The sequence below is a fragment of the Sinorhizobium arboris LMG 14919 genome (genome assembly GCF_000427465.1).
Classification (GTDB): Bacteria; Pseudomonadota; Alphaproteobacteria; order Rhizobiales; family Rhizobiaceae; genus Sinorhizobium; species Sinorhizobium arboris.
This window is the reverse complement of the sequence record NZ_ATYB01000014.1, coordinates 3311145-3368815: the sequence shown is the minus strand read 5'-3', so window position 1 is coordinate 3368815 and position 57671 is coordinate 3311145. Positions and strand designations below refer to the sequence as shown.

General features: G+C 64.1%; 50 protein-coding genes (2 of these 50 cut by a window edge). 26 read left to right on the top strand and 24 right to left on the bottom strand.

The window, feature by feature from the left end; all coding sequences use genetic code 11:
* The 6 genes from SINAR_RS0127410 to actR form a co-directional block, all read left to right on the top strand.
* Positions 1 to 383, top strand: partial view of an ABC transporter substrate-binding protein gene (locus SINAR_RS0127410; RefSeq protein ID WP_028002056.1) — the final stretch only. Its footprint begins 844 nt before the window's first position; the window shows 383 of its 1227 coding nt (coding positions 845-1227); its start codon lies off the left edge, out of view; it ends in the stop codon at positions 381 to 383.
* Positions 367 to 2055 carry an ABC transporter permease gene (locus tag SINAR_RS0127405; RefSeq protein WP_028002055.1) on the top strand — a complete coding sequence of 563 codons (1689 nt, stop codon included), beginning with the start codon at positions 367 to 369 and terminating at the stop codon, positions 2053 to 2055. Before SINAR_RS0127410 ends, SINAR_RS0127405 begins: the two co-directional genes overlap by 17 nt.
* Entirely contained in the window at positions 2056 to 2739 is a 684-nt protein-coding gene (locus SINAR_RS0127400; RefSeq protein WP_028002054.1) for an ATP-binding cassette domain-containing protein, read from the top strand.
* Entirely contained in the window at positions 2739 to 5201 is a 2463-nt protein-coding gene (gene hrpB / locus SINAR_RS0127395) for an ATP-dependent helicase HrpB (RefSeq protein WP_028002053.1), read from the top strand. The genes SINAR_RS0127400 and hrpB overlap by 1 nt, the downstream gene beginning before the upstream one ends.
* Before the next feature lie 170 nt (positions 5202 to 5371).
* Positions 5372 to 6673 (top strand): ActS/PrrB/RegB family redox-sensitive histidine kinase, encoded by a 1302-nt coding sequence (locus SINAR_RS0127390; RefSeq protein WP_028002052.1) that lies wholly within the window; start codon positions 5372 to 5374, stop codon positions 6671 to 6673.
* 69 nt (positions 6674 to 6742) lie between these two features.
* Positions 6743 to 7327 carry a global response regulator transcription factor ActR gene (gene actR, locus SINAR_RS0127385; protein WP_028002051.1) on the top strand — a complete coding sequence of 195 codons (585 nt, stop codon included), beginning with the start codon at positions 6743 to 6745 and terminating at the stop codon, positions 7325 to 7327.
* 137 nt (positions 7328 to 7464) lie between these two features.
* Here actR and SINAR_RS0127380 read toward each other — a convergent pair whose 3' ends face one another.
* The gene (locus SINAR_RS0127380) at positions 7465 to 7989 is read right to left on the bottom strand and encodes an MmcB family DNA repair protein (RefSeq protein WP_028002050.1); all 525 of its coding nucleotides are present in this window, start codon (positions 7987 to 7989) and stop codon (positions 7465 to 7467) included.
* Positions 7990 to 8195: 206 nt separating this feature from the next.
* On the opposite strand from SINAR_RS0127380, the gene SINAR_RS0127375 reads away from it, so the two are divergent.
* Entirely contained in the window at positions 8196 to 8870 is a 675-nt protein-coding gene (locus tag SINAR_RS0127375) for a L,D-transpeptidase (protein WP_028002049.1), read from the top strand.
* Positions 8871 to 8989: 119 nt separating this feature from the next.
* On the opposite strand, the gene SINAR_RS0127370 is transcribed toward SINAR_RS0127375, so the two are convergent.
* The 7 genes from SINAR_RS0127370 to hslV form a co-directional block, all read right to left on the bottom strand.
* A complete protein-coding gene (locus SINAR_RS0127370) occupies positions 8990 to 11161 on the bottom strand; it encodes a malate synthase G (protein ID WP_028002048.1) in 2172 nt (723 codons plus the stop codon).
* A 159-nt stretch (positions 11162 to 11320) separates the two neighbouring features.
* Complete coding sequence (locus tag SINAR_RS0127365) at positions 11321 to 13330, bottom strand: hydantoinase/oxoprolinase N-terminal domain-containing protein (RefSeq protein ID WP_028002047.1); 2010 nt, start codon at positions 13328 to 13330, stop codon at positions 11321 to 11323.
* Between the two features lie 124 nt (positions 13331 to 13454).
* The gene (locus tag SINAR_RS0127360) at positions 13455 to 14855 is read right to left on the bottom strand and encodes a cytochrome P450 (protein ID WP_028002046.1); all 1401 of its coding nucleotides are present in this window, start codon (positions 14853 to 14855) and stop codon (positions 13455 to 13457) included.
* A gap of 104 nt (positions 14856 to 14959) precedes the next feature.
* Positions 14960 to 15910, bottom strand: coding sequence for a DUF1402 family protein (locus tag SINAR_RS0127355; RefSeq protein ID WP_028002045.1), 951 nt, complete (start codon positions 15908 to 15910; stop codon positions 14960 to 14962).
* Between the two features lie 191 nt (positions 15911 to 16101).
* Positions 16102 to 17409: an ATP-dependent protease ATPase subunit HslU gene (hslU, locus tag SINAR_RS0127350; protein WP_028002044.1), complete on the bottom strand. Its 1308-nt coding sequence runs from the start codon at positions 17407 to 17409 to the stop codon at positions 16102 to 16104.
* Positions 17409 to 17927, bottom strand: a complete 519-nt coding sequence (locus tag SINAR_RS0127345) for a GNAT family N-acetyltransferase (protein WP_028002043.1) — start codon at positions 17925 to 17927, stop codon at positions 17409 to 17411. Before SINAR_RS0127345 ends, hslU begins: the two co-directional genes overlap by 1 nt.
* Positions 17917 to 18474: an ATP-dependent protease subunit HslV gene (gene hslV, locus SINAR_RS0127340; protein WP_028002042.1), complete on the bottom strand. Its 558-nt coding sequence runs from the start codon at positions 18472 to 18474 to the stop codon at positions 17917 to 17919. The genes SINAR_RS0127345 and hslV overlap by 11 nt, the downstream gene beginning before the upstream one ends.
* Before the next feature lie 321 nt (positions 18475 to 18795).
* Between hslV and hisB the strand changes: the two genes are divergently transcribed.
* From hisB to coaA, 7 genes are read left to right on the top strand one after another with little or no spacing between them, the layout of a single operon-like run.
* Positions 18796 to 19404 (top strand): imidazoleglycerol-phosphate dehydratase HisB, encoded by a 609-nt coding sequence (gene hisB, locus SINAR_RS0127335; RefSeq protein WP_003531981.1) that lies wholly within the window; start codon positions 18796 to 18798, stop codon positions 19402 to 19404.
* A 25-nt stretch (positions 19405 to 19429) separates the two neighbouring features.
* Positions 19430 to 19906, top strand: a complete 477-nt coding sequence (locus SINAR_RS0127330; protein WP_028002041.1) for a DUF2628 domain-containing protein — start codon at positions 19430 to 19432, stop codon at positions 19904 to 19906.
* Positions 19906 to 20556 carry an imidazole glycerol phosphate synthase subunit HisH gene (gene hisH, locus SINAR_RS0127325; protein WP_028002040.1) on the top strand — a complete coding sequence of 217 codons (651 nt, stop codon included), beginning with the start codon at positions 19906 to 19908 and terminating at the stop codon, positions 20554 to 20556. Before SINAR_RS0127330 ends, hisH begins: the two co-directional genes overlap by 1 nt.
* A 32-nt stretch (positions 20557 to 20588) precedes the next feature.
* The gene (gene hisA, locus SINAR_RS0127320; RefSeq protein ID WP_028002039.1) at positions 20589 to 21335 is read left to right on the top strand and encodes a 1-(5-phosphoribosyl)-5-[(5-phosphoribosylamino)methylideneamino]imidazole-4-carboxamide isomerase; all 747 of its coding nucleotides are present in this window, start codon (positions 20589 to 20591) and stop codon (positions 21333 to 21335) included.
* Positions 21332 to 22108 carry an imidazole glycerol phosphate synthase subunit HisF gene (gene hisF, locus SINAR_RS0127315; protein ID WP_028002038.1) on the top strand — a complete coding sequence of 259 codons (777 nt, stop codon included), beginning with the start codon at positions 21332 to 21334 and terminating at the stop codon, positions 22106 to 22108. The genes hisA and hisF overlap by 4 nt, the downstream gene beginning before the upstream one ends.
* Positions 22109 to 22137: 29 nt before the next feature.
* Positions 22138 to 22461 carry a phosphoribosyl-ATP diphosphatase gene (locus SINAR_RS0127310; RefSeq protein ID WP_028002037.1) on the top strand — a complete coding sequence of 108 codons (324 nt, stop codon included), beginning with the start codon at positions 22138 to 22140 and terminating at the stop codon, positions 22459 to 22461.
* Entirely contained in the window at positions 22458 to 23453 is a 996-nt protein-coding gene (gene coaA / locus SINAR_RS0127305) for a type I pantothenate kinase (RefSeq protein ID WP_028002036.1), read from the top strand. Before SINAR_RS0127310 ends, coaA begins: the two co-directional genes overlap by 4 nt.
* Before the next feature lie 143 nt (positions 23454 to 23596).
* On the opposite strand, the gene SINAR_RS0127300 is transcribed toward coaA, so the two are convergent.
* From SINAR_RS0127300 to SINAR_RS0127285, 4 genes are all read right to left on the bottom strand, one after another.
* The gene (locus tag SINAR_RS0127300; protein WP_028002035.1) at positions 23597 to 24208 is read right to left on the bottom strand and encodes an alpha-ketoglutarate-dependent dioxygenase AlkB; all 612 of its coding nucleotides are present in this window, start codon (positions 24206 to 24208) and stop codon (positions 23597 to 23599) included.
* Positions 24209 to 24325: 117 nt separating this feature from the next.
* Positions 24326 to 24799: a peptidoglycan-binding protein LysM gene (gene lysM, locus SINAR_RS0127295; RefSeq protein WP_028002034.1), complete on the bottom strand. Its 474-nt coding sequence runs from the start codon at positions 24797 to 24799 to the stop codon at positions 24326 to 24328.
* Positions 24800 to 24886: 87 nt separating this feature from the next.
* Positions 24887 to 25321, bottom strand: a complete 435-nt coding sequence (arfB, locus tag SINAR_RS0127290) for an alternative ribosome rescue aminoacyl-tRNA hydrolase ArfB (protein WP_028002033.1) — start codon at positions 25319 to 25321, stop codon at positions 24887 to 24889.
* Positions 25322 to 25427: 106 nt separating this feature from the next.
* Positions 25428 to 27038, bottom strand: coding sequence for a phosphoenolpyruvate carboxykinase (locus tag SINAR_RS0127285; protein ID WP_028002032.1), 1611 nt, complete (start codon positions 27036 to 27038; stop codon positions 25428 to 25430).
* A 341-nt stretch (positions 27039 to 27379) separates the two neighbouring features.
* Here SINAR_RS0127285 and chvI point away from each other — a divergent pair, with 341 nt between their 5' ends.
* From chvI to trxA, 12 genes are all read left to right on the top strand, one after another.
* The gene (gene chvI / locus SINAR_RS0127280; protein ID WP_028002031.1) at positions 27380 to 28102 is read left to right on the top strand and encodes a two-component system response regulator ChvI; all 723 of its coding nucleotides are present in this window, start codon (positions 27380 to 27382) and stop codon (positions 28100 to 28102) included.
* 223 nt (positions 28103 to 28325) lie between these two features.
* Positions 28326 to 30059: a two-component system sensor histidine kinase ChvG gene (chvG, locus tag SINAR_RS0127275; protein ID WP_234710665.1), complete on the top strand. Its 1734-nt coding sequence runs from the start codon at positions 28326 to 28328 to the stop codon at positions 30057 to 30059.
* Entirely contained in the window at positions 30056 to 30514 is a 459-nt protein-coding gene (locus tag SINAR_RS0127270; RefSeq protein ID WP_028002029.1) for an HPr kinase/phosphorylase, read from the top strand. Before chvG ends, SINAR_RS0127270 begins: the two co-directional genes overlap by 4 nt.
* A gap of 156 nt (positions 30515 to 30670) precedes the next feature.
* The gene (locus SINAR_RS0127260) at positions 30671 to 31072 is read left to right on the top strand and encodes a PTS sugar transporter subunit IIA (RefSeq protein WP_003532013.1); all 402 of its coding nucleotides are present in this window, start codon (positions 30671 to 30673) and stop codon (positions 31070 to 31072) included.
* Positions 31072 to 31362 carry an HPr family phosphocarrier protein gene (locus SINAR_RS0127255; RefSeq protein WP_033057616.1) on the top strand — a complete coding sequence of 97 codons (291 nt, stop codon included), beginning with the start codon at positions 31072 to 31074 and terminating at the stop codon, positions 31360 to 31362. Before SINAR_RS0127260 ends, SINAR_RS0127255 begins: the two co-directional genes overlap by 1 nt.
* 157 nt (positions 31363 to 31519) lie before the next feature.
* Positions 31520 to 32920 (top strand): adenosylhomocysteinase, encoded by a 1401-nt coding sequence (ahcY, locus tag SINAR_RS0127250; RefSeq protein ID WP_028002027.1) that lies wholly within the window; start codon positions 31520 to 31522, stop codon positions 32918 to 32920.
* A 319-nt stretch (positions 32921 to 33239) separates the two neighbouring features.
* On the top strand, positions 33240 to 35702 hold the full coding sequence (locus SINAR_RS0127245; RefSeq protein WP_419761332.1) for a PAS domain-containing sensor histidine kinase: 2463 nt from the start codon (positions 33240 to 33242) through the stop codon (positions 35700 to 35702).
* 109 nt (positions 35703 to 35811) lie between these two features.
* Positions 35812 to 37326 carry a tRNA (adenosine(37)-N6)-threonylcarbamoyltransferase complex ATPase subunit type 1 TsaE gene (gene tsaE, locus SINAR_RS0127240; RefSeq protein ID WP_028002025.1) on the top strand — a complete coding sequence of 505 codons (1515 nt, stop codon included), beginning with the start codon at positions 35812 to 35814 and terminating at the stop codon, positions 37324 to 37326.
* Between the two features lie 6 nt (positions 37327 to 37332).
* On the top strand, positions 37333 to 38064 hold the full coding sequence (locus SINAR_RS0127235; protein WP_028002024.1) for a nucleotidyltransferase family protein: 732 nt from the start codon (positions 37333 to 37335) through the stop codon (positions 38062 to 38064).
* 1 nt (position 38065) lies between these two features.
* Entirely contained in the window at positions 38066 to 41245 is a 3180-nt protein-coding gene (addB, locus tag SINAR_RS0127230; RefSeq protein WP_028002023.1) for a double-strand break repair protein AddB, read from the top strand.
* Positions 41235 to 44801, top strand: a complete 3567-nt coding sequence (gene addA / locus SINAR_RS0127225) for a double-strand break repair helicase AddA (RefSeq protein WP_028002022.1) — start codon at positions 41235 to 41237, stop codon at positions 44799 to 44801. Before addB ends, addA begins: the two co-directional genes overlap by 11 nt.
* Positions 44802 to 44882: 81 nt before the next feature.
* Positions 44883 to 45206: a thioredoxin gene (trxA, locus tag SINAR_RS0127220; RefSeq protein WP_028002021.1), complete on the top strand. Its 324-nt coding sequence runs from the start codon at positions 44883 to 44885 to the stop codon at positions 45204 to 45206.
* Positions 45207 to 45291: 85 nt separating this feature from the next.
* On the opposite strand, the gene SINAR_RS0127215 is transcribed toward trxA, so the two are convergent.
* The 12 genes from SINAR_RS0127215 to SINAR_RS0127160 all read right to left on the bottom strand — a co-directional run.
* Positions 45292 to 46635, bottom strand: a complete 1344-nt coding sequence (locus SINAR_RS0127215) for a bifunctional folylpolyglutamate synthase/dihydrofolate synthase (protein ID WP_028002020.1) — start codon at positions 46633 to 46635, stop codon at positions 45292 to 45294.
* A gap of 228 nt (positions 46636 to 46863) precedes the next feature.
* Entirely contained in the window at positions 46864 to 47778 is a 915-nt protein-coding gene (gene accD / locus SINAR_RS0127210) for an acetyl-CoA carboxylase, carboxyltransferase subunit beta (protein WP_028002019.1), read from the bottom strand.
* A 53-nt stretch (positions 47779 to 47831) separates the two neighbouring features.
* Positions 47832 to 48671 (bottom strand): tryptophan synthase subunit alpha, encoded by an 840-nt coding sequence (gene trpA, locus SINAR_RS0127205; RefSeq protein ID WP_028002018.1) that lies wholly within the window; start codon positions 48669 to 48671, stop codon positions 47832 to 47834.
* Positions 48672 to 48676: 5 nt separating this feature from the next.
* Entirely contained in the window at positions 48677 to 49897 is a 1221-nt protein-coding gene (trpB, locus tag SINAR_RS0127200; RefSeq protein ID WP_028002017.1) for a tryptophan synthase subunit beta, read from the bottom strand.
* The gene (locus tag SINAR_RS0127195; protein ID WP_028002016.1) at positions 49894 to 50568 is read right to left on the bottom strand and encodes a phosphoribosylanthranilate isomerase; all 675 of its coding nucleotides are present in this window, start codon (positions 50566 to 50568) and stop codon (positions 49894 to 49896) included. Before SINAR_RS0127195 ends, trpB begins: the two co-directional genes overlap by 4 nt.
* A 280-nt stretch (positions 50569 to 50848) precedes the next feature.
* The gene (locus SINAR_RS0127190) at positions 50849 to 51604 is read right to left on the bottom strand and encodes a M48 family metallopeptidase (RefSeq protein WP_028002015.1); all 756 of its coding nucleotides are present in this window, start codon (positions 51602 to 51604) and stop codon (positions 50849 to 50851) included.
* Positions 51605 to 51691: 87 nt separating this feature from the next.
* Positions 51692 to 52117: a DUF2852 domain-containing protein gene (locus SINAR_RS0127185; protein WP_028002014.1), complete on the bottom strand. Its 426-nt coding sequence runs from the start codon at positions 52115 to 52117 to the stop codon at positions 51692 to 51694.
* A gap of 149 nt (positions 52118 to 52266) precedes the next feature.
* Positions 52267 to 53541, bottom strand: a complete 1275-nt coding sequence (gene phaZ, locus SINAR_RS0127180) for a polyhydroxyalkanoate depolymerase (RefSeq protein ID WP_028002013.1) — start codon at positions 53539 to 53541, stop codon at positions 52267 to 52269.
* A 259-nt stretch (positions 53542 to 53800) separates the two neighbouring features.
* Entirely contained in the window at positions 53801 to 54817 is a 1017-nt protein-coding gene (locus tag SINAR_RS0127175) for a zinc-binding alcohol dehydrogenase family protein (protein WP_028002012.1), read from the bottom strand.
* Positions 54818 to 54863: 46 nt separating this feature from the next.
* Positions 54864 to 55838, bottom strand: a complete 975-nt coding sequence (locus SINAR_RS0127170) for an ABC transporter permease (RefSeq protein ID WP_028002011.1) — start codon at positions 55836 to 55838, stop codon at positions 54864 to 54866.
* Between the two features lie 37 nt (positions 55839 to 55875).
* Complete coding sequence (locus SINAR_RS0127165; protein ID WP_028002010.1) at positions 55876 to 57429, bottom strand: sugar ABC transporter ATP-binding protein; 1554 nt, start codon at positions 57427 to 57429, stop codon at positions 55876 to 55878.
* Between the two features lie 124 nt (positions 57430 to 57553).
* A protein-coding gene (locus tag SINAR_RS0127160) for an ABC transporter substrate-binding protein (RefSeq protein ID WP_028002009.1) crosses the window boundary here: on the bottom strand, positions 57554 to 57671 show its end. Its footprint extends 872 nt past the window's final position; only the last 118 of its 990 coding nucleotides appear in the window; its start codon lies beyond the right edge, outside the window; the stop codon is at positions 57554 to 57556.

The window sequence follows — 57671 nt, the reverse complement described above, 5'->3', positions numbered from 1 at the left end:
CGGAAGCCTCTTCCGCGGTCGCCAATGGCGAGCTGCCTGAGACGGTGCGTTCTTTCGTCTTTTCAGGCGGTACGCTCGCCAACACGCATTTCGTCGCCATTCCCTATAATGCGTCGGCCAAGGCCGGTGCGTTTCTGCTTGCCGACTTCCTCCTCTCGCCCGAGGCGCAGCTTCGCAAGCAGGACCCGAAGATCTGGGGCGACCCGACGGTTCTCTCACTCGCCAAACTTCCGGCATCCGACCGATCCGCCTTCGAGCGGCTGGATCTCGGCATTGCAACGCTCCGCCCCGACGAACTCGGTCCCGCGCTCGACGAACCGCACCCGGACTGGATGACCCGGATCGAAACCGAATGGATCCGCCGTTATGGCGCAGCCAACTAGGCTCGGCGGAAACGCGCTCCTCGCCTTCATTCTCGGGTTCCCTATCCTTGCCGGTCTTGCAGGCACGGTCCTGCCGGCCTTCGGCTACCTGCCGGCACTCGGCGGCTTTGACGTCACGCTCGCCCATTTCACCGAACTCGCCCGCCAGCCGCACATCCTTCGCTCCGTCCTGACCGGCCTTGCCGCCGGACTGCTGACGACGGTCGCGACGGTCGCAATCGTCGGCACGTTCGTCGCCGGCTTTGCAGGAACGCCGGTTTTCACCCGCATCCAGCATGTCGTCTCTCCCCTGCTTGCGGTTCCGCATGCGGCGGCCGCCTTCGCCCTGGCTTTCCTCGTCGCTCCGTCGGGCTTCCTGCTCCGGCTGATCTCGCCGGAAGTGACGGGCTTCACGCGGCCGCCGGACTGGCTTCTTCCAAACGATCCTCTCGCGCTGACGATGGTCGCCGGGCTCGTCACCAAGGAAGTACCGTTCCTGTTCCTGATGATGCTTGCCGCCCTGCCGCAGCTCGCGCTTTTGCGGGCCCGGCGACTTGCAGCGGCGCTCGGCTACGGGCCTGTGGCCGGCTTCGTCGTCTGCCTCTGGCCGGCCCTCTACCGCCAGATCCGCCTGCCGGTTTTCGCGGTGCTGGTCTATTCGGTCTCCACGGTCGACGTCGCCATGATCCTTGGGCCGCAACTGCCGCCGACTTTGCCGGTGCGAGTGACGCAATGGGCGGGAGATGACGACCTCGGCGCGCGATTTCTCGCCTCGGCCGGCGCCTTCCTGCAGCTCGGCGTCGTCGTCGCGGCAATGGCGACCTGGATCGCACTCGAATGGGTCGGAAAAGCCGCTCTGGCGCGCGTGACCTTTTCCGGGCGGCGCTTTGCAAGGGACGGCGCACTTCGCGCCGCGGGCGCCCTCGCCATGACCGGCTGTGCGGCCACGATTTTCGCAGGCCTCGGCCTCCTTACAATCTGGTCGGTCGCGGGCCTCTGGCCCTTTCCGGATGCTCTGCCTGGAAATCTCACGCCGAAGACCTGGATGCGAACGCTGCCTCAAATCCGGCACCCGCTTCTCACCACGATCGCGCTTGCCCTGTTGGCGGCAGCGTTCGCGCTCGTGTTCGCGATCCTCCTGCTCCACCGGAACGGTGCTGGCGGGGGACAGAAGAGTGCGGCCGGCTACCGGCTGCTTTACCTGCCCCTGCTGGTGCCTGAGATCAGCTTCGTCTTCGGCCTCCAGGTTCTGATGCTCTCGGCGGGGGTTGCGCCAAATTTCGCGAGCGTGCTGGCGGTCCATTTTCTTTTCGTGCTCCCTTATGTGCTTCTGTCGCTGTCGGCGCCCTGGCGCGAGCTCGACCCGCGCTTTGAAAAGATCGCCGCCGGCTTCGGCAGGTCCACCTTGGAAATCCTTTTCACGGTACGGCTGCCGCTGCTCTTTCGTGCCTGCCTCACGGCGCTCGCCGTCGGATTCGCGGTTTCGGTCAGCCTCTACCTGCCGACGCTCCTTGTCGGATCCGGAAGGCTGGCGACGATCACGACGGAGGCAGTTGCCCTTTCCTCGGGCGGCGACCGTCGGGTCATCGGCATCTATGCCCTGGTTCAGGGACTCCTGCCCTTTCTCGCATTTCTCGTTGCGTCGCTCGGGCCCCAATTGCTATTCCGCAACCGCCGGGCAATGAGGACGTGAATGCAGGAAACCGCCGGGACACAGTCCCCGACCAGGACAGAACGCCTGACGCTCTCGGACGTGACGATTCGTCTGGGCGACAGAACTCTGCTCGCCATTTCGGCGGCCGTCGCGCCGGGTGAGGTGCTGACCGTCATGGGGCCGTCCGGCTCCGGCAAGTCGAGCCTGCTCGCCTTTGCGGGCGGTTTTCTCGATCCGGCATTCGCTGTGACCGGCCGCATCCTGATCGGGGAGAAGGACCTGACGGACGTTCCCGCCAACCGGCGCCACGCCGGGATCCTGTTTCAGGATCCGCTGCTCTTTCCCCATCTTTCCGTCGGCGGCAATATCGTCTTCGCGATACCTCCGGCTGTCAAAGGACGGGTCAAGCGCCGGCGGTTGGCAGAAGCGGCCCTCGACGAGATGGACCTCGCCGGCTTCTACGACCGCGATCCCGACACGCTCTCCGGCGGCCAGAAGACGCGCGTGGCGCTGCAAAGAGTGCTCGTTTCCGAACCGCAATTCCTGCTTCTCGACGAGCCCTTCTCCAATCTCGACGCGGCGCTCAGGCAGCAGACGCGTGAGCTCGTCTTTTCCAAGGCCAGGTCGGCCGGGCTGCCGACCATCCTCGTGACCCATGACGCCTCCGATGCGGAAGCGGCAGGCGGCCGTGTGATCGAGATCGCGAAAGAGGAGCAAGCGTAATGCGCGCGCTTCCCGCCCTGCCCGTCCGCGAGATCCTGCCTGACCTCGGCGAGGCGCTCGCTTCCGCGGGATCCGTCGTGCTTTCGGCTCCGCCCGGCGCCGGCAAGACGACGCTGGTGCCGCTCTTCCTGCTCCGTCAGCCTTGGCGCGGCGATGGCAAGATCATTCTGCTCGAACCGCGGCGGCTCGCCGCCCGCGCCGCGGCCGGGCGCATGGCCGAACTTCTGCGAGAGAAGGTCGGCGAAACCGTCGGGTACCGCATGCGGCTCGACAACCGCCTATCTGCGAAGACGCGCATCGAGGTCGTGACGGAGGGCGTCTTTAGCCGGATGATCCTCGACGACCCCGAACTTTCCGGCATTTCCGCCGTGCTGTTCGACGAATTCCATGAGCGCTCGCTCGATGCGGATTTCGGCCTGGCGCTGGCGCTGGACGTGCAATCGGCGCTGCGCGAGGACCTCAGGATCGTCGTTATGTCCGCAACGCTCGACGTCGAGCGCATCGCCGGACTGATCGGCGATACGCCGGTCCTGAAAAGCGAAGGCCGGAGCTTCCCGGTCGACATCCGCTACGAAAACCGAAACGCCGGAGAAAGCGTCGAGGACGCGGTGGTCCGAACGGTCGCCGAAGCGCACCGTCGCGAAGACGGTTCGATCCTCGCCTTCCTGCCGGGGCAGGCGGAGATCGCCCGCACGGCGGAACGTCTCGCCGGACGCTTCGGAGAAGGCACGATCATCGTGCCGCTCTATGGCAATCTGAGCCAGAAAGATCAGGACGCAGCGATCCGCCCGGCGCCGAAGGGCATGCGCAAGATCGTGCTGGCGACCTCGATCGCTGAAACCTCGATCACCATCGACGGCGTCAGGATCGTCGTCGACAGCGGATTGCAGCGGCTGCCGGTTTTCGAGGCTTCGACCGGCATCACGAGGCTCGAAACCGTGCGGGTTTCAAGAGCTTCGGCCGATCAACGAGCCGGACGCGCAGGAAGAACCGAACCGGGCATTGCGATCCGCCTGTGGCATTCCGGCCAGACGGCGGCGCTTTCCGCCTTCACGCCGCCGCAGGTCCTTGCCAGCGACCTCTCCGGCCTGCTTCTCGACCTCGCCCATTGGGGCGTGGCCGATCCGTCGACACTGAAGTTCCTGGATCCGCCGCCGGAGACGACCTTGCGCGAAGCGCGAAGCCTGCTCGTCGAGCTCGGCGCGCTGGATGGCGGCGGAGCGCTGACGCCGAGGGGCCGCAGGATCCGCGATCTGGCGCTGCCGGTGCGGCTCGCGGCAATGGCGGTTGCGGCCGCCGAAGAGGGTCGGGCGCAAGAGGCATGCCTGCTTGCGGTGATGCTTACCGAGCAGGGACTTGGCGGCAACGGCATCGATGTCGAAGAGCGGCTGCGACGGTTCCGGAGCGAGCGCAGCGACCGGGCGGAGGCCGCCCGGGGTCTGGCCAGGCGGATGGCCGCGGACCTCGGTGCGTCGAAGAGGCCGAGTCCAGACCCGGTTTCGCCCGGAGCCATGCTGATGCACGCCTTTCCGGATCGGGTCGCGCTGCAGCGCGGCGGGCGCGGCCGCTTCGTCATGGCGAACGGACGCGGCGCCGAAATACCCGAGACGGAACGGCTTGCAGCGGCCGGGATGCTGGTTATTGCCGATCTTACGGGCAGAGCCGGCGCACAGCGGGTGCTCGCAGCCGCGGAGACAGACCGGTCGGATGTCGAAGGGCACATGCCGGAGGCGATCGTCACCGAGGAGCAGAGCTTCTTCGATCGGGCAAGCCGGCAGGTGCGTGCCCGCCGGGTGACGCGGCTCGGGGCGATCATCTTCGAGGAGAAACCCCTGCCTCGCCCCGGCGGCGAGGCGGCGGCGCGGGCACTCGCGGATGGTATCCGGCAGTTGGGGCTCGCCGCTGTCCCCTTCCCGCAGGACGTGGAGCAGCTGCGCGACCGCATCGGCTTCCTGCATCGCTCCATCGGCGATCCCTGGCCGGACATGTCGGACGCGGCGCTGATCTCGCGCCTCGACGAGTGGTTCGTCCCCTTCCAGGGAAACGCCGGCGGCATCGACGGGATCAAGGGTCGCGATCTCGCCGAAGGCCTCATGGCGCTCGTTCCCTACGATCTTCAGCGCGTCCTCGCGAAGCTCGCGCCGACTCATTTCGAAGCGCCGACGGGCCAGCGCCATCCGATTCATTACCATGGCGACGAACCCATCCTTTCGATCCGCGTGCAGGAACTCTTCGGATTGAAAACGCATCCGGCGATCGGCGACGGGCGGCTGCCGCTGCTCCTCGAGCTCATCTCCCCCGGCCACCGCCCGATCCAGACGACCCGTGACCTGCCGGGCTTCTGGGCGGGATCGTGGAAAGACGTCAGGGCCGACATGCGTGGCCGCTATCCGAAACATCCCTGGCCGGAGGACCCCGCCAATGCGATACCGACGACGCGCGCCAAGCCGCGCGGGATGTAGATGGTGAAAGGGCGCTCGGCTTCTCCTCGCATGCCACGTCGGCGTGGCCGAATGCAGCTCCACGGCGCACCCGATCCGGCGCCATTTGATATTTGCCGGGTTCGGCATAAAGTCCGCTAAGATGAACTGATGCCGGTCGCGCGTGCGGCCGCATCGCGGAACGGAAACGCATGGCAGCCGCGACACTCTACAACGATCTGAACAGCAATCGCAGCCTCCGGCTGCAGACCCTCGTACGGCTGCGCTGGTTGGCGGTGGGCGGTCAATCGCTCGCCGTCATCGTTACCGCGCTCTGGCTGCAGTTCCCGCTGCCGATCGTTCCCTGCTCCGTGCTGATCGCTTGCCTGGCGCTCCTCAACGTCTTTCTCACACTCCGCTTTCCGCCGACGCAGCGGCTGACGCCGCCGGCAGCCTTCTCCCTGCTCGGCCTCGATCTTGCGCAATTGACTGCGTTGCTCTTCATCACCGGCGGACTTGCCAATCCCTTCGCGCCGCTTCTTTGCGTGCCGGTCATCATCTCGTCCGCCTCGCAGCCGAAGCCACAGAGTATCGTGCTGGCCGGCCTCGCCGTCGTGGGTGTCACGGCCCTTGCGTTCTCCCCCTTCCCACTGCCCTGGTATCCTGGCACCGTTCTGTTGATGCCGCGCGTGCTGACGGCAGGCATCTGGTTCGCGATCGTCTCGATGACGGCGTTCGCCGCATTCTACACCTATCGCGTCTCGCTCGAAGCAAGCGAACTTTCCGAGGCGCTGACGGCGACCGAGCTCGTACTCCAGCGCGAGAAGCACCTGTCGCAGCTCGACGGCCTCGCCGCCGCCGCCGCCCATGAACTCGGAACGCCGCTTGCGACGATCAGCGTCGTCGCCAAGGAGATGGAACGGGAACTCGGCGACGATCCGCGCTTCGGCGAGGACGTTCATCTCCTGCGCAGCCAAAGCGAGCGCTGCCGCGACATTCTGAGGCGGCTGACGACGCTTTCGTCCGAAAGCGAGGAGCATATGCGGCTTCTGCCGCTCTCGTCTTTGATCGAGGAGGTGATGGCGCCGCATCGCGAATTCGGAATCGAAATCGAACTGAAAGAGCAGGGCGACCGCGCGTCGGAACCCGTCGGCCTCCGCAATGCAGGCATACTCTACGGTCTCGGCAATCTTCTGGAGAACGCGATCGACTATGCGCGCAAGAAGGTGACCGTCACGACGGAACACACGGCCGAGCGCGTGCGGGTGACGATCGAGGACGACGGCGACGGATTTTCGCCGGACATCCTGGCGCGGATCGGAGAACCCTATGTGACGCGGCGCCAGAAGGACGACAGTGCCGGCGGTCTCGGCCTCGGGCTCTTCATCGCCAAGACGCTGCTCGAGCGTTCCGGTGCCCGTCTACGCTTCGAGAATGGCGGCCCGAAACATCCGGGCGCCCGGGTCAGCGTCGAATGGCCGCGCGTTCTGATGGACACGAAACTGGCGAAATGACTTTTGGCAGTTTATTGAAGACAAGTATTGGAAAGCCCACATAGTGGCCAGCAAACCACCGGGTTAGAAATGATCGACAAATTGACGCCTGCGCCAAGTACTCACACCGCGGATGCGGACCTGATCGGGCCTGACAAGAGCCTCCTGATCGTCGATGACGACACGGCCTTCCTGCGGCGCCTCGCCCGCGCCATGGAAGCGCGCGGCTTCGCCGTGGAGATCGCCGAATCGGTCGCCGAAGGCATTGCCAAAGCCAAGACCCGTCCGCCGAAACACGCGGTCATCGATCTTCGGCTCAGCGACGGCAGCGGTCTCGACGTGATCGAGGCGATCCGCGGACGCCGCGACGATACGCGGATGATCGTGCTGACGGGTTATGGAAACATCGCGACCGCGGTCAATGCCGTGAAGCTCGGAGCGCTCGATTATCTGGCCAAGCCCGCTGACGCCGACGATATACTCGCGGCGCTGATTCAACGCCCTGGCGAGCGCGTCGAGCCCCCGGAGAACCCGATGTCGGCCGATCGTGTGCGGTGGGAGCATATCCAGCGCGTCTACGAAATGTGCGAGCGCAATGTTTCGGAAACGGCCCGCCGGCTCAACATGCACCGCCGGACCCTGCAGCGCATCCTGGCGAAACGCGCGCCGAAATAGCGGGCGGGTATTGACAGCGCCTCGTACCTCCCCCTCATCCGTCCTGCCGGCCACCTTCTCTCCGCAGGCGGAGCGAAGGTGAGACTCGCGACTTCTTCTGCAGTTCCCCTCCCCCGGGGGTGCGGGGCAATTCTTCGCTAATCCCGTTCGCCGCCGACGATGTCGCGAATCGACTGGCCGAGCTCGCCATTCCGCTCGGCCGCCCACTCGGCGAGCGTCAGCCGCTGCGCCGCGGTGCGGGCAAAGGCGCTGGTCACCGATTTTCGCGTATTCGGCGGCAGGCGGTGTTCCGGTGCGTCGCGCAGCATATGCGCCCCATAGCCGTCGGAAAGGATCAATCCGCATTCTTGCGGGAAGATATCGAGCGGCACTTCCGCATGCGTGGCGAAGAAAAGGCGGTCGCAGTGGAGCCTGTATTCCGGCCACTTGCGATCGACGCGGAAGTCCTCGATCGAGGTCTTGATCTCGATGATCCAGATTTCGCCCTTGGGCGAAAGCGAGATGAGATCGGCCCGCCGACCGCTGGCAAGCGTCAGTTCCGGCAGAGCCGCGTGGCGCAGTTCCATCAGCAGACGCTGAACGCCGCGGCGCACCCTCATCGCCCGCTCGGACTGGCGTCCGTCTGCAAGCGGATTGTCCCCGTGGATAGACAGGATGGTCATTGCTGCTGGCCTTGGCGCGCCTGATGAGACATGCGGCGCTGCGGGGTGGCTTGTTGCAAAAAAACAATCGTCACGGAATTTACACCTTTCGGCCATATTGCGGCGGCCCGGTCCCTTGCGCACCGCGGGGCAATAGAAAATAAGCTGGTGGCGCTGACGGCCGGACACCCTCCCCGTATTTTCCTCACCTCTTTTACGAGACCATCATGCGCTTCCGCAACGCTCTCCTTCTGTGCAGCCTGGCGGCCACCCTCGCCCTTACCGGCTGCTCGCAGACCACAACCACGGCCGGCCCTTCTCCTGAGGGCGAGAAAGTGGCGACGAATCAGATCTTCTCCGGCAATTATGGCCCTGTTGAGGACCACGGATATGCCGTGCCGGGCGTTCCGATCAACCGCGTCGACCAGCGCTTCCATCGCCAGATCGTCGATTATCCGACGAAGGAACGCCCGGGCACGATCGTCGTCAACACCCCGAGCCGCTTTCTCTATTACGTGCTGCCCGGCGGCAAGGCCGTCCGCTACGGGATCGGCGTCGGCAAGCAGGGTTTCGCCTGGGAAGGCGAGGCCTATGTCGCCTGGAAACAGGAATGGCCGACCTGGCATCCGCCGAAGGAGATGGCCGAGCGCAGGCCGGAAGTGGCCAAATATGTCGAGGCCGGGATGGGCCCGGGCATCAGCAATCCGCTCGGTGCCCGCGCCCTCTACCTCTTCAACAAGGAAGGCAAGGACACGCTCTTCCGCCTGCACGGAACGCCGGAATGGTCGTCGATCGGCACCGCCGCCTCGTCCGGCTGCATCCGCCTGATGAACCAGGACATCATCGATCTCTATTCCCGGGTCCGCCCGGGCCGCAACGCACGCGTCGTCGTGCAGCAGTAACGGCTGCGCTACATCGAAGGAAAAGGGCCGCCCGGAGGATGCCGGGTGGCCCTTTCTTTTTGCCGTGATGGCGCGATCGCGCGTTCGCAGGATGAGGGACGGATCTTCGTCTGAAGCTCCTATGTCCGCTGTTTCGCCTTCAGCTCCAGCCGGCGACGATGAAGCACCGGCTCGGTATAGCCATTCGGCTGCTGGCGGCCCTTGAGCACGAGATCGAGCGCCGCCTGGAAGGCGATCGACTCTTCGTAGCGGCCCGCCATCGGCCGATAATTCGGGTCGCCGGCGTTCTGTCCGTCGACGATCGCCGTCATGCGCTTCATGGTCTCGACGATCTGCGCTTCGCTGACGATGCCGTGATGCAGCCAATTCGCCATATGCTGCGCCGATATGCGCAGCGTCGCCCGGTCCTCCATCAGGCCGACATTGTTGATGTCGGGCACCTTGGAGCAGCCGACACCCTGATCGACCCAGCGCACCACATAGCCGAGAATGCCTTGGGCATTGTTGTCGAGTTCGCGCTGGATTTCCTCCTCGGTCCAGTTCGGCCGCACGGCGACGGGCACGGAGAGGATATCGGCGAGCTTTGCGCGGGGGCGGCTCTTGAGACCGGCCTGGACTTCGGCGACGTTGACGCGGTGATAATGGGTCGCGTGGAGCGTCGCAGCCGTCGGCGACGGCACCCAGGCCGTGTTGGCGCCCGCCTTGGGATGAGCGATCTTCTGTTCCAGCATCGCCGCCATCAGGTCCGGCATCGCCCACATGCCCTTGCCGATCTGGGCGTGGCCGGAGAGCCCGCATTCGAGACCGATATCGACATTCCAGTTTTCATAGGCCGAGATCCATGGCGCCTGCTTCATGTCGCCCTTGCGGATCATCGGGCCGGCCTCCATCGAAGTGTGTATCTCGTCGCCGGTGCGGTCGAGGAAGCCGGTATTGATGAAGACGACCCGTTCGCGGGCCGCCCGGATGCATTCCTTGAGGTTGACGGTCGTACGCCGCTCCTCGTCCATGATCCCCATCTTCATGGCGTTGGCGGGAAGCCCGAGGGCCGCTTCCACGCGGGCGAATATCTCGCAGGCGAAGGCGACCTCCTCCGGCCCGTGCATTTTCGGCTTGACCACATACATGGAGCCGCTGCGCGAATTCGCCCGCCGACCGTTCTCGCCGATATCATGAAGCGCAATCAGCGCCGTCACCATGGCGTCCATCAGGCCTTCCGGCACTTCTTCGCCGTCCCGGTCGAGGATCGCCGGATTGGTCATCAGGTGGCCGACATTGCGCACCAGCATCAGCGACCGTCCCGGCAGCGTCAGCGTCGCGCCATCCGGCGCCGTGTAGGTCCGGTCGGGATTAAGACTCCGGATGAACGCTCTGCCGCCCTTGGTCACCTCCTCCTCGAGATCGCCTTTCATGAGCCCGAGCCAGTTGCGGTAGACGAGCACCTTGTCTTCGGCATCGACGGCCGCAACCGAATCCTCGCAATCCATGATGGTGGTGACCGCCGACTCGAGAATGACGTCGGAAATGCCGGCGGCGTCGGCCTTGCCGATCGGTGTCGTTGCATCCAGGACAATCACGATGTGAAGGCCGTTCCGGCGAAGAACGATCTCGGACGGCGACGCGGGATCACCGGCATAGCCGGCGAACTGGACGGAATTGCGCGGACCGATCTTCGTGCCGTCGGCAAGCGTGATCGTGAGGGTCGCGCCTTCGACCGAGAAGGACTTGGCATCGTTCCAGCGGCCGGCCGCCAGCGGAGCGCTCGCGTCGAGAAATTCTCGCGCCCAGGCGATGACCCTTGCACCGCGCTTCGGATTGTATCCCTTGCCGCGCTCGGCCCCGTCGGTCTCGGCTATCGCATCGGTGCCGTAGAGGGCGTCGTAGAGCGACCCCCAGCGGGCATTGGCCGCATTGAGCGCATAACGGGCGTTCATCACCGGCACGACCAGCTGCGGACCGGCAATCGTTGCGATCTCGGAATCGACATTTGCGGTCGAAACGTAAAAGTCGGGCCCCTCCGGCAGGAGATAGCCGATCTTCCGCAGGAAGGCTTCGTAGGCCTCGATGTCTACCGGCGCCCCATGCTCGCGATACCAGCCGTCGAGCTGGGCCTGCAGTTCGTCGCGCTTGCCGAGAAGAGCCCGGTTCTTCGGTCCGAGATCGTGAACGATATCCGAAAAGGCGGAGAAGAACCGCTCCGCCTCGACGCCGGTGCCCGGCATCGCCTCTTCGATCAGAAAGCGATGGAGCCCCGCATCGATCTGCAAGCCATATTTCTCAACGCGGTCCATGCCAAGCTCCTGAATCCAGTCTTCCTATTGCAATAGATAGAAGCGGTGCCCGGAAGGAAAAGCGCCTTGGCCCCGCTCTCATGCGGGGACACTCTCGCATCAAACCATTCCCTGTCAATTCCGCAAGGATGCGAAGAATTGTTTCCGGAATGGAAAAGATCAAAACTCGTGATGCGCGATACGCGGACGACCGCTTGCCGAGGCGATGAAGCGTGCCTCGATCAGCTTGCGGCTGCCTTCCACTTCCGGCGCGTCGATCTCTTCCCAAAGCGTCGCGGCCGGTTCCTCCGCGCCATTGGCGCGGGCGCTCTCCAGCGCCATCCTTTCAGCGCGCCGGCGGGCGACGCCGAAGGCCTCCTGCTGATCGACGAAGCGCTCGCTCGCGCCCGCGCCGTTAACGATGAAAATGCCTTCTTCCGGCGTCGTCACGAAGACGGTGACGGTCGCCCGCACCTGGCCCACGACCGCACCGACGGCGTTTGCTACATCTGCCTCGGCCGGGATCGCAACCTCCGTGGAAAGCATTTCGGCGATAGCGGGATAATAGACCGGCGCCGAAGCGCCGAGGCCGACAAGCGGCCTGTCGAGACCGAGAGAGAAGCGTACGATGCCTGGCTCCCGTTTCAGCGCCCGGTCGACGGAAAGCGAGGCGGCGGGGTCGATGGCACCGGCGCCGTCCTCGTTGAGGCAGGCCTGCAGGATGGCCTCCGAGGACTGCCGCGTCAGCCTGTCGACGATCATCTGTGCAAGAGCCTCGACGGAAGAAGCGATCGGCTGCCCCGAGCCGTCCTTGGTGCGGCCGGCGATCTCGAGACCAAGGCGCGCGGCCTTGGCATTCCACTGGGCCTGCCTTCCGAGAACATGCATCGCGTCCGAGGGGGTGAGCCCGCAGATATGCACCAGCCCGCGTGCCACGAGCCGATCCAGCGTCGCCTTCTGCGGCGTGCTGACGAGAAGGTCCGCAAGCGCCACCGGCACCATGCCGATGCGGTCATAAAGGGCCTGCTCCTGCGGCTGAAGACCGCTCGCCAGATGGCCGGGTAAGCCGGTCCGGACCGCCAGGCGACCATCATGGCGGCCCGCATGAGGTGCCCGCAACTGCTTTTCGAGCACCGACAGAACAGCTTCCTCATGCAGCGCCGCCGCAAGGCTCAGGGGCAGAAAGCGGCGGGGCCCGAGATCGAGCTTGGCCTTGAGGCCGCGATCGTTGATCTTCACCTCGGAGTCGCCGCCGAGGCCGTAGGTACGCATGGCGACCGCCTCGACCATGGTGCGAAAACCGCCGACGACCGCGCCCTCGGCGTCGAGGCGCGGACGGCCCTTTTCAAGTACGGCGATATCGGTGGTCGTGCCGCCGATGTCGGAGACGACCGCATTGTCGAGGCCCGTCAGATAACGGGCGCCGACGATGCTCGCGGCCGGGCCGGAAAGGATCGTGTCGATCGGCCGCAGCCGCGCTTCCGCCGCCGAGATCAGCGCTCCGTCGCCACGCACCACCATCATCGGCACGTCGATGCCGCGAGCCTGGAGGAAATCCTCGCAGGAACCGATCAGCCGGTCGATCATCGAGACCAGCCGCGCATTCAGAAGCGTCGTAAGGGCCCGCCGCGGGCCGCCGAGCTTGGAGGAAAGCTCATGGCTGCAGGTGACCGGCAGGTGCGAGACCTCGCGGATGCGATCGCGCACGCGCTTCTCGTGGTCCGGGTTGCGGACGGCGAAATAGCCGGCAATCGCGAAGGACGAAACCTGAGACGCGAGCGCCGGAAGCGCCTCGTCGAGCGCGCTCATGTCCAGCGGCGTCTCGCCGCCATGGACGTTGTGCCCACCAGGCAGGAAGAGGACCGGGTCCGACCCGAGCGCTTCCTGAAGACCGTCGCGCTTCAGGTCTTCCGGACCGAAGCCGATCATGATCAGGCCGGCCCGACCACCCTGCCCTTCGACCAGCGCATTGGTTGCAAGCGTCGTCGAGAGCGATACGAGGCTGATCGCCGAAACCGGCACCTTGGCCTTGGCGAGCACGGCTTCCACGGCGCCGGAAACGCCCTCTGCGAGATCGTGCCGGGTCGTCAGCGCCTTGGCCTTGGCGACGACGCCGGTCGCTTCGCTGAAAAGAACGGCATCGGTATAGGTGCCGCCGGTGTCGATGCCGAGGAGAAGATGCGAGGTCAATTTTTGCTCAGTCCAATGGTGAGGGCCTAGAAGAGGTCTGTCCGGTGATAGGACATATTTTCGGGAAAAACCATCGCGCGGCAGCGACCTTTGCGCGTCTGACGGCGGGCGTGGCGCTGAGCGCCTACTTCACCCGCACCGACACCCGCATGGGCAATCCGCCCCTCGGCTGCGTCGTCAGCCTTTGCACGGGCCAGGGATTGGTCTTCTCGGTCAGGTCGAAGCGGAAGCGGTGCATGAGCACGGCGAGCGCGATGACCGCCTCCTGCAGAGCGAAGGTCGCGCCGATGCAGACGCGCGGGCCAGCGCCGAAAGGCAGGTACTGGAAGCGGTTGATCTTGTCCCGGTTTTCCGGAAGGAAGCGCTCCGGCATGAAGGCGCGGGGCTTTTGCCAGTAGAGCGCGTGCCGGTGGAGCGTCCAGGGCATGACCAGCACCGATATTCCCTTGCGGATCGGCACGCGCTCGCCCTCCGGGGATGTCCACGCATCCTCCTCGATCGCCGCGCGGTTGATGGACGGCGCCGGCGGATAGAGCCTCAGCGCCTCCTCGAAGGCGGCAAGCACATGCGGCATGCGTCCGAGCCAGTCGACCGGATCGGCGCCGCCCGCAAGAACCGAATCGATCTCCTCTTCCATCGTCTCGCGATAGGCGGGCGTATTGGCGATGCAATAAAAGCACCAGGCGAGCGCTCGTGCGGTCGTCTCGTGGCCGGCACCTATGAAGGTGAGAATATTGTCCTCGATCTCGGAGGTCGAAAGCCCATCCGGGCCTTCCAGCTGCAGAAGCAGGGTCAGGAAGTCGTTCGGGACCTCGCCGGGCGCTTCCGCCATCCGTCGCCGGCGCAGAGACATCGTTTCGGAAACGACGCCGCGGAAACGGTCGAGCACCTTCCGGCCGCCGATGCGGGTCAGCCGCGGAACCCAGCCCGGCGCAACCAGGAGGTCCATCGGATCGACGCGCCCCATTCGATGCAGCAATTCCTCGACATTGGCGGCGAAGCCCTGTTTTTCGACGGCGATCTCGCCGGAAAAGAGCGTCTCGGCCAGGATCTCGAAGGTGAGTTCGGTCATGTCCACGGCGACATTGGTGACGAAGGGTTCCGAGGCCGCGCGCGCGTAGCGGTCGACGAATTCCTCAGAAACGCGAAGCATCTGGCCGGCAAAGCCTTTTGCGTGCCTTGGCGTGAAAACCGGCGCCATCGCCTTGCGCGACCGTTTCCAGACTTCGCCCTCCGCCGTCAGAAGGCCGTCGCGCAGGATCGGGCGCAGAATCAGCCGCCGGACGTTCGACATTTCGTAATTGCCGGCATTTTCGACGAGGATGTAGCGGATGAGCCCGGGATCGTTGACGATGAGCGTCCGCTGATTGATGAACTTCGTCTCGATCCAGGGAAGCGTGTAGGAAGGCTCCCCCCAAAGCTCGAGCGGGTTTCGCAGAACCGTACGGATGATCTCAAGCCGCGAGGGAATGCCGGTACGCGGGACGGGCGCGGGCGGCTCGAACAGCTCCGGTCGCGTGTCCATGTGACGTCGCCTTTCCTGTTTGCTTACCGTTTCAGTTTTTTACGGCGCAATCAAGAAAATGCTTCACGTGAATCGCGATGGTTCCGCTGCGAGGCGACAAGGGATCACAACAGGCGTTCGAGCTCTGCCAGCTTGTCGTTGACAAGCCAGCCGTAATAGTTCTCTTCCGGCCAGTGGACCTCGCCCCCCTGGTTCTTCGCGGCAAGCGCGGCCGCACGCGCATCCGGATTGCCGACATTGTAGAGCGTTGCCGTCAGGCCCGGGTTGCCGGAGATATCCATGCCGGCAATCGAACGATAGGCATCGATCGAATGGCGGATCGAGGCGGCCATATAGGCAAGCGACACGTCCGGTTCCATAATGGCCTCGTAGACGCCGGCCGCATCGTTCTCATCGAGGCGTTCGTACCCGGAGACGCGCGACACCATGTCCGTCAGCATCAGGGCGGTGAGCGGATTGATCTGGCCGAGGCCGAAGGTCTGGCCGGCGAAGAACGGCTGGAAGAAGACGGCGCTGAAGCGGTTGTTCGGGAAGGATTTGCCGGCCACCGCATGGCCGCGGAACTGGCTGTCCCAGACCCGCTCGCGGCAGCTCCAGAGCGCGTAGGAGCCTTTCTTGCCGGCGCATTCGGCAAATTGGGGCCGCTCGACGAACTCGGCGATGGACTCGCCCTCATAGCCGAACTGGAACCTGTCGCCCGCATAGGCGGCCGCCTTGACGTAATAGGATTGCAGCCGGTCGTAGGCGTCGACATTGTAGGTATGTTCGCCGACGATCGCCCCGACCATGTGGATGGGCGCGATGCCGTAGGCGCTGGCGACCGACTTGATCTTGCCGACGAGGCTGCGGTCGGTGGCGAGAAGCTCGCGCACCTTTTCGTATTTCGCGTCGAAGGATGTGCGGCCGGCCTTGGTGCGGCGCACCGAGGCGCCCGGAATGCCCGGCTGCTCGACATGGCGATTGCCCTGCGGGACGACAAGGATCCCGCTCGCGGCCGAAGGCCCGGCGGCGAAGCAGAATGTGGCGATCACGAGCATGCAGGCGGTAAGGCGCAAAGTCTGTTTTCCTGTAGAACTCTTCCAAGAAGCCGCGGGCCCCGTCCGTTCGGCGGCGCCCCCTAAGGCACGATCATGTCGGAATGATGCCTTAATTCTTAACGGCTCTGATCGGTCTAGAAAAAATGAAGGCGCCTGTCGAGTGACAGGCGCCCCACAATTCGGTGATCAGAGACGTTGCGACGCCTGCGTCACAGGATGTAGCGCGACAGATCGGTGTTGGCCGCGAGGTCCCCGACATGCTGACGGACGTAGTCGGCATCGATCGTCACCCCCTGACCGCCACGATCGGGCGCATTGAAGGAGACATCGTCGAGCACACGCTCCATCACGGTCTGCAGGCGCCGCGCGCCGATGTTCTCGACATTGGCGTTGAGTTGGACCGCGACCTCCGCAAGCGCATCGATTGCATCCTCGGTGAAGTCGAGCGCCACGCCCTCGGTCTCGAGCAGCGCCTTGTACTGGCGGATGAGGCTCGCCTCGGTCTCCGTCAGGATGCGGCGGAAATCCTCCTTGGTGAGCGCGCGAAGTTCGACACGGATCGGCAGGCGCCCCTGCAGCTCCGGCAGGAGATCCGATGGTTTGGCGACGTGAAATGCACCGGACGCGATGAAGAGGATGTGATCGGTCTTCACCGGTCCGTATTTCGTCGCCACCGTCGTGCCCTCGACCAGCGGCAGAAGATCGCGTTGCACGCCTTCGCGCGATACGCCGGCACCTATGCCGCCTTCGCGGGTGGCTATCTTGTCGATCTCGTCGAGGAAGACGATGCCGTCATTTTCCGCCGCCGCCACCGCCTCGCGCTGGATCTGCTCGTTGTCGAGCAGCTTGTCGGACTCGTCGTTGACCAGGAGCGCGTAGGAGTCCTTGACCGTCGTCTTGATTTTCTTGGTCCTGCCGCCGAGCGCCTTGCCGAACATTTCCGAGAGGTTGAGGACGCCGATGTTGGCGCCCGGCATTCCCGGGATCTCGAAGCCGCCGCCCGGCGCGCCGGTATCGGCGATATCGATCTCGATCTCCTTGTCGTCGAGTTCGTTGGCGCGCAGCTTCCTGCGGAAGGAATCACGGGTTGCCGGCGAGGCGGTGGCACCGACCAATGCATCGAGAACCCTCTCCTCGGCGTTCTGATGGGCCTTCGCCTTCACTTCGGCGCGCCGCTTCTCGCGCACCAGGCTGATGCCGACCTCGACAAGATCGCGCACGATCTGCTCCACATCGCGGCCGACATAGCCGACTTCCGTGAATTTCGTGGCCTCCACCTTGACGAAGGGCGCGCCGGCGAGCTTGGCGAGACGACGGGAAATCTCCGTCTTGCCGACGCCGGTCGGGCCGATCATCAGGATATTCTTGGGCATGACCTCGTCGCGCAACTCGTCGCTGAGCTGCTGACGGCGCCAGCGGTTGCGCAGCGCAATAGCGACCGCGCGCTTCGCGTCCTTCTGGCCAATGATGAAGCGGTCGAGCTCCGACACGATTTCTCTGGGTGAAAAGTTGCTCATCAATTCCTCTCAAATTCCGTCCGCTTGAGCTCCATCAGGAGGGTTCGACCGGACTCGTCTATCCATTCGCCACAGGGCACGAAACCGGCCTTCGCATAGGCGCGGACGGCGCGGCGGTTGCCGGCGTCCGGATCGATGACGATGCGCGCGGCGCCGTTTTCGAACAATCTTGCGGCAAAGGCTCTGAGCGCCTTGGCGGCGACGCCTCTGCCTGTCATTTCGGGCGGGCCGATGAAGATGTCGACGCCCGGCGTGTCGATCGACAGATCCTTGGCCCAGGGCTCCTCGTCATATTCCGACGGGATCCAGGACTGGATATATCCGGCCGGCTTCCCCTCCACGCGGAAGACGAAACCTTCGACCTCGCCGCTCGCACAACCGTCCCGTATCAGTCCGAGTTCCACATCCGGATCGCCCCACCACTGCCGGACATGCGGCTCGGAGAGCCAGCCAAGGAGCATCGGCAGGTGGCGTTCATCCACCCGCTCGAAGCTGACCTCTGCCGGCTCATTCCGCATCCAGCGTCTCCACGACGACGTTGTGATTGGTATAGACGCAGATGTCGCCGGCGATTTCGAGGGCACGGCGGGCGATCTCCTCGGCCGACTTTTCGCTATCCATGAGCGCCCGCGCCGCGGCAAAGGCGTAGTTGCCGCCCGAACCGATGGCGATCGTGCCGTGCTCGGGCTCGAGAACGTCGCCATTGCCGGTGATCGCCAGCGTCACCGTTCTGTCGGCAACCAGCATCATCGCCTCGAGATTGCGCAGATATTTATTCGTGCGCCAGTCTTTGGCGAGCTCCACGGCCGCGCGCATCAGCTGATCGGGATATTGCTCGAGCTTCGCCTCCAGCCTTTCCAGAAGCGTGAAGGCGTCGGCCGTCGCGCCGGCGAAGCCTGCGATCACATCGCCCTTCGACAGACGGCGGACCTTGCGGGCATTGCCCTTCATAACCGTCTGGCCAAGGCTGACCTGGCCGTCGCCCGCCATTACCACCTTGCCGCCCTTGCGCACCGTGATGATGGTGGTTGCATGCATCGTTCCGTAAGGATTGTGTTCGCTCATGAAAGTACCTATGGGGCCCGGGAAGCCGGGGTTTGCGGCTCGCAATGAGCCTGGTTGCTTGAGGCCTATGTAAGTCGCAGCCGCGCGATTGCAAATGTGCGAACCCGCGTCCATGCGCCTTTCCTTTTCACGCCGTTGCGCCCGGCCGAATCTCCGTCGCAGTTCTGGATATTTCGAGCCTCCCCTGATATGGAGCGGCTCTGTAGCGGAATACGAAGAGCGATGGCGGTTTTTCGCCTCTCTCCGCGCCGCCCGAAAACGATGTTGCTCCGACAGCCCGGCGGGCCCAAAGTCATCGGAGAGCGCAGACAGGAGAGCCTGATGGCAGACGTGACGCCGAGCCGCACCGGCCAAGTTTCGCGAAAGACGAATGAAACCGCCATATCCGTTTCCGTCAATGTCGACGGGACGGGGGTATCGAAGATCGCGACCGGCGTCGGCTTCTTCGACCATATGCTGGACCAGCTCTCGCGCCATTCGCTGATCGACATGGAGATCAAGGCGGAGGGCGACCTTCATGTGGACGATCACCACACCGTCGAGGACACCGGCATCGCTATCGGTCAGGCGCTTGCCAAGGCGCTCGGCGATCGCCGCGGCATCACCCGCTATGCCTCCATCGACCTTGCCATGGACGAGACGATGACGCGCGCTGCCGTCGACGTGTCCGGTCGACCCTTCCTCGTCTGGAACGTGACCTTCACGTCGCCGAAGATCGGCACCTTCGACACCGAGCTCGTGCGCGAATTCTTCCAGGCGCTCGCCCAGCATGCCGGGATTACGCTGCATGTGCAGAACATCTACGGCGCCAACAATCATCATGTCGCCGAGACCTGCTTCAAGTCCGTCGCCCGCGTGCTCCGCACGGCAACCGAAATCGATCCGCGCCAGGCGGGACGCGTTCCCTCGACCAAGGGGACGCTCGCCTGAGCCGGTCAGTATCTGGTTTAAGACCATGGCCTCCTACCTGATCATGACCCCGCCCGGCGCACCGGCCGACGACGAAAGGGCGCGATTCATCGCCGACGGCTTCTCCTGGACCGCCTTCTTCTTCCCCGGCCCGTGGCTCATCGTCAAACGCGCGTGGCTCATCGGAATCTCCGTTGCCATTCTGCAGTTCGTGCTGCTTCTTTCGGCATCGATGCCGGGCGGCTTCGGCGCAGCGCTGCTCGTCCATCTGGCGCTCGGCCTCATCGTGTCGCTCGAAGGGCCGCTTCTCATCGCGAGCAAGCTCTCGGCGCGCGACTGGACGCTTCGTTCGGTCGTTCCGGCACGCGATCTCGAGACGGCCGAAGAAATCTACTATTCGAGTCCCGGGTCCACCGACCATGAAACACATGCGGCGCCGTTGCCGTCGATCGATCGGTCCAGCCCGGGACGGCCGGCCGGCACCGCGGGGCTCGGCTTTTTCGAATCCTATGGAGAGCGCTGATGCGGGTCGCCATCATTGACTACGGATCGGGCAATCTGCGCTCGGCCACCAAAGCCTTCGAGCGCGCCGCCCGCGAAGCCGGCATCGCGGCCGAAATCGATCTCACCGACAGTCCGGACAAAGTGGCCACGGCCGACCGCCTCGTGCTGCCGGGTGTCGGTGCCTATGCCGATTGCCGCCGCGGGCTCGCCGCCGTGGAGGGGATGGAGGATGCGCTGACCGAGGCGGTCGAGAAAGCCGGCCGGCCTTTCTTAGGTATCTGCGTCGGCATGCAGCTCATGTCGTCCCGCGGGCTCGAAAAAACCGTGACGAAGGGATTCGGCTGGATTGCGGGCGACGTCGTCGAAATGACGCCCGAGGATCCCTCGCTCAAGATCCCGCAGATCGGCTGGAACACGCTTAACCTCAGCCGCCCGCATGCGCTTTTCGACGGTATTCCGACCGGCGAAACCGGTCTGCACGCCTATTTCGTCCATTCCTACCACCTCGCAGCAACGCGCGCCGAGGACGTGGTGGCGGAGGCGGACTATGGCGGTCCGGTGACGGCTTTCGTCGCGCGCGACAACATGGCGGGCTCGCAGTTCCACCCGGAAAAAAGCCAGGCCCTCGGCCTCGCCCTCATTTCGAATTTCCTGCGCTGGAAGCCCTGAAGCTGCCGCGTCATTTCTGATCGGACGAACACATGATCCTCTTTCCCGCAATCGACCTCAAAGACGGGCAATGCGTCCGACTGAAGCTCGGCGATATGGAGCAGGCGACGGTCTATAATCCCGACCCCGCTGCGCAGGCCCGCGCCTTCGAAGAGCAGGGCTTCGAATGGCTGCACGTGGTCGACCTGAACGGTGCCTTTGCCGGGGAGACCGTCAACGGTGCGGCGGTCGACGCAATCCTCAGGGCGACGAAGAACCCGGTGCAGCTCGGCGGCGGCATCCGCACGCTCGATCATATTGAGAACTGGCTTTCGCGCGGACTGAAGCGCGTCATCCTCGGCACCGTCGCGGTGCGCGATCCGGCGCTTGTGATCGAAGCCTGCCGCAAGTTCCCGGGTCGGGTCGCGGTCGGCATCGATGCCAAGGGCGGCAAGGTCGCGGTCGAGGGCTGGGCGGAAGCCTCCGAGCTCGGCGTGATCGAGCTTGCCAGAAAGTTCGAGGGTGCCGGCGTCGCGGCGGTCATCTATACGGATATCGACCGCGACGGCATCCTGACCGGCATCAACTGGGCCTCGACGCTCGAACTCGCGGACGCGGTTTCGATCCCGGTCATCGCCTCGGGCGGCCTCGCCTCGATGGACGACATCCGCCGCCTGACCGAACCGGATGCGCAAAAGCTCGAAGGCGCGATCTCCGGCCGGGCGCTCTATGACGGGCGGATCGATCCGAAGGAAGCCCTGAATCTCATCCGCGAAGCAAGAAAGGCGAAGATGCGATGACGCTGAAAGCCCGGGTAATCCCCTGCCTCGACGTGAAGGACGGCCGCGTCGTCAAGGGGGTCAACTTCGTCGATCTGATCGATGCCGGCGACCCTGTGGAGGCGGCACGCGCCTATGACGCGGCCGGCGCAGACGAGCTCTGTTTCCTCGACATCACCGCTTCCTCCGACAATCGCGATACGATCTTCGACGTCGTCGCCCGCACCGCCGAGCAATGCTTCATGCCGCTCACCGTCGGCGGCGGCGTGCGCCAGGTCTCCGACATCCGCAAGCTCCTGCTTGCCGGCGCCGACAAGGTGTCCATCAACACGGCGGCGGTTAAGAATCCGGAATTCGTCGCCGAGGCCGCCGACAAGTTCGGCGACCAGTGCATCGTCGTCGCCATCGACGCGAAGAAAGTCTCGACGCCGGGAGAGGCGGACCGCTGGGAAATCTTCACCCATGGCGGGCGGCAGGCGACAGGGATCGACGCGATCGGATTTGCGCGCAAGGTCGTCGACCTCGGCGCCGGCGAGATTCTTCTGACCTCGATGGACCGCGACGGAACGAAGAGCGGCTACGACATCAGCCTGACACGGGCGATTGCCGATGCGGTTCGCGCTCCCGTCATCGCCTCCGGCGGGGTCGGCACGCTGGACCATATGGTCGAGGGCATCCGCGACGGCCATGCGACCGCCGTGCTCGCCGCGTCAATCTTCCACTTCGGGACCTACAGCATCGGCGAGGCAAAGCGCCACATGGCCGAGCACGGCATCGCCATGCGTCTCGATTGAGGCGCGGCCGTCAACGAAAAGGATCTGACATGACCGAGTTCACCCTCTCCGACCTGGAGAAGATTGTGGCGACCCGTGCCCGGGCGGCCCCGGAGGAATCCTGGACAGCCAGGCTGGTGGCGGGCGGGCAGACGAAGGCGGCCAAGAAGCTCGGCGAGGAAGCGGTGGAAACGGTCATCGCCGCGATCGGCCAAGACCGGAAGAATCTGGTCGATGAGAGTGCCGATCTCCTCTATCATCTTATGGTCGTATTGAATATCGCCGCCGTCCCGTTACAGGATGTGATGAGCGAACTGGCCAGGCGGACGAGCCAATCCGGCCTGCAGGAAAAGGCGAACCGGCAGAATCCATGAGCATCGCCGCGAAAGACATCGAACCGGCCGACATTCCGGGCAATCTCCAAGGGGGTGAATTTTCGCCCTATCACGTCTTCTCCGCGGAGGAATGGTCGCGCTTTCGCGCCGATACGCCGCTGACCTTGACGGCCGGGGAGGTGCAGCGCCTGCGCTCGCTCAACGATCCGGTCGATCTCGACGAGGTGCGCCGCATCTATCTGTCGCTTTCGCGGCTCCTCTCGGCCCATGTGGAGGCGTCACAGATCCTCTTCAGGCAGCGAGCGCGTTTCCTCAGCATGTCGAACGAGACCAAGACGCCTTTCGTCATCGGCGTTGCGGGCTCGGTCGCCGTTGGCAAGTCGACGACGGCGCGCATCCTTGCCGAGCTTCTCGCGCGCTGGCCCTCGAGCCCGAAGGTCGACCTCGTCACAACCGACGGCTTCCTCTATCCGAATGCGGTTCTCCAGCGGGAAAACCTGATGGATCGCAAGGGATTTCCCGAGAGCTACGATATCGGTGCTCTGCTCAGATTCCTCTCGGCAATCAAGGCCGGCCGGCCGAACGTCAAGGCTCCGACCTATTCGCACCTGACCTATGACGTGATCCCCGACCAGTTCCAAGTGATCGACCGGCCGGACATCCTGATTTTCGAGGGGATAAACGTGCTGCAGTCGCGCGATCTGCCTGCCGACGGCAAGATCGTGCCGATGGTCTCCGATTTCTTCGACTTCTCGATCTATATCGACGCCGAAGAGAGCCTGATCCATAGCTGGTACGTAAACCGCTTCATGCGACTGCGCGAAACTGCGTTCCAGAACCCGCAATCCTTCTTCCATCGCTATGCGACGATCAGCGAGGATGCGGCGCGCGCGATCGCCGAGGGCCTCTGGCACAATATCAACCTCAAGAACCTGCACCAGAATATCCTGCCGACGCGGCCGCGCGCCGATCTCATCCTGCAGAAAGGCCCCAACCATCTGACGCAGACGGTGGCACTCCGGAAGCTTTGAACAAGTTTATCGTCTTTGGTCGATAAGGCCCTTCCCAGCCGCTCCCCACGGGTGGAAGGGCAGACGGTCGCCGCCAAGCACCGTACCCCTCCCCTTTGTGGCCGCAGGCGTTCGGGAGGGGTCCTTGCGGAGATCGCGCGACATCAAGGATTGACGCGACGCAGCGTCAGATTGAGCCGGCCGCCGCTCTTCAGGAGCGTCGAGGTATTGGGATAGATGCGGTCGACGCCATGGAAGGCGAGGCGCCCTTCGCCGCCGAGCACGACCACGTCGCCGCTTTCGAGCTTGAACGACACGGTCTGTCCGCCGCGCGTGCGGCCGCCGACCCGGAAGAGGCAGCTGTCGCCGAGAGAGATAGAAACGACGGCGGTCTCCAGGTCACGCTCGTCCCGATCCTGGTGGAGGCCCATGCGTGCCTCCGCGGAATAGAAGTTGACCAGGCACGCCTCGGGCAGCTTTTCGCTCGCCGCCACGGCATTCCAGATGTCCTGCAGCATGCCGGGTATCGGCGGCCAGGGCTTGCCGGTGACCGGATGCACCGACTGGTAGCGGTAGCCGCGATCGCGGTCGGTAACCCAGCCGAGCGCACCGCAATTGGTCATGCGCACGGACATTGGCTTGCCGGTCTTAGGCATCGCTGGCGCGACGAGCGGCGCCTCCGCGACAACGGCGCGGACAGCCTCGACCAATTCCTCCTGGCGGGAACGGTCGAGGAAACCGGGAATGTGTCTTACCCCTTTCGGCAGCACCAGCATTTGCGCGCATCCTGTCGTGCAGTATCGACCAAAGTGCCTCCCGTCAGCAGATCTGACGGGAGTCGACCGGGATATAGCGCTGGCCGGGGCCGGGATCGACCCGAAACCGACTTCCGTTCACCCGGCATCCAGTTCCGGGATGCGCAGCACCTGCCCCGGATAGATCTTGTCGGGATGGCTGAGCATGGGCTTGTTGGCCTCGAAGATCGCGGTGTGCTTGGCGCCCTTGCCCTTGCCGTAATGCGCCTCGGCGATCTTCCAGAGATTGTCGCCCTTCTTCACGGTGTAGAAGACCGGGGCCTTCGCCTCGGCCGGCGCGGCGGCGCCGTCGCCCACCTTGAGTTCGGATGCCTCGACCTTCGATATGCCGAGCGTGTTGCCGACCGCCACCACCGCCTTTTCGAAGGTGGACTGGTCCTTGACGACGCCCTTCAGCACCACCTTGTCATCGACTACGTCGACCTTGACGTCCTTGGTGCCGAGATCATGGGAAGCGAGCTCCTTTTCGACGCTCGCCGCGTCCGGCGCCGTGTCGTCGCCGCCGAGCCCGAGCTTCTTTCCCGCATCCTTGATGAAACTGAACAAACCCATGGTTGCCTCCTCTTCCGCAGACTATCCGGATAAGAGAGGGCGATTGCAGGCAAAAGGCAAGGGAGCGCGCTCAAGATTCCAGGTCGTTCAATCGCCGGCGGGACGGCCGCGCAGCTTCTTGATTTCGGAGCGGCCGGATTTCTCCTTCAGCCGGCGCTCGATGGATCCTCGTGTCGGCTTCGTCTTCCTGCGCGGCGGAGGTGGCGGCTCCGCCGCCTTCAGGATCAGCTCTTTCAGGCGCTCGCGGGCATCCTCGCGGTTGCGCTCCTGGCTACGGAAGCGGCTGGCCTCGATCATCAGGACGCCTTCCTTGGAGGCGCGGCGGCCGGCGAGCTTCAAGGCGTTGGCCTTGACGCGTTCCGACAGGGACGGCGAAGCCGGAATATCGAAGAAGAGCTGGACGGCCGTGGAAACCTTGTTGACGTTCTGCCCGCCCGGACCACCGGCCAGCACGAATTGCTCCGTGAGCTCCCAGCCGGCGATCACGATGGTTTCGTTGATGTAAAGCGGTTCGCTTGCCATGCATCTTTCCTCGGCCGTTTCTATCGCATGCCTGAAAAGCAGCCGCAAATGCAAAACCCGGCCGCAGGCAGCCGGGTTTCACGTGAATCATGGCAAGAGACCCGATTTATTCGGCGGCCACCCGGGCGCCAGGAGCGGCGTCGCGTACGCTGCCGTCGACGTGACTCTCGAACTTGGCGAAATTGGCGATGAACATGTCGACCAGTCGCCGTGCCTGGGCGTCATAAGCGGCACCGTCCGCCCAGGTGGACCGCGGGTCGAGAATGCCGGCTTCGACGCCCGGCACGGAGACCGGCACCGCGAAGCCGAAATTCGTATCCGTGCGGAAGGAGGCGTTGTTCAGCGAACCGTCGAGCGCCGCCGAAAGAAGTGCGCGCGTCACCTTGATCGGCATGCGGCTCCCCGTGCCATAGGCACCGCCGGTCCAGCCGGTGTTGACGAGCCAGCAGGTGACCCCGTGCCTGGCGATCAGCTCCTTGAGGAGATTGCCGTATTCCGACGGATGGCGCGGCATGAACGGCGCACCGAAACAGGTCGAGAACGTCGCCTCCGGCTCCGTTACGCCCTTTTCGGTACCAGCGACCTTGGCGGTGTAGCCGGAGAGGAAGTGATACATGGCCTGTTCCGGCGTCAGCTTGGCGATCGGCGGCAAAACCCCGAACGCGTCCGCGGTCAGCATGATGATCGTGCGCGGCTGCGGCGCCGTGCCGGTCTTGCTGGCATTCGGAATGAAATCCAGCGGGTAGGCGCAGCGGGTGTTTTCCGTCAGCGAGCCGTCGTCGAAGTCAGGCTGGCGACGCTCGTCGAGAACGACGTTCTCCATCACCGTGCCGAAGCGCCGAGTCGTCGCAAAGATCTCAGGCTCCGCCGCTTCCGACAGGCGAATCGCCTTGGCGTAGCAGCCGCCTTCGAAATTGAAGACACCCTTTTCGCCCCAGCCGTGCTCGTCGTCACCGATCAGGGTGCGATTCGGGTCGGCCGAGAGCGTCGTCTTGCCGGTGCCGGAGAGACCGAAGAAGATCGCCGTGTCGCCGGCGGCGCCGACATTGGCCGAGCAATGCATCGGCATGACCGATTTCTTGGGCAGCAGGTAGTTGAGCACGGTGAAGACCGATTTCTTCATCTCGCCCGCATAGGACGTGCCGCCGATCAGGACGAGACCGTTGGTCAGGTCGCAAGCGATGACCGTCTCACTGCGGCAGCCGTGGCGCGCGGGATCGGCCTTGAAGCTCGGCAGGTCGATGATCGTCAGCTTCGGCTGGAACGACAAAAGGGCCTCGCGCTCAGGGCGGATCAACAGATTGCGGATGAACAGCGAGTGCCAGGCGAATTCGGTTACGACGCGCGTCGGCAGCGCATTCTCCGGGTCGGCACCGCCGACGAGGTCCTGGACATAGAGTGACATGCCCTTTGCATGCGCAAGCATGTCCTGACGAAGAAGCTCGAAGTTTTCCGGCGAAATCGCACTGTTGTTGTCCCACCAGATCTGGTCGGCCGTGTTGGCGTCGCGCACGACATACTTGTCCTTGGGCGAGCGGCCGGTGTGCTGGCCAGTGCGGGCGCAAAGCGCGCCATGCGCCGTCAGTTCGGCTTCGCCGCGGGCCAAGGCCTCTTCGTAAAGCTGCGCCGCCTCGAAGTTGTAGCGGACGACCGAGAGGCCGGAAAATCCGATCGATTCCAGTCCGATAGAGGGATTGCGGCTGCCAAGCTCATCCATGGTCAAGCTTCCTTCGTGTTTGGCCATTGGCGTTGAATTTCGTCGGAACATACCGGCAAGGCTCACCCAAGACAAGATAGCCGATCCTAAAACGGTAATGATATCAGTATATTAATCGATTTAAAGAAAAATATGTATTTTTTAATCGGTTGAATCGCAGCTCCCGGAAGCCTATCTGCGCCACCGTCCGCGGGGAACCCGCACCACATGCTTTTGCACTTCGCCACAATTTGTTCCACCTTTATACTCAAGTAACGCGGCCGTGACTCGCGGTTGCCGCGATTCTTGAGGCGCAGCTTGAAGCGCACCGGCAACCGGGCCCGAAAACGGAGTACAATAAGATGCAGACCATCGCGCTTGTCGATGACGACCGCAACATCCTGACATCCGTGTCCATCGCGCTGGAAGCCGAAGGCTACAAAGTCGAAACCTATACGGACGGCGCATCGGCGCTGGAGGGTCTGCTGGCGCGCCCGCCGCAGCTCGCTATCTTCGACATCAAGATGCCCCGCATGGACGGCATGGAGCTGTTGCGGCGGCTGAGACAGAAGTCCGATCTGCCCGTCATCTTTCTCACGTCCAAGGATGAGGAAATCGACGAGCTCTTCGGACTCAAGATGGGCGCCGACGACTTCATCACCAAGCCTTTCTCGCAGCGCCTCCTGGTGGAGCGCGTCAAGGCCATCCTGCGTCGCGCGGCCAACCGGGAGGCTGTGGCCGGGGCGGCAGGACCGGCGAAGAATGCCGACACGCCCTCCCGTTCGCTCGAACGCGGGCAGCTCGTCATGGACCAGGAGCGGCATACCTGTACCTGGAAGAACGAATCCGTGACGCTGACGGTCACGGAGTTTCTCATCCTGCACGCGCTGGCGCAGCGCCCCGGCGTGGTCAAGAGCCGCGATGCCCTGATGGATGCTGCCTATGACGAACAGGTCTATGTCGACGACCGGACGATCGACAGCCACATCAAGCGGCTTCGCAAGAAGTTCAAGATGGTCGACAACGACTTCGACATGATCGAGACGCTCTACGGCGTCGGCTATCGGTTCCGCGAGTCGGCCTGAGGAAACGAATCCGCGGATCGCGCATCGTTCGGGGTGCACGCCATGCTTAGGGCCGGCGGGCTTCGCATAGGCCAGGTGCGCGGCGCGTGTAGCGCTTGCGCGGCGGCGCCGGCTGGCGTAGGGCATCGCGGAACGGGCGAAGGCGACAGGCGTCGCGGGAGCGGGAGACTTGGTAGAAGTCTTGCAGGGCGATATCGAAGAAGCTGAAGGACGGACATCGACGCTGCGCGGGCAGAGGCGATGGGCGCATCCCTTTACGCTGATCCGCCGCCTGTTCGGCAATGCCGTCTTCTCGAGCCTGACGCGGCGCATCGTCTTCTTCAACCTCGTCGCGCTTGTGGTACTCGTCGGCGGGATCATGTACCTCAACCAGTTCCGGGAAGGTCTGATCGATGCGCGCGTCGAGAGCCTCCTGACGCAGGGCGAGATCATCGCCGGCGCCATTTCCGCCTCCGCATCGGTCGACACCAATTCGATCACCATCGATCCGGAAAAGCTGCTGGAGCTGCAGGCCGGTGAGAGCATCACGCCGCTGCCGAGCGACGAGGACCTCGAATTCCCGATCATCCAGGAGCGCGTGGCGCCGGTCCTCAGAAGGCTGATTTCGCCCACGCGTACCCGCGCGCGCCTCTTCGACGCGGATGCTGACCTGCTGCTCGACTCTCGGCATCTCTATAGCGGGGGTCAGGTGCTCCGCTTCGACCTGCCCCCGGTCGATCCGGAATCGCCGAGCCTCGCGGAGGAATTCGCCACGTGGTTCAACCGGTTGCTGCAGCCGGGCAACCTCCCGCTCTACAAGGAGCCGCCGGGCGGTAACGGCTCCATCTACCCGGAGGTGATGAACGCTCTGACCGGCGTGCGCGGCGCCGTCGTGCGCGTGACCGAGAAGGGCGAGCTGATCGTCTCGGTGGCAGTGCCGGTACAGCGATTCCGCGCCGTTCTCGGCGTGCTCCTTCTCTCCACCCAGGCCGGCGACATCGACAAGATCGTCCATGCCGAAAGGCTGGCGATCATCCGCGTTTTCGGCGTGGCGGCGCTCGTCAACGTTATTCTTTCGCTGCTTCTTTCATCGACGATCGCCAATCCGCTCCGCCGGCTTTCGGCCGCCGCCATCCGCGTGCGTCGCGGCGGCGCCAAGGAACGCGAGGAGATCCCGGACTTTTCATCCCGCCAGGACGAAATCGGCAATCTGTCGGTTGCGCTCCGGGAAATGACGACGGCGCTTTACGACCGTATCGCGGCGATCGAGAACTTCGCCGCCGATGTGAGCCACGAACTCAAGAACCCTCTGACATCGCTGCGCAGCGCGGTGGAGACCTTGCCGCTCGCGCGCAACGAGGAATCGAAGAAGCGGCTCATGGACGTCATCCAGCACGACGTGCGGCGCCTCGACCGGCTGATAAGCGATATTTCGGATGCCTCCCGGTTGGATGCGGAGCTTGCCCGCTCCGACGCGAAAAAGGTCGACCTGGAAAAGCTCCTCGGCGACCTCGTCGATATCTCGCGGCAGATCCGGGGCAGCAAGAAACCGGTGCTGCTCGATTTCGTCGTCGACCGCAAGGACAATCCGCGCGCGAGCTTCATCGTCAGCGGCTACGAACTGCGCATCGGCCAGATCATCACGAACCTGATCGAAAACGCCCGCTCCTTCGTCCCCGAGCAGAACGGGCGCATCATCGTCCGACTGACCCGGTCGCGATCGCGCTGTCTCGTCTATGTCGAAGACAACGGCCCGGGCATCCAGGCGGAGGACATCGATCGCATCTTCGAGCGGTTCTATACGGACCGGCCCGAAGGCGAGGACTTCGGCCAGAACTCCGGGCTCGGCCTTTCGATCTCGCGCCAGATCGCCGAAGCGCATGGCGGAACGCTCAGGGCCGAGAACCTCGTCGGCAAGGACGGCGGCGTCAGCGGCGCCCGCTTCATCCTCTCGCTGCCCGCCGAGCCGCACCCGTGAACGCGCCTGTCATCAATGTCCACGGGACAGCGATCGTTCTCGGCACGGCCGGGTTCCTGATCACGGGGCCTTCCGGCTCGGGCAAGTCGGCCCTGGCACTTGCCTGTATCTCGGAGTTGCGGCGCCGGGGCCGCTTCGCCGCGCTCGTCGCGGACGACCGGGTCGATCTGACGCTTCGCGACGGGCGCATCGTCGCGCGCTGCCCCGCGGCCATTCGCGGGCTGATTGAAATCCGCGGATGCGGGATCGCGAAGGTCGAAACTCTCTCCGCGTGCGTTCTCGAGTGGGCGATCATGCCCGTCAGGACGCCATTCGACCCGCGCCTGCCGCCGGAGGAGGAGGAACTGCAGCTCGATATCGGGCGAAATCTGCCGCTGTTGCGCGTTCCCGTTGAAGGACCGCTTTCGCCAGTCGACGCCCTCGCCGCGCTTCTGCCCCGAAATCTAGGACTTTAGCCTGATCTGAATGCAGCACGGCTGCTTTTTCGGCATTTTTGGCTTGCACTTCGGCTTTTCCTTGCCAAGATGGCGCCCCCAACAGGTGGACGAAATTGCTGCATTGCGATATCTGGCCATCAACGAGTTGCATATGCAGTTGGAGCAAAGATACCCATGATCGGACTTGTGCTTGTCACTCATGGCAAGCTGGCGGATGAGTTCCGGCACGCTTTGGAGCATGTCGTCGGTCCGCAAAAAGCTATCGAGACCGTCTGCATAGGCCCCGAGGACGACATGGATCAGCGGCGTCAGGATATCCTCGACGCCGTCGAAAAGGCCAATGAAGGCGACGGCGTCATCATTCTGACGGACATGTTCGGCGGAACCCCCTCCAACCTCGCCATTTCCGTGATGCGCGGCGGCAGCGTCGAGGTCATTGCCGGCGTCAATCTGCCGATGCTGATCAAGCTCGCCGGCGTGCGTGGCGAAAGCGACATGGACAAGGCGCTTGTGGAAGCTTCCGAAGCCGGGCGCAAATACATCAATGTCGCCAGCCGCGTTCTGAGTGGGAAATAATGGACCACCGCCCCGACACGGCTCTGACGCGCGAACTGCTCATCGTCAACAAGCGCGGCCTGCATGCGCGTGCCTCTGCGAAATTCGTGCAGACCGTCGAGGCCTTCGACGCCGAGATCACCGTCTCGAAGGACGGGATGACGGTCGGCGGAACCTCGATTATGGGCCTGATGATGCTGGCGGCCAGCACCGGCTGCACGGTCTTCGTCACCGCCAGCGGCGCTCAGGCCGAAGAGGCGCTCAACGCCCTCGATTCCCTGGTGCGCGACAGATTCGGCGAAGAGATGTAACCGATATAAACATATAAAGACTTCTTTATATGTTGGTTGCCCTTCCCTGGGATTCCTGATAGACCGAGACCACGCTGCCCGCGATCGCGGGAGGCATTGTCATGCCGCCGAACGGCCATGTGGCCGGGGCGGCCCTAGGATCAGCCTGGAGAACTTCATGAGCGCAACGCAGGACTATATCGTCGCCGACATCGGGCTTGCCGATTTCGGGCGCAAGGAAATTGCCATTGCCGAAACGGAAATGCCGGGTCTGATGGCCTGCCGTGAGGAATTCGGCGAATCGAAGCCGCTGAAGGGCGCCCGCATTACCGGCTCGCTCCACATGACCATCCAGACCGCCGTGCTGATCGAGACGCTGGTCGCGCTCGGCGCCGAAGTCCGCTGGGCGTCGTGCAACATCTTCTCGACCCAGGACCACGCTGCTGCCGCGATTGCCGCGAGCGGTATTCCCGTCTTCGCCGTCAAGGGCGAGACGCTGGAGGAATATTGGACCTACACCGACAAGATCTTCCAGTGGGCCGATGGCGGCGTGTCGAACATGATCCTCGACGACGGCGGCGACGCGACCATGTACATCCTGCTCGGCGCCCGCGCCGAGGCGGGCGAGAACATTCTGACGAACCCGGGCTCGGAAGAGGAAGAGATCCTTTTCGCACAGATCAAGAAGCGCCTTGCCGCGACACCCGGCTGGTTCACCAAGCAGCGTGACGCGATCAGGGGCGTGACGGAAGAGACGACGACGGGCGTCAACCGCCTGTACCAGCTCCAGGCCAAGGGCCTGCTGCCCTTCCCGGCAATCAATGTCAACGACAGCGTCACCAAGTCGAAATTCGACAATAAATACGGTTGCAAGGAATCGCTCGTCGACGGCATCCGCCGCGGCACGGACGTGATGATGGCCGGCAAGGTCGCGGTGGTCTGCGGTTACGGCGACGTCGGCAAGGGCTCGGCCGCCTCGCTCAGCGGCGCCGGCGCACGCGTCAAGGTCACCGAAGTCGATCCGATCTGCGCCCTTCAGGCAGCCATGGACGGCTATGAAGTCGTTCAGCTCGAAGACGTCGTATCGTCCGCCGACATCTTCATCACCACCACCGGCAACAAGGACGTCATTCGCATCGAGCATATGCGCGCGATGAAGGACATGGCGATCGTCGGCAATATCGGCCATTTCGACAACGAAATTCAGGTCTCGGCGCTCCGGAACCTGAAGTGGACGAACGTCAAGCCGCAGGTCGACCTGATCGAGTTCCCGAAGGGCAACCGCATCATCCTGCTTTCGGAAGGCCGCCTGCTCAACCTCGGCAATGCCACCGGTCATCCGTCCTTCGTCATGTCGGCTTCCTTCTCCAACCAGGTTCTGGCGCAGATCGAGCTCTTCACCAGGGGCGAGAACTACAAGAACGAGGTCTACGTGCTTCCGAAGCAGCTCGATGAGAAGGTCGCGCGCCTGCATCTGGCCAAGCTCGGCGCCAAGCTGACGGAACTCTCCGACGAACAGGCCGCCTATATCGGCGTGAAGCCGCAGGGTCCGTTCAAGGCTGAACACTACCGGTACTGATCCTTACCCGGACAATCCACAACATCTTGTGGCCGCGATCTTGACAAGAGATCGCGGCCGCTTTTTTGGGCCGCACACTTTCAGCTGAATCCTCAAAGAAGTATGCTTAAGTCATTGATTCGTGACGCTGGCGCCGTTTTTCGGCCGGCGGCACGGTCGAATGGGATGTCTTGTCGAACAGGCGGCAAACAGACGGAGACAGACCGGAGATGCAATCGGAACCAACGGGAACCCTCGAACGGGTTCCGGCGCGCGGGGGCGCAAGGTCGCCGGCACTTTCCGGGCGAACGGGGGCGGCACCGTGAAAACATCAGTATCCATGACTTCTTCAGAACGGCAGGGGGCGCCGAAGCTGATCAAGCGGCTCCTTGCGGGAACGATGCTGTTTGCCGCAAGCGACGCCGCAGCTCAGGCAACCGACCCGGCCAGGAGCATCTTCGGCACATCCGAGGTGGTGACCTTCTCCGTCCTGATCGGCGTCATTTCGGCAGCCATGATCTCGGCGATCTGGCTCATCCGGCAGCGCGGCAACATCGAGGCCGAGAACCGCGAACTTCGTTCCAATCTGTCGGACACGAACCAGCGCATTTCCCGTTTCCAGGCGCTGATCGCCGACAAGAACAGGCGCATCGTGATCTGGGACGGGCTCGCGGAACGACCGGAATTCCTCGGCCAGCTCCCGGTCGAAACCGGGGCGCCGCAGGACGATCGCGATTTTCTCGCCTTCGGCCGCTGGATCAAGCCGCAATCGGCAAGCCTGCTCGAAAAGGCGATCGAAACCCTGCGCGCGCAAGCGCAGAGCTTCGACCTCGTGCTCGAAACGCAACGCAACGAGGTGCTCGAGGCCCAGGGCCGGGTGTCCGGCGGGCGGGCCTTCGTGCGTTTCATCGCGCTCAACAATCTCAGGGCCGAACTCGCCGAGCTGAAGCTCGAGCGCGATCAGCTGCATGCGTCGCTTTCGACATTCCGCACGCTGCTCGACGCGGTCGATCTTCCCGCCTGGCAGCGCGGAGGAGATGGCAGGCTCGAATGGGTCAATGCCGCCTACGCCAATGCGGTCGAAAGCCAGAGCGCGAGCACGGCGGTCGCCGAAGAGCGAGAGCTGCTCGCGACCGCAGCCCGCGAGCGGATCCGCACGGTCTCGACGTTCCAGACGCCGTTCCGCGACAAGGTTTCGACCGTGGTCAGGGGCAACCGGACGTTCTTCGACGTCGTCGACGCCCGCACGCCCGCGGGCTCGGCCGGAATCGCGATCGACGTCTCCGGCATCGAGGCGGTACGCGAGGAGCTGGCGCGGACGCTCAAGAGCCATGCCGAGACACTGGAACATCTGGCGACGCCGGTGGCGATATTCGACGGCAACCAGCGCCTTCAGTTCTACAATCAGGCTTTCCAGCGCCTTTGGGACCTCGACATGGGGTTCCTCGAGCGCAAGCCGGACAATGGCGAGGTGCTCGACCGGCTGCGTGCCGGCGGCAAGCTGCCGGAGCAGCTCAACTGGAAACAATGGAAGGCAAATGCGCTTTCCGTCTACCAGGCGATCGACACGCAGTCCGATCTTTGGCACCTGCCGAACGGCCAGACGCTCCGCGTTTTCGCCACCGCGCGGCCGCAGGGCGGTGCGACCTGGGTGTTCGAGAACCTGACGGAAAGGGTCGACCTCGAAACGCGCTACAACACGCTCGTTCAGGTCCAGGGCGAAACGATCGACCATCTGGCCGAGGGCGTCGCCGTCTTCGGCCCCGACGGCCGCATCCGTCTCTCGAACCCGGCATTCCGGGCGATCTGGGGCATCAACGAGACCGAGGCCCAGGCCGGAACCCATATCCGGGCGATCGAGCAGGCATGCCTCGCCTCCTACGACCAGCCGGATGGCTGGAAGCGCTTCGCCCATATCATCACCAGCTTCGATGACGAGCGGCCGTCGAGCCGCGGCATCCTGGAACTGCGCACGGGCCTCATCCTCGACTACGCGGTCATTCCGCTGCCCAACGCGCAGACCATGCTGACCTTCGTCAACATAACCGACAGCGTTCGAGTCGAGCGCGCATTGACCGAGAAGAACGAAGCACTGCGCAAGGCGGACGCGCTGAAAAACGATTTCGTGCACCACGTCTCCTACGAGCTGCGCTCGCCGCTGACGAACATCATCGGCTTCGCCGACCTTCTGAAAACACCGGTCTTCGGCGAGCTCAACGAGCGTCAGGCCGAATATGTCGACCACATCGCCACCTCCTCGTCGCTGCTCCTGACCATCGTCAACGACATCCTCGATCTTGCGACTGTCGATGCCGGCATCGTCGAGCTCGACTTGTCGGAGGTCAGACTCGTCGACCTCATCGACGACGTGACGCAGCAGATGGGCGAACGGCTTGCCGAGAGCGGCGTGTCGCTGAGAACCGACGTTCCCGACAATCTCGGCCGGATCGTTGCGGACCAGCAACGGCTGAAGCAGATCTTCATCAAGCTTCTCACCAATGCGGCGAACTTCGCCCCGGACGGCAGCGCGATCGATCTCAAATGCTGGCGCGAAGGGGGCGACTTCGTCTTCTCGGTTTCCGACAGCGGACCCGGTATCCCGCAAGATGTGCTCAACACCGTGTTCAACCGCTTCGAAAGCTACGGCCAGCGCGGCGGCGCCGGCCTCGGCCTTTCCATCGTCGAGAGCTTCGTCAGCCTCCACCACGGCAATGTCTCGATCCGCAGCAAGGAGGGCGAGGGCACGGAAGTTACATGCCGCATTCCCTCCGCCGAAGCGCCGAAGATCATCGCGGCGGAATAGAGCAATACCAGAAAAGTGTGGAACGGTTTTCCGTCCGGAATTGCGGTAGAACAAAGGACTGACGAATTTCCGCGACTCGGAGAAAAGCGGAATTCTCTGGATGGAATAGATGAAGTCTCTCGAACGCCTGCTCAAGGACGAAGCAGCTACCATCGAATTCGGCGAAGACCTGTCATTGGCGCTGAAGGCCGGCGAATGCGTCGCGCTCTCGGGTGATCTCGGCGCCGGAAAGTCCACGTTCGCAAGAGCGTTCATCCGGGCGATGGCAGACGACGAGACGCTCGAAGTGCCGAGCCCTACCTTCACGCTGGTTCAAAGCTACGATCTGAGGATTCCGGTCGCTCACTTCGATCTATACCGCCTTGCGGACGCATCGGAGCTGGACGAACTCGGTTTCGACGAGGCGCTTGCCAGCGGCGTCTGTCTCGTCGAATGGCCGGAGAAGGCCGAGGAGGCGCTTCCGGCCGACCGGATCACCGTGATTTTCTCGCATGAAGACGAGGGGCGGCGCATAAGCCTCACGGCACCGGACGCGATCTTCGAGCGGATCAGCCGCTCGCTTGCAATTCGGACGTTTCTCACGAACGCAGGATACCCCGGCGCCCGCCGTCGGCATTTGAGCGGCGATGCCTCGATCCGGGCTTATGAACGCGTCGGGCGCGAAGGCGGCGAGCCGGCGAAGCTCCTTATGGATGCGCCGAGGCACAGGCCCGGCCCCATTCTCCAGGATGGCAAGTATTACCAGCAGCTTGCCCACATAGCCGAGGACGTCGTCCCCTTCGTCGCGGTCTCGCAACTCCTGCGCAGGCGCGGCTTCGCGGCACCCGCGATCTACGCACGCGATCTCGACCAGGGTCTGCTGCTCATCGAAAATCTCGGCTCCGAAGGGATTCTCGATGCCGCTGGCCGCCCCGTCGCTGAGCGCTATCTGGAAAGCGCGCGGCTCCTCGCGCGGCTTCACTCCCAGCCCGCGGAACGGGACATCGCGGTCGGCGAGGGCGTCGTCCATCGCATTCCCGATTTCGACCGGACGGCGATAAAGATCGAAACCAGCCTCCTCATCGACTGGTACCTGCCGTGGAAGCGCGGCGCTTCCGCATCCGAGAAGGAACGGCGAGACTATTTCGCCGTCTGGGATGGACTGACAGATGTTCTCGCTTCTGCGGAAAAGAACCTTCTTCTGCGCGATTTCCATTCGCCCAACATCCTGTGGCGTCAGGACCGCATCGGTCTCGACCGCATCGGCATCATCGACTTCCAGGACGCGATGATCGGGCCGACGGCCTACGATGTGGCCTCGCTGGTGCAGGATGCGCGAGTGACGATCGAGCCCCATCTCGCCGAGCGCATAATGGATGCCTACGTCTCCGAGCGTCGGGCTCTCGGCCCCTTCGACGAGAGGACTTTCCGGCGCGACTGGCATCTGATGGCCGCTCAGCGCAATTGCAAGCTCGCCGGCATATGGGTGCGGCTCAAGGAGCGCGACGGCAAGCCGGGCTATCTGAAGCATATGCCGCGCACCTTCGCCTATCTTGAGCACGCGCTCTCCCATCAGGTGCTGACACCCTTGCGTGAATGGTGCATTAAGGCTGGAATCCTCGCTCCCGAATCAGCGAACCGTTAGGATACGATGCCCATCACCGATGCCATGGTGCTTGCGGCCGGACTGGGCACCCGCCTGCGGCCGATCACCGACACGCTGCCGAAGCCGCTCGTCAGGATATCCGGCAAGCCGATGATCGATTATGTGCTGGATCTGCTCGCCGCCGCGGGGGTGACCAGGGCCGTCGTGAACGTCCACCACTTCGCCGACCAGATGGAGGCGCATCTCAGCCGCCGTGAGGCGCCGCATATTCTGATTTCGGACGAGCGGGACGCGCTGATGAATTCCGGCGGCGGGCTTGCCAGGGGCTTGAAGCTGCTCGACGAGGGCCCGGTTCTCGTCATGAATGCCGACCTTTTCTGGGTCGGCGAGAAACCCGGGACGCCGAGCAATCTTCAGAGGCTGGCCGCGTTCTTCGATCCCGAGCGCATGGATATGGCCCTGCTCTGCGTGCGTCTGGAGGACACCACCGGGCACAACGGCAAAAGGGATTTCTCGCTGTCGGAAAATGGCCGGCTCAGGCGTTACGAACAGGGTTTCGAAAATCCCGTCGTCTATGCCGGCGCGATCGCCATGGACTCGCGGCTGCTTGCCGACGCGCCGGACGCGGCTTTCAACCTCAACATCTATTTCGACCGGGCGATCGCCAAGGGGCGGCTTTTCGGCCTCATGCTCGAAGGCCACTGGATGACGGTCGGAACGCCCGAGGCGATCGCGGAGGCCGAGGACGCGATACGGCGTTTCCGGCCGGGGGGATGACGTGACAGGGCAACCGAACGTCTTCACGATTCCCGCCGGTCTGCCATTTCTGAGGACGCTCGCGGCAAAGCTATGCAACGGCGAGGTGACGCCGGGCTTCCGATACGATCCGGCGCAGCCGCTGGCGCTTGCCGGCGTGACGATCTTCGTGCCGACCCGGCGGTCCGCGCGCGCCCTGCGTTCGGAATTCGTGGACCTGCTCGGCGGCCGTTCGGCGATCCTGCCGATGATCCGGGCGCTGGGCGAGACCGATGACGACAGCGGCTTCTTCGAGACGGAAGTGCCGGCGATCCTCGATTTGGCGCCGCCGCTTTCCGGGACTGCAAGGCTCATCGAGCTCGGGCGTCTCATTCTCGCCTGGCGAAACCGCCTGCCGCAGGTGGTCCTCGACATTCATGCCGAAAGCCCGCTGATCGCTCCGGCAAGTCCTGCGGACGCCGTCTGGCTCGCGCGCAACCTCGCCGAGCTCATCGATGCGATCGAGACGGAAGAGCTCGACTGGGACGTGCTGGATACGCTCGATGGCGGCGAGCATGCGCTCTGGTGGCAGCTGACGCTCGCCTTCCTCAAGATCGCCCGCATTTACTGGCCGGAGCGGCTCACCGAGCTCAAGCATTCCTCGCCGGCCCGTCACCGCAACGCCGTGCTGAAAGCGGAGACCCAGCGCATTGCCGACGGCAAAGCGAGCGGACCGATCATCATCGCCGGTTCGACCGGCTCCATTCCGGCGACGGCAGCCCTGATCGCGGCGGTCAAGGCGCTGCCGAACGGCACGATCGTGCTCCCCGGCCTGGATTCGACGATGAGCGATGCGGAATGGCAGATGATCGCCGGAGAGGGGTCAGGCGCCGGCCCGTTTTCGAAGAATCCGGCCAGCCGCACCCATCCCCAATACGGATTTCACCGTCTGCTGAAGCGCATGGGCATAGAGCGCAACGACGTGCCTGCCCTCGGCGCCGCTGCCGACGACCTCGATTACCGCAGCGCGGTTCTCTCAAGGGCGCTTTTGCCCGCCGACGCGACGAACCTCTGGATGCAGGCACGCCAGGGCTTCGATCCGGACAGACTGCGTGCCGCCTTCGCGGATGTGGCGCTTATCGAAGCGGCGAACGAGCGCGAAGAGGCGACCGCCATCGCGATTGCGTTGAGACTTGCGCTCGAAGGCGACGAGGAGAGCCAGGCCGCGCTCATCACGCCCGATCGCGGCCTGGCGCGCCGTGTCGGCGCCGAGCTCGCCCGCTTCGACATAGAGGCCGACGATTCCGCCGGCATTCCGCTCTCGGCAACGCCGGCCGGAGCGCTTGCGCGGCTGCTCCTCGAAGCCACACTCCGGCCCGACGGCCCGGTCGCCTTGATCGCATTCCTCAAGCACCCGCTGTCGCGTTTCGGCCGGACGGCGGAAGATGCGCGTCGCGCTGCGGACGTGTTGGAGCTCGTGGCCCTGCGCGGCGGCACCGACGTCGCCGACATATCGGCCCTGGAAGCAGTGCTCGACAAGGCTCTCGCCGGACAGAAGGCCGAGCGCCATCCGCCGCCCTGGAGGGGCGGCGTCGGCCAGGACGACATTGCTCTGGCGCGCGCACTCGCCCGCCGCATCGCTTCGGCCACCGAACCTCTGGCGGGCATGGTTTCCGCGGACCCGGAGACCGGCCGCCACCGCACGCCCGTGCTGGCGCTCTCGGACTGGGCGGAGCGCACGGGACGCGCGCTGGAAGCGGCCGCGGTCGACGAGCGCGGCAGCCTCGGCGCGCTTTGGGCTTCGGAAGCCGGCGAAACACTGGCGACCCTCCTCAAGGGCATCATCGAAACGGATGGCCAGATGGAGGCGGACGGATCGCAATGGTGCGACATACTGGAAGCGCTCGCCGCAAGCGAAGCGGTGAAGCCGCGGTCGATGCGCCATCCCCGGGTCTTCATTTTCGGAGCGCTGGAATCGCGCCTGCAGAGCGTCGACCTCGTGGTGCTCGGTGGCCTGAACGAAGGCACCTGGCCGGGGCAGACGTCGAACGATCCGTTCCTGTCGCGGACGATGAAGGCGGGCATCGGTCTCGAGCCGCCGGAGCGGCGCATCGGTCAGCTCGCGCATGATTTCCAGATGGCCTGCGGAACGCGCCGGTTAATCTTTTCGCGGTCCATGCGGCAGGGTTCGGCGCCGACGGTCGCTTCACGATGGCTGCAACGCCTGCAGGCGCTCGGAGGCGACAGCCTGACCGAACAGCTCAAGGCCAATGGCGCGGACTACCTCCGCTGGATGCGCATTCTCGACGCCGGAGAGCGTCAGCCGCTCGCGGAGCGGCCGGAGCCGAAGCCGCCGGCGGAGCTGCAGCCGCGCAAATATTCCTTCAGCGAGGTGACCCGCCTTCGCCGCGATCCCTATGCCGTCTACGCCCGGCGCATTCTCCGGCTCGAACCGATCGACGCCTTCAACCGCGAGCCCGGTGCGGCCGAACGCGGCCTGCTCTATCACCGGATCGTCGATCGCTTCGTGAAGAGCGGCTTCGACCCGGGGACGCGCGAGGGCGAAGAGGCGATGGCCCGGCTCACCGACGAGGCTTTCGACGAGGAGCGACTGCCTGCGCATATAGACACCATCTGGCGGCCGCGTTTCCAGGCGGTGGGAAAAGCGTTCCTTGATTGGGAACGGGAGCGCCGGCATGGCATTCTGAAGTCGTTCACCGAGGTTCCGGCGGCGATGGATCTCGGCGTCGCCGACATCCGGCTCACCGGCATCGCCGACCGGCTGGACCGGCTTGCGGACGGAACGATCGACATCATCGACTACAAGACCGGATCGAGCCCATCGCCGAAAGAGGCGCGGGCTCTCCTCGACCCGCAGCTCGCGCTCGAAGCCGCCGCGCTCAGGGCCGGGGCATTTCACGGCATCGGCCCGGCAAAACCGCATTCGCTGCACTATGTCCGGCTGAAGCCGGGCAGCCGCTTTGCCGTCGACACCGTCAACAATGAGGGCGCCCGCTCGAAGGAGACGAAATCCACCGAACAGCTCGCAGACGAATCGCTGGCGGAGCTCAGAAAGCTGCTTTGCGCGCTCATGAACGGAAGACACGGCTTCGCCTCGCGCCTGATCGTGCAGAAACAGCGCGACTACGGCGGCGAATACGATCATCTGGCGCGTGTCGCCGAATGGGCAACCGCCGATGGCGAGGACGACGATGAGGAGTGAAGCGACAGGCCCGGAAGAGAGGACGCCCGAGGGGTGGCTCGACTGGACGACGCAGCGCCAGGCGCTCGCTTCCGATCCCGAGCGGTCGGCCTGGGTGTCCGCCAATGCCGGCTCCGGCAAGACGCATGTGCTGACCCAGCGGGTCATCCGGCTGCTGCTCGCCGGTTGCCGACCGTCCGCCATCCTCTGCCTGACCTATACGAAGGCGGCCGCCTCGGAGATGTCGAACCGCGTCTTCGAAAGGCTCGCCGAATGGGCAACCCTGGAAGATTCGGCGCTCGGAGGCCGCATCGAGGCGATCGAAGGCAAGCGGCCGCCGCCGGCCAAGATCCGGGAAGCGCGCCGGCTTTTCGCGCGCGCCCTGGAGACGCCGGGCGGGCTGAAGATCCAGACGATCCACGCCTTCTGCGAAGCTCTCCTGCACCAGTTCCCGCTCGAGGCCAATGTCGCCGGACATTTTTCGGTGCTCGACGACCGCGCAGCGGCGGTGCTGCTCGCCGATGCGCGCAGGGCTCTCTTGACCGCCACGGCAGCGGCGGACGACAGGCAACTGGCGGAGGCCTTCGCCACCGTACTCGACCTTGCCGACGACACCGGGCTTGAAAAGCTGCTCGCGGCGATCGTCGCCAACCGGGCGCAGGTCCAGGACTTTCTCGACCGCGTCTCCGGAAACGGTGGGGTGGAGGCGCATCTGCGGGCGGCGCTCGGCCTCGAGCCCGGCGAGACGGCCGAGACGGTCATGGCCGCGGTCTGGCCGCTCGCGGGGCTCAATGGCCCGGCACTCGATGACTATATCGACCTTGGCTTGCGTCTTGGTGGCGCCAAGCCCTCCGCCATCGCAGAAGGCTTGCGGGCCGTCCGCGCAATCGAGAGTGCCGCTGCGCGTTACGCCAGACTCGTGGAACTCTTCTTCAACGGCGGCGGCAAGCCGAAGGCGGAATCGGCCTTTCTGAACGCCGCCATGCGCCGTGAGGCGCCACACCTCGAGAGCCATCTGGAACAGGCCCGCAGCCACATGCTCGCCTGCGTGGATCGCCTGAGCATCGTCAGGATGTACGAGGCGACCCGCGCCGCCCTCGTTCTCGCCGAGAGGCTCAACCGCGACTACGAAGCTCTCAAGAAGGCGCGCAGCCAGCTGGATTTCGAGGACCTCATCAACCGCACGGCCGCCTTGCTTGCCCGCAGCGACGTCGGGGCCTGGGTGCACTACAAGCTGGACCAGGGGATCGACCATATCCTTGTCGACGAGGCGCAGGATACGAGCCCGTCGCAATGGACGATCATCCAGTCTCTCGCGGCGGATTTCTTCGCCGGCGAAACGGCGCGTGCCGACGACCGTACGATCTTTGCCGTCGGAGACGAGAAGCAGTCGATCTATTCCTTCCAGGGCGCGCGGCCGGAGCGTTTCTCGCGCGAAAGCACGCTGACGGAGCGGCGGGTGCGCGCGGGCAACAAGCACTTCAGCCCCATCCGCCTGCAGCTTTCCTTCCGCTCGACGACCGACGTGCTCTCCGCCGTCGACGCGGTGTTTGCCAATGCGGCAAATGCCAGGGGCCTGAGCGCGGAGAACGAGGCGATCGTGCACGCCTCGAACCGAATCGGCCACCCGGGCGCCGTGGATATCTGGGACGTGATTGCCCCCGAGCCGGCGGCTCCGGAGGACGACTGGACGGCACCCTTCGACGCGACCCCGGAACGGGCGCCGGTCAGCATCCTCGCCCGACGCATAGCTGCCGTCCTGGAAGACTGGATCGGCAGGGAGACGGTCATCGAAAAAGGCGTGCGCCGTGCCATGCGGCCGGGAGACGTCATCGTGCTGGTGCGAAAGCGCGACGCCTTCGTCGCCGCGCTGACGCGCGCGCTCAAGCGCCGGGGCAACATCCCCGTTGCCGGGGCCGACCGCCTGGTCCTGACGAGCCACATCGCCATTCAGGACCTGATGGCGCTCGGCCGCTTCGTGCTTCTGCCGGAAGACGACCTCTCGCTTGCCGCGCTGCTCAAAAGCCCGCTCGTCAATCTTGGCGAAGACGACATCTTCGAACTCGCCGCGCGAAGGGCGGAAGGCGAAAGCCTGTGGCAGCGGCTGCAGCAGGCGGGCGCGGATGAGACGAGCCGCTACCACGGCGTCGTGCGCACGCTTGCAAGCTATTCCGGCCTCGCCCGACACCTGCTGCCGCACGATTTCTACGCCCGCATCCTCGGCGCTCATGGCGGCCGGCGCGCCTTCCTGGCTCGGCTCGGCAGTGAGGTCAGCGACATCCTGGACGAATTCCTCACCTTTGCGCTCGACCATGAGAGGAGCGGCCTGCCGGGCCTGCAGGCCTTCATCTCAACGCTCGAGATCGAGGCACCGACGGTCAAGCGCGAACAGGACAAGGAGCGCGACGAAGTCCGTGTGATGACCGTGCATGCGGCGAAGGGCCTCGAGGCGCCGGTCGTCTTTCTCGTCGACGGCGGCGGCGAGGCCTTCGTCCGACAGCAGGTTTCGGACCTGCGCTTCCTGGAAATGGTACAGGCCGACCGTTCCGTCCGCGCGGTTCCGGTCTGGCGTGCACCGGGCTCGGCGCCGAACTCGCTGCTCGCCGCCGACAATGAACGGCTGAAGAGACTGGCCGAGGAGGAATACCGCCGTCTCCTCTATGTCGGCATGACGCGCGCAGCCGACCGCCTGATCGTCTGCGGCTATCGCGGGCAGCGGCAGAACACCGATACCTGGCACTCGATGGTACAGGGGACGCTGGCACAGGACCTGAAGGGCCGTGGAACGCCTTGTCTGTTCCGCGCCGGAAGCGAGGAATGGCAGGGTCTTGCCTGGCGCGAAGCGCATGTGCCGCGAGACCTCCCGACGGCCGGCGGCTCAGCGGAGCTGCAACAGGCGGTGGCCGGATTGCCGGGCGCGCTTTTCACGCCTCCTCCCGCGCCGCCACGCCTGCCCCGGCCGCTTGCCCCGTCGGGCACGACCATTGCCGTCGACGACCCGGACGGCGAAGCGATCGTCGGCTCGGCACTCTTCGCAGCCAGGAGTGCACCGAAATTCTCGATGCTGCGCGGCGCTATCCTGCACCGGCTGCTGCAGGTCCTCCCCTCGATCAGCCCTTCGGAGCGGCTGGCTGCCGCGGAGCGCTACCTCTCCCGCTCGATGCCGCGCTGGCCCGAAGCGGAACGGCGCGCGCTCGCCGGAACCGTGATGGACGTGCTCGGCCATGCGGAACTGCAACCGCTCTTCGGAGAGCACAGCCGGGCGGAGGTCTCCGTGATGGGCACGCTGAAGCTGGGGTCCCGCGAATTTGCGGTATCGGGCCGGATCGACCGCCTGGCCGTCTCCGGCGACATGGTGACGATTGCCGATTACAAGACCAACCGCGAGATCCCGGCGTCGCCCGACGAGATCGCGCCGGTCTACAGAAACCAGCTTGCGATCTATCGCGAACTCCTGAAACCTCTTTACCCCGGCAAGCGTTTCCGATGTGTGCTGATATTCACGGAAGGCCCGGCAATCCGGGTGCTTCCCGAATCGATGCTCGACGGGAGCCTTGAAGAGCTCGCAACAAAGTGAAATACACGATATTGAAAATCCAGTGGCGATGCCTCACATGAGACACAACATCTGGACACTGCCATTCCGAAGGAGCACCCGATGGCTACTGTGAAAGTCGATACATCCAATTTTCAGAAAGAAGTTCTGAACTCGGCCGAACCGGTCGTCGTCGACTTCTGGGCAGAATGGTGTGGCCCGTGCAAGATGATTGCACCCAGCCTCGAAGAAATCGCTACCGAGCTTGCCGGCAAAGTGAAGGTCGCCAAGCTCAATATCGATGAAAACCCCGAGCTCGCTGCCCAATACGGCGTGCGCTCGATCCCGACGCTCGCCATGTTCAAGGCCGGCGAAGTCGCCGACATCAAGGTCGGTGCCGCCCCGAAGACGGCACTCAGCTCGTGGATCTCGAACGCGGTGGCTTGAGCAGCCAGGACTTCAACGCAGGATCAGGAAAGCCCGGTTTGGCCGGGCTTTTTTCTTTCGGCTGACAGGTCCGGTTCTTCCGCACCTATCGCGGCGGCGTTCCGTTTTCCGCCAGCACGTCGCCGACCAGGTAAAGAGAACCGCCGATCAGCACACGCGGCGGCACGGGATCCTCGTCGGTGAGCTCGGCGATCTGGCCGAGCGCTTCGGCGACCGAGGAAGTCGCATTCGCCTCGAGGCCGGCGGCGGCCGCATCCGCGGCCAGGGCCAGCGGATCCAATCCCGCGTCTGACCCTTGGACCGGCACGGTGAAGACCTGTTCGGCAAGATCGAGGAAAGCCTTGAAATAGCCGATCGGGTCCTTGGTGTTGATCATCCCGATGATCAGAAAGAGCGGCCGCGGGTCACGCTCCTCGAAGGTGGCCATCGCCTCGGCAATGACGTGGCCGGCGCCGGGATTATGGCCGCCGTCGATCCAGATCTCGGCTCCCGGCGGGCCGAAATGCGAGAGCCTGCCGCCGGCAAGCCGCTGCAGGCGACCGGGCCATTCGACGCCGGCCAGCCCTTTTTCGATGGCCGCCTCCGGAACATCGAAGCCGGCTGCCCGTACGGCACGGATCGCCGCCGCGGCATTGGCATATTGATGCCGTCCCGGCAGGCGCGGCAGCGGCAGATCCGCAAGGCCGTTCTCATCCTGAAAGATCAGCCTGCCGAACTCCTCATGCGCCATGAAATCCTGGCCGTAGACGGATACGGGGCAGCCAAGCCGTTCGGCGGTCGCGATAAGCACCTCGCGCGCACCCTCTTCCTCCTGATGGCCGATTACCACCGGGCAGCCGCGCTTCATGATCCCGGCCTTTTCCGCAGCGATCAGTTCGACGCGGTCGCCGAGATAGGCCTGATGATCGAGCGAAATCGGCATGATCACGGACACGGCCGGCCGGGCGATGACATTGGTCGCGTCGTATCGGCCGCCGAGGCCGACTTCTACGATCGCGACGTCGGCCGGATGCTCCGCGAAAAGCAGGAAAGTGACAGCCGTCAAGATTTCGAAGACCGTGATTTTCTCGCCGCCATTCGCTTCTGCGACGCGCCGGACGGCATGGGCCAGAACGGGGTCGCCCACCAGGGCGCCCTTGCCGCCCTTTACACCCAGCCGGTAACGTTCGTGCCAGTTCACCAGATGCGGCGACGTGTGTACATGAACGCTGAGACCCGCAGCCTCCAGGATCGCTCTGCAGAAGGCCGTGACCGACCCCTTGCCGTTGGTGCCGGCCACGTGGATGACCGGCGGCAGGCGCTCGTGAGGATTGCCGAGGGCGGCAAGCAGCCGCGTGATCCTGTCGAGCGATAGGTCGAATCCCTTGGGATGCAGGGCGAGAAGCTTCTCGATTTCCTGCGCGGCCTCGCTGACCTCAGTCGCCGTCATGATCCTAGCCCCGAAAACTGGCCCGCCGCAGCGGGTGAGGACAGATGGACGCGCTTAGCGCGTCCGGGTCGCCCCAACTCATTGAAACATCCGTCGTGCCTTGCGAACATCGATTCCGATTCTCGGGCCGACGGGCTAGATCGCTTCCCTGCTTGAAACAGCGAAGCGGTCTGACAGCTTGAAACGGTGCACCTTACGGACGAAAACACACACTTTCGCGAAAGTGCTCTACGCGCTCGCGGCCACGGGCAGCGGCGCCAGCTCGGTCGCGGTATCGCGCTTGACTGCCTTGGCCGGCTTCTTCATCAGGATGTTGAGAACGCGCGCAAGCGTCTCCGGTATGTCGTGGCGCTTCACGACCATGTCGACCATGCCGTGTTCCAGCAGGTATTCCGAGGTCTGGAAGCCCTCGGGAAGCTTTTCCCGCAGCGTCTGCTCAATAACCCGTTTGCCGGCAAAGCCGATTTCTGCGCCGGGTTCGGCCATGTGGATGTCACCCAGCATCGCATAGGATGCGGTGACGCCGCCGGTCGTCGGGTTGGTCAGGACGACGATATAGGGAAGCCCCGCTTCCTTGAGCATGTTCAGCGCGACGGTGGTGCGCGGCAGCTGCATCAGAGAGAGGATGCCTTCCTGCATCCGGGCGCCGCCCGAAGCCGGGAACATCACCAGCGGGCACTTTTCGGCTATCGCCCGCTCGAACGCCTTCACGATCGCTTCGCCCGCGGCGATGCCGAGAGACCCGCCGATGAAGTTGAACTCATGCGCGACGGCAACGAGCTTGATGCCCTGTACCTGGCCGAGGCCGGCAACGATGGTATCCTCGAGTTCGGTCTTGGCGCGGCTGTCGCGCAGTCGATCGATGTATTTCTTCGAGTCGCGGAACCTGAGCGGATCCTGCGCCACCTTGGGCTGCGGAAAGGCCTCGTAGATTCCGCCGTCGAAGAGATCCTTCAGACGGGCCTTCGCCGGCATCTTCATATGGTAGCCGGATTGCGGGATGACCCACTTGTTCTCTTCGAGATCGCGATGGAACACCATCTCGCCCGTTTCAGGGCACTTGATCCAGAGGTTCTCCGGAACTTCCCTGCGGCCGAGCATCGAGTTGATCTTCGGCCGAACGTAGTTTGTGATCCAGTTCAATTAAGCAGTCTCCTGAAGATTTTCCTTCGGCTTGTGCGCGTCAATATGGGCAATTATTCGGCTGCAGCAAGCCGTGCCGCCCGTACGCCCGCCGCAAGCCCTCTAACGAGCGCTTCGACACCCGGTACCGTCGCTTCCGTCGCGCGCCCCTCCTCCGTCAAGCTCGACGCGATCTGGTTGACGATGGCCGTGCCGACGACGACGCCATCTGCAGACGCGCCGACGGCGCGCGCCTGATCGGCGGTCTTCACCCCGAAGCCGACACAGACGGGCAAGGGCGTATGCGCCTTGATGCGTTCGACGGCGCCGGCGATCAGCGACGGGTCCGGCAGCGCCGAACCCGTGATGCCGGTCATCGATACGTAATACACGAAGCCCGAGGTGTTTTCGAGAACCTTAGGCAACCGACGGTTGTCCGTCGTCGGCGTTGCGAGCCGGATGAAGTTGATGCCCTTCTCAAGCGCCGGAATGCAGAGCTCGCCGTCCATTTCCGGCGGCAGATCGACGACGATCAGGCCGTCGACGCCAGCCTCGAGCGCGTCCGCCAGGAATCGCTCGACGCCGTAGATATAGATCGGGTTGTAGTAGCCCATCAGCACGATGGGGGTTCGCTGGTCCTCCGCCCGGAACAGGCGGGCAAGCTCCAGCGTTTTAGCAAGCGTCTGCCCGGCTTTGAGCGCGCGCTGGCCGGCGAGCTGGATCGCCGGTCCATCGGCCATTGGATCGGAAAAGGGCACGCCGAGTTCGATGATGTCGGCACCGGCCTGGCGCAGCGCCTTCATGATCGACAGCGACGTCTCGAAATCCGGGTCGCCGCCCATGAAATAGGTCACGAGAACCGGTCGCCCCTCGGCCGCGACGTCGGCGAACCGTTGCTCCATGCGTGCGGTCATGATCTTTACTGCCCCATACCGAGAATTTTGCCGACGGTGAAAATGTCCTTGTCGCCGCGACCGGAGAGATTCATCAGGATGATCTCGTCCTTGCCCATTTTGGGCGCGCGCTTGATGACTTCGGCGAGCGCATGGGACGGTTCGAGCGCCGGGATGATGCCCTCGAGGCGAGTCAAAGTCTGAAACGCCTCAAGCGCCTCGTGATCCATGATCGGCACATATTCCACGCGGCCGATGTCGTTCAGCCAGGCATGTTCCGGTCCAATTCCCGGATAATCCAGCCCGGCCGAGATCGAATGGCCTTCCTTGATCTGACCGTCGCCGTCCTGAAGCAGATAGGTGCGGTTGCCGTGCAGCACGCCGGGCGATCCGGCGGTGATCGAGGCGCAATGCTCCTCGCCGTCGAGACCTTTACCCCCCGCCTCGACCCCGACGATTCTGACGCCTTGGTCGTCGAGGAATGGATGGAAGATGCCGATCGCGTTCGAGCCGCCGCCGACGGCTGCGACGACGAGGTCCGGAAGCCGGCCTTCTGCTTCGAGGATCTGCCGCTTGGCCTCCTCCCCGATGACTGCCTGGAAGTCGCGGACCATCTCCGGATAGGGATGCGGACCGGCGGCCGTCCCTATCAGATAATAGGTACTGTCGACATTGGTTACCCAGTCGCGCAACGCCTCGTTCATGGCATCTTTGAGAGTGCCGTTGCCGGCGGTAACCGGCTTCACCTCGGCGCCGAGAAGCTTCATCCGGAAAACGTTCGGCGCTTGCCGCTCCACGTCGGTCGCACCCATATAGACCACGCAGGGCAGGCCGAAGCGCGCCGCCACGGTCGCCGACGCCACCCCGTGCTGGCCCGCGCCGGTTTCTGCGATGATGCGGGTCTTGCCCATACGCTTGGCGAGCAGAATCTGACCGATGCAATTATTGATCTTATGGGAGCCCGTGTGATTGAGCTCCTCGCGCTTGAAATAAATCTTGGCGCCGCCGAGTTCGGCCGTCAGGCGCTCGGCGAAATAGAGCGGACTCGGCCGGCCGATATAATGGGTGCCTAGATTTTCGAGTTCCGCTTTGAAGGCCGGATCGTTCTTCGCCCTCGCCCATTCGTCCTGGAGATCGAGGATCAGCGGCATCAGCGTCTCGGCGACGAAGCGGCCGCCGAAGATGCCGAAACGGCCCTCCTCATCGGGTCCGGATCTGAAGGAGTTCGGTTTGGGCGGCTGATTCACGTCTTGCTCCCTGACCGCGGCCGCTCGGCTTCCGCCCGGCGGACCGCTTCGAAAAACGCTTCCATGAGCGTCAAATCCTTGATACCCGGCGCGCTTTCGACTCCGGAGGACGTATCGATGGCGCGGGCGCCGGTCAGCGCAAGTGCGTCTTCGATATTGCTCGCATTCAATCCACCGGAAAGCATGTAATCGACGCTTCCGTCAAGCGCGTCGAGAAGCCTCCAATCGAAAGAAATCCCATTGCCGCCCGGCAGATCGGAACCGGCCGGAGGCTTCGCATCCAGGAGAAAACGATCGACGATGCCGATATAGGGCTCGATCCGCTCCAGATCGGAGGCTTCCCGGACGGCGAGCGCCTTCATGACCGGAAGACCGTAAAGCGCCTTGATCGAAAGGACCCGTTCCGGAGTTTCCGAGCCGTGAAGCTGGAGAACGTCGGGATCGAGCGCCGACACGATCTCGTCGAGACCGTCATTGTCCGCATCGACCGTGACCGCGACGATCTTCGCGCGCCCGCGGGCGGGCGCCGAAAGGCGGCCGGCATCGGCCGGCTCGACGTTGCGGGGACTCTTTGGGAAGAAGATGAAACCGACGTGGGATGCGCCGAGTGCGACGGCACGCTCCACGGCCTCGGACGTCTTCAAACCACAGATCTTCACTTCCGTTTTCATGGGAAGCGACCTTGCATGAAATGCCGCCCGAGTCGAGCAAAACCGTTGCTTTGCCGTGGCGAATGTTAGGAAGAGGGCTGCGGCGGGCACCCGCTGTTCGTCGAGCGAACCATGCCGGCGCCGCTCATCCGCCTGTCGGCACCAACTCCCCGCAAACGGGGCGAAGGGGCCAGCGGCGTGCTCTGCAAATCCCCTCTCCCCGCCTGCGGGGGAAACGGCCAGGTGAGGGCCAGTCTCGGTCGAATCCTCTTGGTGCCGGTCAGCGAACTCACCCCGCTATCTACCCGAAATCGATCGCATGCAGCATGGTGCCGTTGCGCTTGAGCCAGTGCTTCGCATCCTTCGTTTCCGGGCACAGGCTTTCGCACAGCGCCCAGAAATCGGGCCCGTGGTTCATTTCTTGAAGATGGGCGACCTCGTGTGCCGCGAGATAGGCGATCACCTTCGGGGGCGCCATGGCAATCCGCCAGGAGAAGCTCAAATCGCCCTCGGCGGAGCAGGAGCCCCAGCGGCTGCGGGTGTCTTTCAGACTGAGGGAGCGTGCCCTGCGTCCGATCCTGCCGGCATAAACGGCGACAAGACGCTCGAGTTCGTTCCGCGCCTCCTTCTTCAGATAGTCGGCGATGCGCCGGCGCAGGTGCTCCTCGGCGCCGCCCACTCTCAGAACCGACTCGTCACCGACGATGATGGTCTCGGTCAGGCCACGCAGGCGACCGGTTCTCTCGATCCGGTGCGCAACGCCGCGAATAAGGATGGTGCCGCCGTCCTCCAGCTCGCTTTCCCCGGAAAAGCGGGCAAGCTTGGTCATCAACCAGCCTTGATGGCGGCTCAGAAATGCGCTGACTTCGCGCTCCGGCAGGCCCTGCGGCACGGTAAGCTTCAACGCTCTTCCGCCGGGCTCGATGCGCAGCGTCATTCTCGTCGCTCGCGCATTTTGCCGGATAGTCAAAGGAAGGACTTTGCCGGCAACCTCGACGTCGCGGATGACATCGAGGTGCGGTCCACTGCCACGGCGCCGCTTGAGAGATGAAAACATGAAATCCGTTCTAGCCGATTCGCGGTGCCCTTGGCAGGTGGCTGGGCGACATCCGGCGTTTCACATGAAACACCGGATGTCTACGGATCAGCTGGATTCGAAGCCGGCTTCCGGAGCGGAGCGGCCGTTCTTGCGCTCGCGCATGAAGCGGTCGAATTCCTCCTGGTCCTTTGCGCGACGGAGTTCGCGTACATAGGAGTCGAACTCCTCACGCATCTCGTCGAGCTTGCGGCGTTCCTCGTCGAGGCGGGCGAGTTCGGCCGCGCGCCAGTCGTCGAAGGCGACGTTGCCGGTGCGATGCTGTGCCCAATGTCCCCGGTGGTTTCGTTTGAAGCCGGCACACATGCGATCCACTCCTTCATTGGCGTCCTTCTTGAACGCCCTCAGCTTGTCGCCGAAGAGGATGTAAGCGAGCATTGCCAGGCCGAGCGGCCAGAACACAATGAAACCCAGCACCATCAATGCAATGGTCGCAGGCGTCCAGTCCGGACGGATCAGTGCAGATTGGTTCATCTTCAGGATTCCTCGCAGTCAGCGGGCAGCCCTTCGCAGCCCGATGAAAACGATGTGGGAAACCCATGGCCCCGACGCAAGACATCGTGCCAAGGAATCGGTCAACCCCCTGACTTTGCTCGGACAAATCGAGCGCTCCAACCACTCTCTCAGGCCGACTTGCCGCCCTTGATGAGTTGCTTGACAGGCGTTGCATGACGCGAATGCTGCCGCTGAAAGGCGACGATGCGCGGCGCGATCTCGCGGCGGAACCGCGAGCCGTTGAAGACGCCGTAGTGCCCGACGTCGGGCTGCATATAGTGCTGCCGCATATGCTCCGGAATGCCGGTGCAGATCGTCTGCGCCGCTTTCGTCTGTCCGAGACCGGAGATGTCGTCGTTCTCGCCCTCAACGGTCAGCAGCGCCACCCGGCGGATCGCCGTAGGATCGACGCGGGTGCCGCGGTGCACCATCTCGCCCTTCGGCAGTGCGTGCTGCATGAAGACGACCTGCACCGTCTGCAGATAAAACTCCGCGGTCAGGTCCATCACCGCCAGATATTCGTCATAGAAGTCGCGGTGCTTGTCGGCCGCGTCGCCATCGTTCTTGACGAGGTGGGCGAAGAACTCCTTGTGGGCGATCAGGTGCCGGTCGAGGTTCATCGACATGAAGCCCGAGAGCTGGAGAAAGCCCGGATAGACCATTCGCATGAAGCCGGGCTGAGGCCAGGGAACCGGCATGATGACATTGTCGCGGAACCACTCGATCGGCCGTTCCTTCGCCAGCTCATTGACCGCGGTCGGGTTGATGCGGGTGTCGATCGGACCGCCCATGAGGGTCATCGTCGATGGTGCGAGGGGGTCCCCCGCCGCCTCCATCAGCGCAACGGCCGCCAGTACCGGCACGGCCGGCTGACAAACTCCGATCACATGCGCATCCGGCCCCAGGAAATGCAGCATCTGGATGACGTAGTCGATATAGTCGTCGAGATTGAACGTTCCCTCGCTCAAGGGAACCATGCGGGCATCGATCCAATCGGTGATATAGACGTCCGAATGGGGCAGCAGCGCCTCCACCGTTCCGCGCAGGAGCGTGGCATAGTGGCCGGACATCGGCGCCACGATCAGCACCTTCGGATCCGGGGCGCGATTCTTGGCCAGGCTACGCTCGAAATGTATGAGATTGCAGAAGGGCTCGCGCCAGACGATCCTTTCGCGAACCGGCACGGGCTGCCCATCGATCACGGTCTCGGACAGCCCGAATTCCGGCTTGCCGTAGCGGCGCGTGGCGCGCTCGAAGACTTCAAGCCCAGCGGCTGCCGCGCGGCCGAAATAGGTATGCGAAACCGGGTTCATCGGATTGCTGAAGGCAAGCCGCATGGCATCCGCCGCCGTGCGCCACGGAGCCATCATGGCATGATTCATTTCGTATAGCTGGTAGAACATGGGCGCGTATCCCTTGTTTCAAATCAACGAAAACGCCGCTCCCAGTTCGACGCCGGAGCACTTCCACGGGAAAACCTTTGTGCCGGTTCCCGTCGGGAAGCGCGTAGTTTTCAAAAGTTGGACCGCTCACCGGGACGGTGGAACGGTCTGGCTTGCGGTTGTTCGTTTCTGGTGCCCGCAATCGCCGCTACACTAGCATTTTTCTTGTGCAGCGCAACAAATGCACCCCTCACTTTTTAGGAAAGAACATGTGAGCTTCTCACCCGCCGCCGACCGCGACAACCGCTTTGACCAGCCCTGTCTTGTCGTGCGCCCAGCGGGGAAGATCGTCGACGAGGTCTTCGAGCGTCGTGCGGTGCGTGACGAGCGCCTCCACCGGCACGAGCCCCGCGGCAAGCGACTGAATGACGTGATCGAAATCCTCGCGCGTGGCGTTGCGGCTCGCGACGAGCGTCATTTCCCGCTTGTGAAATTCGGGATCGGAGAAGCGGATGTCCTCCTTGACCACGCTGACGAGGACCAGCGTGCCGCCATGGGCGACGTGTGCGAAGGCGTGCTCCATGGATCGGACGTTGCCGGTAGCGTCGAAGACGACGTCGAACCCATCTCCGCCCGTTGCCTGCGCCAGCGCCTCATCGTCACCCGCCAGGATTCCAGGCGGAAAGCCGAGCCTTTCCGTTGCGAAGGCCAGGCGTTCCGCGCTCGTGTCGAGCAGCCTTACGTCGTGGCCGGCGATACGGGAGAAGATGGCCGTCCCAAGACCGATCGGTCCCGCGCCTATCACCAGCGAACGGGCGCCGCGGCCTGCCGCCGACCGCCGGACCGCGTGGGCGCCGATCGCCAGGAACTCGACCGCGGCGGCGGCTTCGGGCGAAAGACCTTCAGCCGGATAAAGGTTCTGCTCGGGCATGACGATCTCCTCGCAGAAGGCGCCGTCGGTGTGAACGCCGAGGACACGGATATCCGTGCAGCAGTTCGCCTTGCCTTTGCGGCAGGCGATGCAGTTCCCGCATGAGAGATACGGATTGACGACCACGAGCGTTCCGGGCGCAAGCCGGGTGCCCGGACCGCCTTCGACCACCCTCGCCGAGATCTCGTGACCCATCACGCGCGGATATTCGAGAAAGGGGTGCTTGCCTTCGAAGATATGGTAATCGGTGCCGCAGATGCCGACGCGGCTGACGGCAAGGCGCACCGAGCCGGGCGGCGGTGCTTCAGGTCCGCGACTGGCGACGAGCGCGAGACGGCCAGGCTCTGAACAGACGACGGCTTTCATGCGGCGCTCCCAAGCTTTGCTTGCGGCCGGTGCGGTAAGACGGCCATTACCGAGCGCCCCGCCGCCGCAACTGGTCAAAATAGACGATGACGATGATCAGCAGGCCGGTGATGATGCGCTGCCAGAAGGAATTTACGTTCAGAAGGTTGGCGCCGTTGTTGATCGTCGCAAGGATGAACGCGCCAAGCAGCGGCCCGTGTACCGAGCCTACGGCCCCGAAGAGGCTCGTGCCGCCGATGACCGAAGAGGCGATCGCCTGCAGTTCCCAGCCTTCCGCTTGCGTGGCGTTGCCGATACCGATGCGCGACGCAAGCAGCAGCCCGACGAAGGCGGCGCAGGTGGAAGACAGTATGTAGGCGAGATAGATAGTGCGATTGACGTTTACGCCGGAAAGGCGGGCCGCCTCACGGTTGGAGCCCACCGCGAAGAGATAGCGCCCGAAGCGGCTCAGATGCAGGAAGACGTAAGCCGGAATGGCTACGACGATCACCATCCAGAAGAGACTGGGAACGCCGAGGAAATCGGCGCGCGAAAAGTCGGTGAAATGCTCGTTCGTTATGGAGATGGTCGAGCCGTTGGTGATCAGGAGACCGATGCCGCGAAGCGAAGTCAGCGTCGCAAGCGTGATGATGAAGGGCGGCAGCCCCATTCGCACGATGCCGAAGGCATGGAAGGCGCCGATCAGAACCCCGATCGCGAGCGTCGCGATGATCGCGAGCCAGAGCGGAACGCCCGCCGCGAGCAGCCAGGCGACGATGACGCTGGTGAAGCCGACGACGGCACCGACCGACAGGTCGATGCCGGCCGTGATGATGACGAACGTCTGGCCGACGGCGAGAATCGCGGTCATCGCCCCCTGACGCAGGAGGTTGCTGATGTTGTTCGGCGTCCAGAAGGCGTTGGTCGCGAGACCCAGCAGCAGCCAGAGGACGACCAGCAGCCCAAGCAGCGTCAGGCCGAACAGAATGCTGACGCCCTTCTTCGGCGTCGGTCCCGCGCCTTCAACCGTTTCCACACTCATCGTTTCCTCCCCTGCGTCTTTTCCTCAACCGGCTCCATCAGGCATTGATCGCCTGCGCCAGCACTTCCTCGTGGCTCGCGGCGCGAAAATCGTGGCTTGCCACCAGCCTTCCCTGTCTGAACACATGCAGGCGATCGGCGAGTTCGTAGACCTCCGGGAGGTAGGAGGAGATCAGGATGATCCCAGCTCCCTTCTCCAGAAGGCGCGCGAACAGCCGGTAGATTTCCGCCTTGGTACCGACATCGACGCCCACGGTCGGCTCGTCGAAGATGAAGAGCTTTGCGCCGTGGCTCAGCCACCTGCCGATCACGATCTTCTGCTGGTTGCCGCCCGACATGGCGGAGGCGAGCACCCGACGCGACGGCGTCTTGATCTTCAGGTCCCTGATCTGACGTTCGGCGTTGGAGGCCTCCTCGGCACGGTTGATCGTCAAACCGCGTGTCAGCCTCTTGAACACAGGCAGATTGATGTTGAGGCCGATCGGCAGATTGAGGCACAGGCCCTGATCGCGGCGGCTCTCCGGCGCAAGCGCGATCCCGAGGTCCATGGCATCCCGTTCGTTGCCTATCGCGACCTTGCGGCCCTGCCAGAAGATCTCTCCCGCGGTCAGCGGATTGCGCCCATAGAGGCCGAGCGCGAACTCGCTGCGTCCGGCGCCGATCAGACCGTAAAGCCCGACGATCTCGCCTGCCCTGACCGAGAGCGATATGTCGCGGAAACCAGGCCCGGAAAGGCCGCGCGTCTCGACGATCGTTTCGCCCGGCTCAAAATGTTCCTTGTGATAGATCTGCTCGATCGTGCGGTTGATCATCAGAGCAATCAGTTCGGCCTCATTGGTCTCGGTGATGGCGCGCGTGCCGACATGCGTGCCGTCGCGCAGCACCGAAACGCGGTCTGCGAGTTCGAAGACCTCTTCCAGCCTGTGGCTGATATAGACGATCGTCACGCCCTCGCCCTGGAGCCGTCGGATAAGGCGGAAAAGCTGTGCCGATTCCTGTCGCGTGAGATAGGCCGTAGGCTCGTCGAAGATAAGAAACTGCGTGCCGCGCATAGCCGCCCGCGCGGTAGCGACCAGCTGCTGCTGTCCGATCGTCAGGCTGCCGAGCTCGGCATTTGCCGGCAGATTGAAGCCGAGGTCGTCGAGCACACCCTGGGCCGCGGCAGTCATTGCGCGCTTGCGCATCAGCCCGCGCCGGTTCATCTCGTCGCCGAGGAACATGTTGGCCGCGACGCTCAAATGCGGGCAAAGCACCACCTCCTGGTGAACCGCGTTGATGCCGCGGGCGATCGCTTCGTTGGGCGTGGCGAGATCGACGGGTTCGCCGCACCAGCGGATCTCGCCGGCGCTGCGCCGGATGACCCCGGTCAGGAGCTTGATCAGCGTCGACTTGCCGGCACCGTTCTCGCCGACGATCGCATGGACTTCGCCGGAGAGGAAGGTCATGGTCGCGGGCTTCAGCGCCTCCACCGCGCCGTAGTTTTTCTGCAGGCCGCGGAGCTCGAGAATGGGCTCGCCCTTCGGAACCGGATGGCTGCCCGCTGCCCTCACCTGTTCGTCATGGCGATGGCTGACCTCTTGAAGCCCTATCATCGCGTTCTCCTCCACTTTCTTGATCGCAGCGGCCGCTCCCCCTCGACCGCTGCAAAGGCTTGCCGCCTCGCTCCCGCGAAACGGCGCGCGGTGCCTGCCTTACGGCACCGCGCGCACCGGTTCGTCAGTTGACCTTCGGGTTCAGAAGCGCGTCGATCTTCGGCTCGCTCATATTAGCCTTGGTGACCAGGTTCGCACCGGTGTCGACATTGGCTTCGACCTTCTCGCCCTTGGAAACCGCC

What these genes read in the sequence shown, in the direction of transcription:
- SINAR_RS0127405 (WP_028002055.1), top strand. Translation starts at nt 367, where the DNA reads ATGGCGCAGCCAACTAGGCTCGGCGGAAACGCGCTCCTCGCCTTCATT.
- SINAR_RS0127400 (WP_028002054.1), top strand. Translation starts at nt 2,056, where the DNA reads ATGCAGGAAACCGCCGGGACACAGTCCCCGACCAGGACAGAACGCCTG.
- hrpB (WP_028002053.1), top strand. Translation starts at nt 2,739, where the DNA reads ATGCGCGCGCTTCCCGCCCTGCCCGTCCGCGAGATCCTGCCTGACCTC.
- SINAR_RS0127390 (WP_028002052.1), top strand. Translation starts at nt 5,372, where the DNA reads ATGGCAGCCGCGACACTCTACAACGATCTGAACAGCAATCGCAGCCTC.
- actR (WP_028002051.1), top strand. Translation starts at nt 6,743, where the DNA reads ATGATCGACAAATTGACGCCTGCGCCAAGTACTCACACCGCGGATGCG.
- SINAR_RS0127380 (WP_028002050.1), bottom strand. Translation starts at nt 7,989, where the DNA reads ATGACCATCCTGTCTATCCACGGGGACAATCCGCTTGCAGACGGACGC.
- SINAR_RS0127375 (WP_028002049.1), top strand. Translation starts at nt 8,196, where the DNA reads ATGCGCTTCCGCAACGCTCTCCTTCTGTGCAGCCTGGCGGCCACCCTC.
- SINAR_RS0127370 (WP_028002048.1), bottom strand. Translation starts at nt 11,161, where the DNA reads ATGGACCGCGTTGAGAAATATGGCTTGCAGATCGATGCGGGGCTCCAT.
- SINAR_RS0127360 (WP_028002046.1), bottom strand. Translation starts at nt 14,855, where the DNA reads ATGGACACGCGACCGGAGCTGTTCGAGCCGCCCGCGCCCGTCCCGCGT.
- hslU (WP_028002044.1), bottom strand. Translation starts at nt 17,409, where the DNA reads ATGAGCAACTTTTCACCCAGAGAAATCGTGTCGGAGCTCGACCGCTTC.
- SINAR_RS0127345 (WP_028002043.1), bottom strand. Translation starts at nt 17,927, where the DNA reads ATGCGGAATGAGCCGGCAGAGGTCAGCTTCGAGCGGGTGGATGAACGC.
- hslV (WP_028002042.1), bottom strand. Translation starts at nt 18,474, where the DNA reads ATGAGCGAACACAATCCTTACGGAACGATGCATGCAACCACCATCATC.
- hisB (WP_003531981.1), top strand. Translation starts at nt 18,796, where the DNA reads ATGGCAGACGTGACGCCGAGCCGCACCGGCCAAGTTTCGCGAAAGACG.
- SINAR_RS0127330 (WP_028002041.1), top strand. Translation starts at nt 19,430, where the DNA reads ATGGCCTCCTACCTGATCATGACCCCGCCCGGCGCACCGGCCGACGAC.
- hisH (WP_028002040.1), top strand. Translation starts at nt 19,906, where the DNA reads ATGCGGGTCGCCATCATTGACTACGGATCGGGCAATCTGCGCTCGGCC.
- hisA (WP_028002039.1), top strand. Translation starts at nt 20,589, where the DNA reads ATGATCCTCTTTCCCGCAATCGACCTCAAAGACGGGCAATGCGTCCGA.
- hisF (WP_028002038.1), top strand. Translation starts at nt 21,332, where the DNA reads ATGACGCTGAAAGCCCGGGTAATCCCCTGCCTCGACGTGAAGGACGGC.
- SINAR_RS0127310 (WP_028002037.1), top strand. Translation starts at nt 22,138, where the DNA reads ATGACCGAGTTCACCCTCTCCGACCTGGAGAAGATTGTGGCGACCCGT.
- coaA (WP_028002036.1), top strand. Translation starts at nt 22,458, where the DNA reads ATGAGCATCGCCGCGAAAGACATCGAACCGGCCGACATTCCGGGCAAT.
- SINAR_RS0127300 (WP_028002035.1), bottom strand. Translation starts at nt 24,208, where the DNA reads ATGCTGGTGCTGCCGAAAGGGGTAAGACACATTCCCGGTTTCCTCGAC.
- lysM (WP_028002034.1), bottom strand. Translation starts at nt 24,799, where the DNA reads ATGGGTTTGTTCAGTTTCATCAAGGATGCGGGAAAGAAGCTCGGGCTC.
- arfB (WP_028002033.1), bottom strand. Translation starts at nt 25,321, where the DNA reads ATGGCAAGCGAACCGCTTTACATCAACGAAACCATCGTGATCGCCGGC.
- SINAR_RS0127285 (WP_028002032.1), bottom strand. Translation starts at nt 27,038, where the DNA reads ATGGATGAGCTTGGCAGCCGCAATCCCTCTATCGGACTGGAATCGATC.
- chvI (WP_028002031.1), top strand. Translation starts at nt 27,380, where the DNA reads ATGCAGACCATCGCGCTTGTCGATGACGACCGCAACATCCTGACATCC.
- SINAR_RS0127260 (WP_003532013.1), top strand. Translation starts at nt 30,671, where the DNA reads ATGATCGGACTTGTGCTTGTCACTCATGGCAAGCTGGCGGATGAGTTC.
- SINAR_RS0127255 (WP_033057616.1), top strand. Translation starts at nt 31,072, where the DNA reads ATGGACCACCGCCCCGACACGGCTCTGACGCGCGAACTGCTCATCGTC.
- ahcY (WP_028002027.1), top strand. Translation starts at nt 31,520, where the DNA reads ATGAGCGCAACGCAGGACTATATCGTCGCCGACATCGGGCTTGCCGAT.
- SINAR_RS0127245 (WP_419761332.1), top strand. Translation starts at nt 33,240, where the DNA reads ATGACTTCTTCAGAACGGCAGGGGGCGCCGAAGCTGATCAAGCGGCTC.
- tsaE (WP_028002025.1), top strand. Translation starts at nt 35,812, where the DNA reads ATGAAGTCTCTCGAACGCCTGCTCAAGGACGAAGCAGCTACCATCGAA.
- SINAR_RS0127235 (WP_028002024.1), top strand. Translation starts at nt 37,333, where the DNA reads ATGCCCATCACCGATGCCATGGTGCTTGCGGCCGGACTGGGCACCCGC.
- addA (WP_028002022.1), top strand. Translation starts at nt 41,235, where the DNA reads ATGAGGAGTGAAGCGACAGGCCCGGAAGAGAGGACGCCCGAGGGGTGG.
- trxA (WP_028002021.1), top strand. Translation starts at nt 44,883, where the DNA reads ATGGCTACTGTGAAAGTCGATACATCCAATTTTCAGAAAGAAGTTCTG.
- SINAR_RS0127215 (WP_028002020.1), bottom strand. Translation starts at nt 46,635, where the DNA reads ATGACGGCGACTGAGGTCAGCGAGGCCGCGCAGGAAATCGAGAAGCTT.
- trpA (WP_028002018.1), bottom strand. Translation starts at nt 48,671, where the DNA reads ATGACCGCACGCATGGAGCAACGGTTCGCCGACGTCGCGGCCGAGGGG.
- SINAR_RS0127195 (WP_028002016.1), bottom strand. Translation starts at nt 50,568, where the DNA reads ATGAAAACGGAAGTGAAGATCTGTGGTTTGAAGACGTCCGAGGCCGTG.
- SINAR_RS0127190 (WP_028002015.1), bottom strand. Translation starts at nt 51,604, where the DNA reads ATGTTTTCATCTCTCAAGCGGCGCCGTGGCAGTGGACCGCACCTCGAT.
- SINAR_RS0127185 (WP_028002014.1), bottom strand. Translation starts at nt 52,117, where the DNA reads ATGAACCAATCTGCACTGATCCGTCCGGACTGGACGCCTGCGACCATT.
- phaZ (WP_028002013.1), bottom strand. Translation starts at nt 53,541, where the DNA reads ATGTTCTACCAGCTATACGAAATGAATCATGCCATGATGGCTCCGTGG.
- SINAR_RS0127175 (WP_028002012.1), bottom strand. Translation starts at nt 54,817, where the DNA reads ATGAAAGCCGTCGTCTGTTCAGAGCCTGGCCGTCTCGCGCTCGTCGCC.
- SINAR_RS0127170 (WP_028002011.1), bottom strand. Translation starts at nt 55,838, where the DNA reads ATGAGTGTGGAAACGGTTGAAGGCGCGGGACCGACGCCGAAGAAGGGC.
- SINAR_RS0127165 (WP_028002010.1), bottom strand. Translation starts at nt 57,429, where the DNA reads ATGATAGGGCTTCAAGAGGTCAGCCATCGCCATGACGAACAGGTGAGG.